Raw genomic sequence first — 57671 nt, 5'->3', positions numbered from 1 at the left:
TTCAAAGAGCTCGCAGATATGGGTGTCAAGAACTTCATCACTTTCGATGCTCATGATCCCAGAATTTCCAACTCTGCTCCTCTTAATGGTTTTGATAACTTTATGGCTACTTATCAGTTCATGAAGGAGCTTCTTTTTAATATCGATGATCTTATCGTTGACAAGGATCACCTTATCGTGATCAGCCCCGATGAAGGTGCCCTTGACAGAGCTGTATATTTTGCCAACGTTCTGGGCGCAGATACAGGTATGTTCTATAAGCGTCGTGACTATGCTCACGTTGTCAACGGAACCAACCCTATCGTAGCTCATGAGTTCCTTGGTTCCAATATCAAGGGCAAGGATGTCATCATCGTAGATGATATGATATCATCCGGTGCTTCTATGATAGATACAAGTAAGCAGCTCAAAGAGATGGGCGCAAAAAGAGTATTTATCGCCTGCACATTTGGCCTTTTTACAGATGGTATGGACAAGTTTGATGATGCTTATGAAAGACGCGAGTTCGACTACATCATCTCAACCAACCTCACATATCAGAACCCTGAGTATATGAGACGCCCTTATTATCTGGTTGCAGATATGAGTAAGTACATCGCTACTATCATCGATTTCGTCAACCACGATGCATCAACAAGCAATATCCTGATCCCTACTTCCAAGATCCATGAGATCGTTAAGAAGTACAACGAAGGCGATCACACTCTTTCAGAGCTTAGATGATACAGGTGTAGATATCATAAAATAAATATATCGTTATATAATAGCGAACAGTCTTGTTGGTTCTCTTTCATCTTTTCCAGTATTATCGTCGCCAAATAATTCGACTTATCTGATGACATTATTTAGGAATAGATAGAAAAGATTGGTATGCTGACTCATTCATATTTGATCAAATATGAATAGGTCAGCACGCCGGACCAGCTTTAGATTGTTCGCTTTTTTGATTTTAATACTCAACACTTCCACTTGAAAATATCAACAAATTATTTAAACGTATTAATTTACATCATGTTTTCTCCGATATACATCATGCTTCTACCCAATATTTATTTTATGGAGGTATATTATGTCGGAAGAGATCAAGAAGGATACTTCTAAGACCAAACTCAAAAAGAGTGTTAGCAAGTCTCTAATGCTTGTACTATTACCAATCACAGCCATTGCAATCATGTTTATAATTCTTTTTTTAAGTAGTCAGGCTCAGCTTACTATAACCAAGCTTGCAAAATCCGATCTTCAGGACGAAACATCTACCAATGCCTGGAAGATAGCTAATGATATGACTACGATCACCAGCGCTCTTAACGCATATGCAAGAGGTATTGAAAGCATAGACTTTGAGTCTCTTGATCAGATGCAAGATTATCTGGCTACATCCGTTGGTGTCTGGAATGATGCTGCATATGGCGTATATGTTGGTTTTGAAGATGATACCTATGTATTTGGTGATGCGACTATAACTCACGACTCTTCCTGGCATCCTACAGAGAGAGGCTGGTACAAGGACGGTCTTGGCAAGACGACTCCTTTTGACGGTGAGCCTTATATAGATACTGGTGTCGGCGGCTTGTGCGTTACCATAAGCAGAGAACTCACCTCAGCATCCGGCAAGAAGGGCGTTATTGCCATCGATGTATACCTCGATGCTCTGGTAGAAGAAATATCTTCTCTTACACCTCTTGAAACAGGACGTTCTTCTCTTTTGACAGGTGATTATATAGTCTATTACAGCAATACTGATTATAATGGTCAAAAAGTTTCTGATACAGGTGACTCCTACCTACAGGAACTCCTATCATATGCAGAGTAAGGAAGCTCGGATGTTATATCACTTGAAAGATATGGCATCAATAATTATGTATATTGTGAGCCTGTAGAAGGCACTAACTGGATCCTGTTCTCATCTGTTGCAGAAGATGATGTTATGGCAGATTTTAATAAATTCAGAGCAATCTGCTATGTACTTATGATCGCTACTATACTTGTTATAGCCGGTGTTGTAATGTTTGCTATAAACAAGATCATATCAAAACCTGTAAAAAATCTCGCATCCCAGATTGTAGAGATATCACATGGTAACTTTACTGTTAATCTTCCAAAAGGTAAGGGTGATGAGATAGGCCTTATACAGGATGAGATGTCAACATATGTATCTACTATGAGAGATACCATAAGTCAGATACAGAACACTTCAAAAGAGCTTGGCGAAGAAGCCGAGCTAAGCCGTGAAGCATCCAGCAAGCTCAACTCTCAAGCTAGAGAGCAGTCTGTTTCTATGGGTCAGATAAGAGAGACGATGGATGGTATGTCCCAAGCTGTATCAGAACTGGCCACCAATGCTACAGAGCTTGCTCAGGCAATCGGTGAACTTACAGAAAAGGGTAAAGCAGCTAACAATGTCATGAATTCTCTTGTATCCACTGCTGATACAGGTCAAAGTGATATGAAGAGCGTCGAATCCAATATGTCTCATATCAAGGATTCTATGGCTGATATGAATGATGTTGTTACAAGTGTAGATGAATCCGCTCAGCAGATAACCAAGATTGTCGAGATGATAACCAATATCTCAGATCAGACCAATCTTTTGTCCTTAAACGCTTCTATAGAGGCTGCACGTGCAGGAGAAGCCGGAAAAGGCTTTGCTGTTGTAGCTTCAGAGATTGCCAAGCTTGCTTCTGAAAGCGGCGATGCTACCAAAGAGATCGAGAAGATCATATCTGATATAACAGGTCAGATTTCTTCTCTATCCGAAAAATCTCATGCCAATATGAATGCCATCGAAGAAAGCAGCGAAGCTGTCTCCACTGCCGGTAACACTTTTGCAAATATTGTTGATGAACTTGGCCGAACCGGTCAGACTATGAGCGAAATGCTCAACATGATGAATAATGTAGACGGAATCGCTACATCAGTAGCTGCTATATCAGAGGAACAGTCTGCAAGTTCCGAAGAAGTCACTGCTACTACAGAGACACTTGCAGAAAGTGCCCAGGCTGTATCTGAAGAAAGCGAAGGCGTTGACAAGAGCGCAGTTACTGTATCACAGTCTGCTACTTCTATCAGCAATGCTTTAAGCGTATTCAAAATATAGTATTAAAAATATATAATTAGTATATAGTCTCAAATATTACTATCGCTAAGCACGACCCTCGTTTCTGATATATGGTATGCCCCCTCCTTACTGTACTCCCCGGTAAGAGGGGGCATATTGTTTGCGATCAATCGAGAAGTTTTAGTATATTACAATCACTTGGTGATAGTACATGCACAGCTCTCACACAGCATAGCCGCAAAGGCTTCATAGCTGCAGCTATCTATTGTTCTAGTGTAGGCTTCTCCTACCAGCTTCTGGGCATAATCTGTATCACGAAGCACCTTCCCTATCTTATCAGACAGATCTTCGAGTCTTTCAAGGCTAAAGCTAACATATGAATCACCAAGAAGCTCATCAAGCGCAGAAGTCTCGTCGCTTAGGATTACAGCTCCGTGTCCTGCTGCCGTTAGTACTCTGTCATGTATCCCGTCTTTAAACCAGGGCATGACATTCAGTATGATCTTGGCATCATAAGCCATGTCAACAGATCTGTGATAAGTAACTTCAGGGATTATCTCGAGGTTATCATATGGAGTATTGTCATAGCGCCTCAAGCTGTTCCAGCCATGTCCGCATACGCTTAGCTTTATCCCTGCATTAAGAATAGCTCTTACAACTATATCTCTGGCCCAGGCCGCCGCAGCTGCATCTGCCATATGATAATAATGCATGAACTGCCTGAAAATCTTATCTGGGATCTTTTTTTCTCTTGTTTCCAAGAATCTTGTCATGGCATCTTCCATGGTAAGATTAGTATCAGCCTGCATATAACTGAGTATCTCGAAGACATCTCTTCTGGCATCAGGATTCATCCCTGATAGCTTCCTTTGAACATGTTCAAAGGAGGTATAGGTTCCTGTAAAGAGTATACCTATCCTTCTATCTTTTATACTTATGATATCTCTTTCATCTGAAGGCATCATAGGAAGCGGGGCATAAGATACACTTTTAAGCTCCGGGTAGAATCTTTTAAGATATGCTGCATGTCTTCTATCTATACAGACTACATGCTGTGATACATTTTGTGATAACTGATCATGGAAATATAGTGGATGATCAAGAAGATAATTAATGAATGGCCCGTCAAGAGCGCTTAAGACAGGCGTGCCGTCATCAAGCCTCTTGTCAGGCATAGTAGAATTAAAGTCTATGATCGCATCATAACTCTTACCGGTGAAGATCCTTATGTTAGCACTCTTGCTCTCGTCAAAAACATCTACGTCTGCCCCGCACCTTCTAAGTGCGTGATAGAGGCAGTCCGTAAATGTATATAAAGATTCGTAACTGGTTCCCTTAGATCTAATCAGCAGAAATCTCCCCATAAGCTCTCCCCCGGCAAGATTTTCAAATCTTCAAATCTGCAAATTTTAAATTTTCGAAATTTCGAAATAAAAAAGCCAAAATCATCTATAAGTATAGTCAAGCTTTTCAGGTATATCACAGAATCTCAATAAGTTTGTCAACATCTTCCATGGTCGTAGCCCAGCTTGTGCAGAATCTTATAACCTGTCTTCCATCATCCAGAGTCTCCATAAAGCCGTATTCTACGTTTTCAGAAAGCTCAGCTGCTTTCTCAGGAGTTACAACCGGGAATATCTGGTTTGTAGGCGAGTCAATATAGATATCATATCCGTTAGTAAATAGTGCTTCACGGATCTTTGCAGCTGTCTCGTTAGCATTTCTGCAGATCTTAATATACAGATCATCTGTAAAAAGAGTATCGAACGAAAGTCCGATGATCCAGCCTTTAGCCAGCATAGCTCCGTGGATCTTGGTTATGGTATAAAAATGTGGTACAAGTCCCGGCTTTGTAAATACCACAGCTTCACCCAGCATAGCTCCGCACTTGGTTCCGCCTATAGTAAATACATCAGCTATATCAGCTATATCTTTCAAAGATGCATCATTCTCATCGCATGAAAGAGCGTAGCCAAGCCTTGCTCCGTCTATATAAAGCACAAGACCTATCTCATCACAGGCTCGTCTTATCTCTTTGAGCTCAGCAAGTGAATAAAGTGTTCCATACTCTGTAGGCTGTGAGATATATACCATTCCGGGAGCAACTTCATGCTCATTGTTAAGATCCGACTGGAACTTATCTTCATATTCCCAGATACTCTTTGCGCTGATCTTGCCATTCTTTTGCTCAAGAGTCAGAACTTTGTGTCCGCCATGCTCTATAGCACCGGCTTCGTGAGTATTTATATGACCGGTATCTGCAGCAAGTACACCCTGGTATTGTTTTAATACAGATGATATAACTGTCTCATTGGTCTGAGTTCCTCCCACAAGGAAGTAAACTTCTGCATCAGGCTTACCGCATGCAGCGCGGATCTTGTTCCTGGCACTTCCCGAATATACATCTAGGCCGTAGCCTGTGATCTTCTCGAGATTGGTTTTCTGAAGGTTATTAAGGATCTCCTGATGAGCTCCTTCACAGTAGTCGTTAACAAATTTGAGCATAAATAATTCCCTTTCTGATCAGTGTTCTTACACAAGCATTCAAGGCAATTATATTATATGCAATATAACTTGTGAAGCTAAGTTGTTCTAATTCTGCAAGTATTTAAAAATTAAAATTTTCAGATCTGTAATAAAATCTCTCAGTCGCTAAGTTCGTCAAGTGTTCTTCCATATGGCGGAAGGAATTCATTGACAAAATCAAGTACTTCCGGATACTTGGCCTGAAGCTCATTGATCGATTTCTGAGTTGTCTCCTTAGCCGTCCTGAACTCTGTATTGCCGCTTCGCTCCTCTTCTATACACTTGATAAGAGCTGATATCTTATCTGCAGCCTTTATGAGCCCTTGCATATACTCTTCTTCCTGAGTTCCGGCGCCTTTGTATATCTTTTCATATACAGGACGTATATCCTCGGGGAGTCTTTTTAGAAGCTGATCTTCTGCGATCTTCTCAACTTCTTTATAAGCATGCTGGATACTTGAATTGTAGTATTTGACAGGTGTTGGAAGGTCTCCTGTTATGATCTCTGTTGTGTCATGATACAGGCCTATAAGAGCTGCCATGTTAGCATCAAGCTTGTGGCCGTATCTGACATTGCCAATAGTACACAGCACATGCGCTATCATGGCAACTTCGCAGGAATGCTCAGACAGATTCTCTGGTCTTGAGTTTCTCATAAGTGCCCAGCGCTCTATATACTTCATTCTGGATACTGTGGCAAAAAATGTATAAGTGTCATTATTCATAGGTAAACCTCACAACTGTTTTTATAGATTCTTGAACTCGATCTGGCCACCGCCATCATATGTAATATTGTCCATACCGATAGACTTTTGATATTCCAAAACCTTGGCCTCAATCTGATCATAATCTATTATATCAATATTTTTGGCAGCGCACATAGTCACAAGTTCATTTATATCATCATCTGTTATAGCGCCTGTCTCGTCATAGTTACTATAGCAGTAGTACTCTGCATCTCCTATGGTTACGGCAGTATAGCAGATACTCTCTCCCTGTCTTGAATCTTTTTCCTTGGCCCAGGCATCTATAACTTCATTAAAGTCTTCTTCCTTGGAATAATCACCGTAAATGCCCCATCCATAATAAACTTCGTATTCACTTTGGAAATTATGATATACACCCTGACTGTCAAGGGCGCCTGTGCATCCTGAATGAGCTCCTGCACCGCTTGATCCGTAATTGCTAATAAATCCATTGTCCAATAAGTCTAAGGACCAGCGTTCTCCCTGGTCAGCAGCGTATGTAAGCTCTACACTTCCGCTTGCATCACTAAACACAAAATAGGCTGTGTATGAAGAGCCCGCTTCGTATCTGACCACAAGTTCATTTGTACCATCCTTGCCAAAATCAACATAAGCATAAGCAGGCTTACTTGTACATTCATAGCCGTTATCACTAATAACAGTCTTAAGATCATCTATAGTAAAACCATTTACTGTATCAAGATTACTAGGCTGCGCATAACCGGCGCTTCTATCATCCGGTGCAATCAATAAAATAGAACCGTCAAAAAACTTATCATTAAGCTTAGCCTTGCTGCTGCCATTTAGAAAACTCTCATAAAGATCTGATGTCTGATTACCTGCATTGCCAGAAGCTGTATTATTATCTTCTGTATTATTGCCTGCTGTATTATTGCCTTCTGTATTATTGCCTTCTGTATTAGAAGCTGTAGTATCGGCTGATTCACTTGCACCTGAAGTATCACCTGCCTCATTGTTGGAAGAAGAATTATTATCAAGCGCAGTACCTTGTGATCCTATTGCGTTAGGATCTCCTCCCTTAATATCCGTAACTGAGCATGCACTAACTCCTACACTTGTAAGAAGTAATGCTGCAATGATTTTTTCTTTGTAATGTCTCATTGTTTTATGTCCTCTGTTCTTTTATTATATATTTTACTAAAACAACCCGCTTAGATGGATAATTTTAGCACAATACTATTCTATTACCATTTTTTATTTTTTATAGGTATATATTCAAATGCATTCTTGACATAATGAATTCTGACAGAATTTTGTCCTTCATTGATATTGAGTCCTATAACATCAAATCTTACCGGCGTTGATTCATCCAGTTTATGTCTAAGGCAATAAAAATCGCAGCCTCTTGATATAGTCCGCTGCTTTTTATAATCTACAGCTTCCTCAGCTATACCAAAAGTGCTGCCTGACCTGTACTTGATCTCACCAAATACTATATAATTGCCATCTCTATAGATAACATCTATCTCACCGCCTTTGAAGCGGTAATTTCTTTCAAGGATCCGTCCACCATGCTCCTCTATATATTTGCAGGCGATATCTTCCCCCCTCATTCCGAATTCATGTTTATTCATACTTAACCTCATTAAAGCGAGTGGCTAATAGTCCTCCCCTATAAAAGCGGATTGTGCGTCTTGTCCTTGGCTCTTATCTTGTCCATAGCATCTACAAATACAAGGATCTCAGCAACAACTTCATACAGCTCCGGCGGTATCGCTTCCCCTATGTCAAGGTGTGACAGAGTATCAGCAAGTCCTGAATCTGTATGTAAGGGGATGTTGTTCTCCTTGGCCTGTTCTATGATCTTCTCAGCAACAAGTCCCTTACCTGAAGCGATGACTTTAGGCGCATTGTCCTCGTTTGGATCGTAGCCAAGAGCTACAGCGGTTTTCTTTTTTTGCTTATCACTTGCTTCTGCCATATAAGACTCCGTTTCAAAATAAAAACTATATAAGTTATTATGCTCTTGCATCAAATGATGTAGAAGAGATCGTCGTCATCTTATCATCAGCCTGAAGAAGGGCATCTACTGCCCTGTTCTCAGATTTTAGATCTTCTGAAGGAAGTACCTGATAGCTCATCTGGTAGCCCCTTTTGTTAAGTCTTGCAGTAAGCTCATCAATATGTTCCATGATAAGATCTATACAAGATTCATCAGCCATATAGAAATTGGTGCTGACCTTCATATCCGTCATCCTGACGTATACATCAAGTGGTCCTAAGTTATTCATATCAAGATGAAGCAGTGCACTAACGCTCCCATCGTCTGATGCCATGTGCTTTTTGTTGGAATATACATACAGGTCTCCATGTGCGTCGTTACCTGACATCTTGAGAGGCAGCTGTACATAGGCATACATCTGATTGAGCTGGTTCATGAAGTCGATATTCTGCGACAGATTCTGAGAGCTTTGGAATACGCTGCTATTTTCTCCTACATGTCCTTGAAGGAGTGTTGTTAATTGCTTGACCTGAGAATTCAACCTTTCATACAGGTTTCTGACATTATCCTTGTCACTGACATCATCAGGTCTTATAGTCCATGACGATGCGATATTATTCTTAAGCAGTTCATTAAATGTATCTGAGGAAAAAAGCCTGCCCCAAGCTCTGTCAGCTCCCGCGCTGTTATGAATTGTTTTATCATACAATTCTGAAAGCTGTCTTAAAAGAGCTGCCTGATCGCCAGAACCTGCCTTTATAAGTTCATTAAGCGCATCTTCAGAAACTCCTGCACTCTTTAAGGCTGATACAAACTGTGCAAGGTCCATCTTAGCGCCGATACCTAGTGCATTACCTGCTCCGGCAGCCGCTTGTGTGTTAGAACCAGCTATAAGCTGTCCTGATACTTCCTTGCCATCATCCGAAGCAGGCATAAGGCCGTCCTTGCCAAGGATCATGCCATCAGCACTTGCCTGTGCCTTATTTGTAAGAGTACCATCTCCTTTTATAGTCTTAAGGGGATCCTCGTTAGCAGCATCTCCTGCAGAAACCTTTCCTTCAGCAACTTTTCCTGCGCTATCTTCCCCTCCTTCGGCGTTTATAAGACTGTTAATAGAAGCTTCGTTAGCACCTGCTTTGATACTTTCACTAATACCTGTTCCTTGCGCTTGATCTCCGCCTGCAAAGAGCTTCATAAGACTTCCGTACAGGTCAAGAGCTCCAGTCTTATCACCCGCCTGAGCCATAGCACTAAAAGCGTTTGGAAGTTCATCTATGATAGCATTTGCCCCATTTAAAACCTGATGCTGATAATTCTGATAATTCTGAAACTGCTGTATATTACCCTCGGTGATCGGAATGTTAAGATTCTTCATCTGTACAAGAGTACTGATATCAGCTCCGGGATTATCCGTAAGGACACGGCTCATCTGAAGAAGGCTCTGTTTATCAATACTCATGCCTTCTTTCATCATCTCAGAGACCATCTGTCCCAGCTCATCTGTTACAGACAAGCCTGCAGCGATCAAGGCTTTAGATGCCGTTGCATCGAGCGCGGCTGTATTCTGATATAAAGGAGTAAGTGTAAGAGTTCCTGAAGCGGAGCTTTTTACAGAAAAAGAGACTACCTGACCGGTAGATAATTGCATGCCATTTTGAAGCTTGGCATCAACTAGTGTATTATTCCCAAGGTCTATCTGAGCTGTCCTTGAGCCATCAAGACCTTTCATGACAGACACAACCTTACCGCTAAGCGAATCTCCGGCAGACAAAGAGCGCAGTTGTTCCTGCCCTTTAGATATGACTGCAATCTCTGAAGTTCTGCTAACCTGCGGCGATCCTTGAATCTGACCACCCGGCCCTACGGTAAGGCTACCTGGCATATGAATCACTCCGAAATGAAGTTTCCTATAAATGATCTTCTGTGAATCTCACAAGGACCATATTTTTTGAGTGCTTCTATATGAGCTGCACTTCCGTATCCTTTATTGGATGCAAATCCGTACTGAGGATACTTCTCGTCAAGCTCTTTCATAAGTCTGTCTCTGGTTACCTTAGCTATGATACTTGCTGCTGCAATAGATACAGACTTGGCATCACCCTTGATTATGGATACCTGTTTGTACTGTTCAAGTTGAGGTACATGAACAGCATCAAGTAAAAGGATATCAGGACGAACCGGAAGTTTACCAACAGCCTCAGCCATCGCTTCATAATCTGCCTGAAGTATATTGATCTCATCGATCCTTTTAGGAGAAGCGAAAGCAACAGCTGCGCCTACAGCCTTTTCCATGATGATGTCATATAACTCTTCTCTCTTTTTTTCGGATAGCTTTTTAGAATCGTTTAGATATAGAATCTCTGTGTCTTTTGGGAGTATAACTGCGCCTGCGCACACAGGGCCTGCCAGTGGACCTCTTCCCACTTCATCAATTCCGCACACATAGCCATTCTCCTCATATCTGTGCTCGAATTCTTTCATCTTCTCTATGCGCTCGCGCTCTGCTTCAAGAGCCTTTACTTTCTTAGAGGCTGTCTCTACAAGCTTTCTTATGCCATCCCTATCGTCATCTGAGTACTTTTCTATAAATGCTTGAAATTCGTTTATACTAAGAGATTTGTAATAATCCCTGATCTGTGATATTGATTCCATCGTTTACTGCCTTATTTAGTCGTTATATTTTTTCAGATATTTGATAGTTTTACGCCTTATTTTACAATTCCAAAGCTGTCAAAAGGATATATTCTAAGCCATGCCTTGCCTACAAGCTCATCTCTTTTTATATTGCCTACATCTTCGTATCTTGAGTCCATGGAGTCATTACGATTATCTCCCATTACAAAGTACTCATCAGGCCCCAAGGTCACACCTTCATAGGCAACTCCGGGATTTTTGATAACTTCACGTCCATAGCTTTCTACAAGAATCTGGCCATTAATATAGATATTACCATCAAGGTCTATCTTAACTGTCTCCCCAGGCATACCTATAATTCTTTTGATAAAATAGGTACTGTTACCCAGAGCATCTACGTGTGGAAATACTACGATATCGAATCTCTCAGGATCTCCGATCTCATACGAAATCTTGGATACTATCAAAGAATCCTTGTCCTGAAGGGTATTCATCATAGAATGTCCGCTAACTTCTGTCCTCTGAGCCACGAAAGTTATAAATAAGAATGTGATAAGGATCACAGAAGCTATATAAATAAGTGTTGATGCTATCTCTTTGATCACCTTACGAAATGTACTGTTATTATCTCCCATAAATGTCTCATAGCGCCTTTCGCAAAGGCGCACCTCCCTTCATTTTAGGTTTATTGTCTCTACTACATAGGAGCATTTTCTAAAGTAATACGGCCAAGTCTTCCTGCTCGGAAATCATCCAGTATAAGATTAGCAGCACGCATATAGTCAGGTCTTGCACCGGGAAGAAGTAGATTTCTAGACTTGGCAACAGCGCAGAGCATTCCTGAATATGAAGTCATAAGGTGCTCTTCTTCTATTGCACTCTCCACATCGTCATCAGTTATATTATAAGTCTTGAATACAACATCAGAATAGTCGCTTTCAAGCTCCTTTATAAGATCTATGGCAAGTTCTCCGCTGTCGATATTATCATCGTTCATTGAGCCAATCATAGCAAGATGCGCGCCAACTGTCTGATCTTCAAACTTGGGCCAAAGGATTCCGGGAGTATCCAGAAGCTGAAGAGTCTTGCCAAGCATGATCCACTGCTTTCCTTTGGTAACTCCCGGCTTATTGCCGGTCTTAGCTGCAGCCTTACCTGTAAGATGGTTTATAAATGTTGACTTACCAACATTAGGAATGCCTGCTACCATAGCTCTGATAGGGCGGTTGACGATGCCTCTTGCCTTATCCCTTGCTATCTTGTCAGCACAGGTTTCTTCCATAAGTTTCTTGATCTTACCCATATCTTTGGATGTACGTGAGTCAAGAAGAGACGCCATATATCCCTGAGATCTGTAATATTCTACCCACTGAGCATTCTTCTCAGGATCTGATAGATCCGCCTTATTAAGGATTATAAGTCTTTGCTTTCCTTTGCCAAGTTCATCTATGTCAGGATTACGACTGGATACAGGTATCCTTGCATCTGTGATCTCAACGATCATATCTACAAGACCTATATTTTCTTTCATCATTCTGACTGCTTTGGTCATATGACCCGGATACCACTGATAATTCATAAAACTCCTTATATATACTATTTGAATATATCTACTGAAATCATGATTCAGTAGTCAGATTGGCTTATCGACCAAGTCGATATAACCTTTATATCTGATAAATTCTTAAATTATATATTCAAGAATTTAATCTTCATAATCATTGCCAATAAAACCTGAAGTGCCCTGCTCTCCGCCATATACATACCAGGCAGTGCCAAGGATCCAGCTCTCTTTTACAATTCCGATATTGGCACTTCGGCTGTCTTCCGAGCTATTCCTATTATCACCAAGAACAAAATATTCATCTGAGCCAAGCTTTATAGGGCTTGCTGCTATTCCTGCTTCTTCCATCTTGTCATAGGCATCCGAATCGCCCACCTGCTCAGTTCCATTTATATACAAAGCTCCATCTATGATCTGAACTGTCTCACCGGGCATCGCCACAACTCTTTTGACATAATAATGAGAATTGGTATTGCCATTGGGAAGAAAAGCTATGATATCGCCTCTGCCGGGACCTGTAAGATACATTGAAACTTTATTAATAAGGACTTCCTGTCCGGAATAAAGGCTAGGCTCCATAGAATCTCCGACAAGCTCAACATTCTTGCCAAAACCATATACAAGCATAGCAGCTATAACTATGGCAACCACTGTATAAAACACCCATGACAGAACCTCTCGTATGATCTGGGGTGTTATCTTTTTCTTATTGTTGTCATATACAAGATGAAATTCATTCTTCCTTCTTCGCCTGAATGCCATATACTGATCCTGCCTTACTACGAAATTCGCTACTTATAGCATCGCCATAAGTCCATGCATCATCACGCCCTTAAACGTCTCGTGATCAAGCACTCATTTTATTTTACCACAAATATGCCTCTTGTAGGAAGTAAGCTGATCTTAACTGACTTTTGCTTATAAAAAAATTCCTCTCTTTTTATCAGAAGAAAGGGATTGTATATAAATAAACATTGTATAAAGGTTAGATTTTAATAATTGGTCTTTAATAAAACTCCGCATTGAGTGTCATACGTTTGAGTCAGTAATAAAAAAACAGCCACAATCGCATATGCGACTGTGGCTGCCTGCGTTCTTGACAATCAAGAAAAGATTATTTAGCTTCTTTAACCTTAGCCTTTTTGCCTGTAAGTCCAACAAGGTAGTTCAGCTTAGCACGTCTTACCTTACCCTTACGAACAACTTCAACCTTCTCAACAAGTGGAGAATGAAGAGGCCATGTCTTCTCAACGCCTACGCCGTAAGCGATCTTACGAACTGTGAATGTAGCACGGTTTGAACCACCCTGGATCTTCTTAACAGTTCCTTCGAAAACCTGTGTTCTTGTACGCTCACCCTCAACGATCTTAGCGTATACCTTAATAGTATCACCAGTTTCGAACTTAGGTGCGTTAGCGTTCAGCTGCTCTTTCTCGAGTTCTTCAATAATTGTCATAATTGTATCTCCTTATAATGGACGTTCTATAATGCCATGTCTGCTTACCCTCGGTAAACCAGCAACAGAGGACCGTCTATTTATTGCAACTTAAGTATAATAACACATATAACACTCGATAGTCAACATATCGTTTATATTTTTCGGTTATATTTTTACTTAAGTCTTTGATCATTCTTTGATCTTTATCTTAGATATTTATATCTTTTCTAAGATCATTAGTCTTTGTCTTGGGCATTTATATCTTTTCTAAGATCATTAGTCTTTGTCTTAGACATTTTTATCTTTTCTAAGATCATTACTTCTTATCTTCGCTCTCAATAAGGCGCTTTATAGCATCTACTGCTATCTCTATTGCCTTGCCGGTATCATGTACCTGAGGGTTAGGAAGACCAAGCTTAGCTCTCTCCTGATTAGCTACTGTAAGAAGGATAGTTCCGCACTTAACCTTAAGTATTGGCGCAACAGTATAAAGCGCAGCAGACTCCATCTCGGAAGCAAGTACTCCGCATCTCATCCATGCTTTCCACTTATTCTCAAGCTCATAAGATACAGGCTTCTTCTCAGGCTCGTGCTGTCCATAGAATGAATCCTTACATTCTACAACACCTACATGATAAGGATATTCCTTGGCTTCAGCAGCATCAACAAGAGCTCTTGTAACTTCAAAATCAGCTACTGCAGGGAACTCAATAGGAGCATATTCCTTACTTGTTCCTTCCATTCTTACAGCGCCGTTTGCGATGATAAGGTCACCGCCCAAAACATTGGTCTGCATACCACCGCATGTACCAACTCTGATAAAGGTCTTAACACCGCATCTGGCAAGCTCTTCCATACAGATAGCTGCGGAAGGTCCGCCTATACCTGTAGAAGTTACGCTTACCTTATGTCCTGCAAGCATTCCTGTATAAGTAGTAAACTCACGGTTCTGTCCGACTTTCTTAGCATCTTCAAAAAATGCTGCGATCTTCTCGCAACGTCCCGGATCTCCGGGAAGAATAACATACTCTCCTACCATTTCAGAACTTACGCCAATATGATACTGCAGTCCTGATCCTTCGGTATAATCAATCATCATAGCCTCCTGAATTATGATAAAGTTTGTGTTACTGATCTAGTGTACTGACTCATTCATATTTAATCAAATATGAATGAGCCAGCACACTAGATATGATAATAAGCTGTCATCACTTATTACAGTTTTAAGAAAAAGCTCTAAGCTGTATTGATAGCAATAACAGACCACGCCTTTAAAGATATCGGCAATTACAGTCAAAATCTAAAGAGGATCTTGAACCATACTTAACTAAGCTTTTCTTTATATTTTTAAATATATAAACAGTCCCAAAAGGATATATTATAAATACATCTACAGTCCCAGATAAGAACGTATTAGAAGTACAAATACAATCCAAAATAAGGATATTTATATATTGCAAATTTACATAAGTCCGTCCATTACATGTATCTTCATAGTATTGGTGTCGATATTAACATCAAGAATGCACTGCTTGATAGCCGGAATGAGAACATTAGGGCCGCCATCAGCTCTCTCCATCTCATACACATCATTGGCACCTGTCTGAAGTACATCGATAAGCTTACCAAGCTTATTGCCATCTTCATCGACTATGTCAATACCTATAAGATCCTGAATATAATATTCGCCTTCTTCAAGCTTAACAGCCTGCTCCCTTGGAACAGTCAGTATATTGCCGCGGAATCTTTCCACCTGGTTGATATCATCATATTCTTTGAATTTGACGATAACAAACTTCTTAAAGAATCTGACGCTCTGTACATGAAGAAGAACTGCTCCCTCACGCTCGCTTTCCATAGTCACTTCTTTTAAAAGCTTAAAACGCTTAGGATCATCAGTTGTCGGAAATACGTTAACTTCTCCTCGTATTCCATGGGTAGATGCAATTACACCAACTTGGAATTTCTGTGTATATGGCATATCTTCTCCTTTTATTTGCCTAGATCATTGCTACTTACATCTTCAAAATTCGTATTACCGGAATTCTGAACAACTTCCACATTATCAGCATTATTATCCTTAATGCCATCTATTGTAGTATCCGCAGTGCCATCCACTGCTGTAGTATTTTTTCTGCGCTTTCTGCGCCTTTTAGGCGGCTTAGGTGGATGCGCAGCCATCCAGGCTTCATATAGCTCGGGACGTCTTTCTTTGGTCCTTTCAAGGGACATCATAAGTCGCCACTCATCTACCTTCTTATGATCTCCTGAGAGCAAGATCGGCGGAACTTTCTTACCCATCCATTCTTCAGGTCTTGAATACTGGGGATATTCCAGAAGCCCATCTGTAAAAGATTCTGTCTCAGCCGAGATATCATTGTTCAGAACCCCCGGGACGAGTCTTGATATAGTATCGATCATGACCATAGCCGGAAGTTCACCGCCGGTAAGAACATAATCTCCGATAGATACATAGTCTGTAACTATCTCTTCAAGAACCCTTTCATCAATCCCTTCATAATGACCACATAGGAAAATAAGATCATCGCTTTTGGCAAATTCCATAGCCATCTGCTGATTGAAGACGCTTCCCTGTGGTGTTACATATATTACTCTTTTGGTGTGCTGGGGATCTATGCGACTTTCGAGGCTCTTGTAGCAATCATATACAGGCTGTGCCTGCATTAACATACCTGCGCCTCCGCCATATGTATAATCATCAACCTTGTGATGCTTTTGATCTGCAGAATAGTCTCTTATGTTGATACATTCAAGAGATATAAGATTCTTTTCCATAGCCCTTCCAAGTATACTTGTAGAAAGGCCTTGTGATACCATCTCCGGAAAAAGAGTCATAACATGGAAATCCATAGTTAACCTCATATAGTTCTTAAAAATAAAATCTTCCCACAGACTTATTTAAAAAAGTCCATGGGAAGGCAAATTCATTTAGCTCCCGGAAGCTGTAAATGGTTATACTGTCAGACAATTTCAACATCAACGTGTTTGTCTTCACGTGTAGATGCTGCCTTCACTACAGAGCGGATTGCTTTTGCTATTCTACCCTGCTTACCAATTACTTTACCCATATCAGAAGCAGCAACGTGTAACTCAATAGTTACGTTACGGCCGTCGTCCTTCTCGGTAACAACAACTTCTCCCGGATTATCGACTAAAGCCTTTGCGATTACCTCGACTAATTCTTTCATAGTGATGTCCACCTCCGGCTATCGTTGTCTTCTAAGCATTAGGAACTTCAACTTGGAATTAGTTCTTGTGAACTCCTGCCATCTTGAAGATCTTAGCTACTGTATCTGTAGGCTGAGCACCATTTGAGAGCCACTTCTGAGCCTTTTCAGCGTCTACCTTAACTGTTCCAGGATTTGTGTTAGGATCATATGTTCCGATCTCATCAACGAACTTACCCTGTACAGGAGCCTTTGCATCACTTACGATGATTCTGTAGAAAGGTGTCTTCTTCTTACCAATTCTCTTTAATCTGATCTTTACTGCCATTTCTAATATCCTCCATTAGATAAAATAAAAATAAAATAGTTATTGGGGTTAAAGCCGGTTAAAGGCTTTAACTATATGAAAATCAGTCCATTATTATAGGCTGTTTCAAACTTTGTATTCATAAAGCTATTTAAATGATCCATAGCCTTAGTGATAATAACAAATGCATCAGAAGAATTTATTATTGCCGCCAAGCATACGTCCCATATTCATCATATTACCGAAGCCGCCGTGCTTGCCTTTTTTCATTCCACCAAGCTGCTTCATAACTTTCTGAGACTGCTCAAAATTCTTAATGAATCTGTTAACCACTGCAATATCATTACCTGAGCCATCAGCAATTCTCTTCTTTCTTGAAGGGCTCATGAGCTTAGGATTACGTCTCTCCTCAGGTGTCATGGACAGAACTATTGCTTCCATTCTGGCAAGTTCTTTCTCATCAGGAAGCTGATCAGCGCTTATCTTATTGCCACCAGGGAGCATTGAAAGAATGCTTCCAAGTCCGCCAAGCTTACGCATCTGCTTCATACTTTCAAGATACATCTCGAAATCGAACTTACCCTTTTTGAGACGTGCAGCCATATCTGCTTCTGCAGCCATATCGGACTCTTTATTGGCTTCAACAGCCTTATCGATAAGAGTAAGCACATCTCCCATTCCCAGGATTCGGTTAGCCATACGGTCAGGATAGAACTGTTCAAGATCTGAAAGTTTCTCTCCCATACCAACATAGAGAATAGGCTTGCCTGTAACTGCTCTTGTTGAAAGCGCAGCACCACCTCTGGTATCGCCATCCAGCTTAGAAAGGATTATGCCATCAACGCCGACCTTCTCATTGAATTCAGAAGCCACATTAACAGCTTCCTGACCGGTCATTGCATCTACAACAAGGATTGTCTGGAATACATCGACTTCCTTCTTGATATTGATAAGCTCATTCATCATGTTCTCATCAATCTGAAGACGTCCTGCTGTATCAAGGATAACAACATTCTTGTTATTCTTTGACGCATAGTCTATGGCATGTTTTGCTATATCAACAGGTGATACGTTTGTACCTTCTTCATAGAAGTCAACCACCTGCTTCTGGGCGTTAACACGCAGCTGTTCGATAGCTGCGGGACGATATACGTCACAGGCTACAAGCAGTGGAAACTTACCCCTGGACTTGAGCTTGCCTGCTATCTTGGCAGCGGTGGTGGTCTTACCAGCACCCTGAAGACCTGCCATCATGATAACAGTTATCTCCTTACCGGGTTTGAACTGAATCTCAGTAGTTTCAGAACCCATAAGTCTGATCATCTCTTCATTAACGATCTTGATGACCATCTGCCCCGGATTAAGGCCGTTCATAACATCTTCGCCGACCGCTCTCTCCTGTACAGCAGCTATGAACTGCTTTACAACCTTAAAGCTGACATCAGCCTCAAGCAGAGCCATCTTAACTTCCTTAAGGGCTATCTTGACATCATCTTCTGTAAGACGACCCTTGCCGCGAAGTTTCTTAAATACATTTTGTAGTTTATCAGATAAGCTTTCAAAAGCCATTAGATAAGTTCCTCTATTATGTGGTCTGACAATCTGCGGATCTCATTTCTGTCAGGAAAATCCTCTGCAGCATTATCAATTATATTTTTCATCTTCTGTGCATCGGCTCTTATTGAATTGAACCTTGCGATCATATGAAGCTTGTCTTCATAGCCCTGCATCGTCTGTGTGCATCTCTTTATCAGATCATGTACACCCTGTTTGCTGATTCCGTACTCTTGTGCTATCTCATTGAGCGACATATCATTGTAAACCAGATCTTCGTATATTTCTTTCTGATGGGCAGTAAGAAGATCTCCATAGAAATCATACAACATGCCCTGCTCTATGATCTTGCCGACCTCGCTCATGTAAACACCTCAGCCATACACTATATCGTAAGTAGTCTATAAAGCCATTTGATCCATGCACAAAAAAATACATGCCCAAATACATGCATTGACTATAATACATGACCGGGGCATGGGTGTCAAGTATTTTTTCTTGACCCTGTGTTTTTTCTAAAATTAAAGGAAATCAGATATCCGCAACATAATCAGACGGAAGCTTGCCTGTAGCTTTTCTGAAGGCTTTACAGAAAGATGAATAGTCGCGAAATCCCGATTCTATAGCCGCAGTCATGGCAGGCTCTCCGGATATTATAAGGTCCCTGGCCTTCAGAATCCTTTTTTCCATGATATACTGATGTACGCTATATCCGGTCTCAGCCTTGAATATGCGCATCATATGATACTTACTTATATAGAACTTGTCAGAGATCCTGTCTATAGACAGATCATCTCCAAGATGCTGCGTGATATAGTCGATAATGTCGATGACCTTTCGATTATACCTTGCCTTCTCCATAAAAGAATCAGGGTTCTTGTAGCATGCTTCATTAAGCCCTATAAGAAGCTGTATAAGTTCTACATGAATCCTAAGTCCGGCACAGTAGAGCTGCTCTTCAGATTTTATCACTTCTTCCAGTGTTCTGAACTTCTCCAGAAGTTCTGACGTGATCCCGGCATCAAAGTGTATGAGATTGGTCCTTGTCTTTGAAGTCATGTCGAAGCATAGCCCAAGGTCGTGATCTTTGGAATTGCCGGACAGCTTTTTGCCTTCATGAATAGTTACTTCTTCAGTACTTCCAAGGCGAACAAGCGTTTCAGGCTTCAGATACAGCACATAACGCTCATATCCTTCTTCTTTAGAAGCAGTAACTTTGTGAATACTATGATGAGGAACTATAACGATATCATAAGGACGAAGTTCATATTCACGGCCTTCTACCGCATATCTGACATCGCCCCTTAAGAAAAAAACTATCTTGTCAAAATCATGATAGTGCCAGGGTGTATCTATAGCCTTGTTCTCATCTATATGAAAAAGACGAAAATCGCAGTTTAGATATCCTTTCTGCTCATATTCTACTGAAGGGTCGAATTCTTCTGCCATCAAAGCTTACCATCCTTTTTGCACGCAGATATTAAAGTCAACTTCACCTTTGATACCATCTATCTTGCCAGATGCCGAATACTGCCATATCGAGAACTCATAAGGAAAGTACAAAGGAACATTATAGAATGCTACCCATTTATCGATATCTTCAACTTCAGCCATATTGAGCATAAGTGCAAAAGTTTCATTATTGCCATAGATCATAGGTGTATAGCCTGAATCCTTAACTGTATCGCAAAATTTTCTTACGATGCCTGTCATCTGATCCTGAGTGACATTCTGGGTCCTGTAATCAGAGCCTTCAGGTCTCTCTACGTCTATAACAACAGGATAAGTTACTTCATAAGGCTTTATAGCATCAAGTACGAACTTGGCTTCTTCCAAGGCTTCTTCGTCATTTACTGCGGATGAATAGAAATATACACCAACTTCTATGCCGGCATCTATAGCACCTTTGATATTAGCTTCAAAGTATTCATCTTCTACTATCTTGCCTGTAGATGTTCCTCTGTTGCCAACTCGTATAAATGCATACTCTACGCCGCTGTCCGCTACCTTCTCCCAGTCGATCTCTCCCTGGAATTTGGATACATCTATTCCAAATGTTCCAAGAACAGCTGCATTAGAGCCTTTGTATTCAAGAACTCCTGAGCTGTTTTTGGCAAAATCAGTATCTGTGAATGAATTAAGAGAAAGTGATCTGTCGATAGGAATGAAATAATATCTTCCGTCTTTGGCAATAAGAATCTGATCAGGAAAAAGGCTTCTCACTGTAGTAGTGATGCCTGTTCCTGATTCAAGCTGTTTCTGGAAAGAATCAAGTACCTCTTGCCTGGCCAGGTCATATCCGCCTTCATAAGCCTGTGATACCATCTCATCTGTCTCAGACACAGTATAATAGCCTTCTTCCTGAATAGAATCCAGCTGAGCCTTATAAGCTTCATTTTCTTTTCGAAGAGCTGCATTTCTAAGGAGTATGGCAATAGAAAAAGTCAAAGTCACAATAGCAATAAGACTTAGCAGAATGATCGAGATGATATTCTGTGTTGTAACTGCTGCGTGTATTAATCTTCTATTTCTGCCTTTTGCCATATGTCTCCCCTTTTTTAGAGTATTATCCTACAAGAATAGAAATACATCTCTCAAAATATAGATGCGCATCTAAGCTGCTATTTCAGATTTTGTCATCAAAATAGCTCTTATATCCTTCGCCATAGATCTCGGTAGCAGATGTGATGATCATAAATGCCTCAGGATCCTCTTCTTTGACAATCTCCTGAGCCTGAGGCGATATTCTCATTCTTACAACGCACATGATAACCTTCTTGTCTTTGCCAGAGAAGGCTCCCTGACCATATACGTGTGTTACACCAAGATCAAGCTCCTTAAGAAGCCTTCTGGTGATAGATGCATGTCTGTCGGATATGATGAAAAGAAGCTTGGCTTCATCACTGCCATACAGAACTTTGTCCAAAGCGATACCATTAATAAACACAGTAATAAATGCATAAAGCGAAGCAGGTATATCTTTAATAACAAGTGTAGCAAAAAATATTACAAAGATATCTGTTATAAACAAAAGGCCACCGGTCTTGATATGCGGATACTTAAGTCTAAGGAGCTTAATGATTATATCAGAACCGCCACTTGTAGCACCTTGCTGGAATATTATCGCCATGGATACTCCGGCCATAAGGCCTCCAAATACCGAAGCAAGGACCATATCATGTACTATAAAAGCCTTGCCATATCTTGCGATAAAATCGGTAAAAAACGATATCATACCCGTTGCATACAGCGTCGAACATATAAAGTGCCATCCAAACTTCCAAGTACCCAATACAAGAATAGGGATATTAAGAATAAGGAACCATGCACCTGTACCAAGAGGTACGATTCTGTTAAGTACAATAGCTACACCGGTAAATCCGCCGGGAGCAATATTATTAGGATCACTAAAGATGGCCGTACCGATGCCGTAGAGAAAGGAAGCGACCGTGATCAACAAATAACATTTTAATAGTCTTGATAAGTTTTTTCTCTTAGTCATAGGAAAAACCTACCTTTGAAAGAATACCTCAGATCTGGGTAGTAACCAGTCTGGGACGATATCCCTTTTCCTCAAGCGCCTGTATGATCTGAGTCTTGTGCTCAGTACCATAGGCTTCAAGTGTAATCCGCAGCTCTACAGCAGCATTGCGGTTTATTGATACAAACTGATTGTGCTCTAACTTGATTACATTGCCACCAAGTTCGGCTATAACTCCTGATACTCTGGACAGTTCACCCGGTTTATCAGGAAGGAGAACTGATACTGTAAAGATTCTGTCTCTTCTGATAAGTCCCTGCTGAACAACTGAAGACATTGTAATGACGTCCATATTGCCACCGGAGAGGACACATACAACCTTCTTGTCCTTGCATCTGAGCTGCTTAAGTGCTGCTACAGACAGAAGACCCGAATTCTCTACTACCATCTTATGGTTCTCAACCATATCAAGGAAAGCTACTACAAGATCCTCATCATCAACCTTGATGATCTGATCTATATTCTTCTGAATATATGGGAAGATCTTGTCTCCGGGAGTCTTAACTGCTGTACCGTCAGCTATTGTATTAACTCCGGGAAGTGTTACAACCTTGCCTTCCTTAAGTGATGCATTCATGCAGGCTGCGCCTGAAGGCTCAACACCTATTACCTTGATCTTAGGATTGAGGAGCTTAGCAAGAGTGCTGACACCACTTGCAAGTCCGCCGCCGCCAATAGGTACAAGGATATAATCTACAGTTGGGAGTTCTTTGAAGATCTCCATAGCAATTGTTCCCTGACCTGTTGCTACATCAAGATCGTTAAAAGGATGAACGAATGTATATCCCTTCTCCTTGGCAAGTTTCTTAGCATGAGCTTCTGCTTCATCATACACATCGCCGCATAATACTACTTCTGCTCCAAGAGCTTTAGTACGGTTAACCTTAATAAGGGGAGTTGTTGTCGGCATTACAATTGTTGCATGAACGCCATACTGTTTGGCTGCATATGCAACACCCTGAGCGTGGTTGCCTGCAGATGCTGTAATAAGGCCCTTTTTACGGTCCTCATCTGACATTGTACTGATCTTGTAATAAGCGCCTCTAACCTTGTAGGCACCTGTTCTTTGCATGTTCTCAGGCTTTAAGTATACCTTATTACCTGACTGAGCCGAAAAATAATCGCTGTACATAAGTTTCGTCTCAAGTGTTACTTTTTTGACCTGCTCGCAAGCCTCCTCGAACTTATCAAGGGTCATCTTATTCTCTTCCGACATTTCCTGTTCCCTTTCTAGTATATATATATAATTCTTTTCTATCTGTGATAAAAAAGACTTAGTGCCTTGTAAGAATATCAATAGCTTCTTCTTCTGTAAGTTGAGAACTATCCATCTCACCTGATGAAAGCTTCCTTGCAACAATCTCCTGATCAAGCTTAACTCTTTCTTCATGATCTATATCAAAAAGAGCATCTACGAATTCCTGTGGCTCAAATCTTTCAAGATCATCCAGTGATTCACCAACACCGATATATTTTACCGGTATATTAAGCTCGCTTACGATAGCTACTGCTATACCGCCTTTGGAAGTTCCATCCATTTTAGTAAGAATAATACCAGTAAGGTCTGTAACTTCACCAAACTCTCTGGCCTGGGACATTGCGTTCTGACCTGTTGTTCCATCAAGCACTATAAGATTCTCACGCTTATACTCAGGAAGATGATTGTCAAGAATCTTGTTCATCTTTCGAAGCTCTTCCATGAGATTCTTCTTGTTATGAAGTCGTCCTGCGGTATCTACTATAAGTATATCTATATCCTTAGCTTTGGCGGAATTAACCGCATCGAAGATAACACTCGCAGGGTCTGCTCCTTCTACTCCCTTAACAAGAGGAACACCTGCACGATTAGCCCATTCTTCAAGCTGCTCTGTTGCTGCTGCTCTATAGGTATCTGCAGCTGCAACGAGAACTTTTTTGCCCTTGTTCTTATAAATAGATGCAAGCTTGCCGACAGATGTCGTCTTACCAACACCATTAACACCTATGATAAAAAGAACTGACTTCTGATTCTCAAAATCGTATGCATGTTCATCAGTATGCATCTGTTCTCTTATGTTCTGGATCAGAAGATCACGACATTCTCTGGTAGATCGGATATTCTTCTCTTCTACCTGTGAGCGAAGCTTATCGAGAATACGACTTGTCGCATTAACACCGATATCTCCCATGATGAGTGTCTCTTCCAGATCGTCATAGAAGTCACCATCAATATCTGAATAGCCGGAGAATACATTGTCCAGCCCTTTCACCATATTATCTCTTGTTTTTGAAAGACCACCTTTGAGCCTTGAAAAAAATCCTGCCACTAGTTCGTTAGCTCCTTATCAATGAGATTAACACTTACAAGTGCCGACACACCCTTTTCCTGCATGGTTATACCATAAAGTCTGTCTGCACTTTCCATTGTACCACGACGATGCGTAATTACAATGAACTGAGTATCTTTTAATTTATGCAGATATTTGGCAAATCGCACGACATTATTTTCATCAAGCGCTGCCTCAATCTCATCCAGAAGACAGAAAGGCGACGGCTTAAGATTCTGGATTGCAAATAAAAGCGCGATCGCAGTAAGAGCCTTCTCTCCACCGGACATCATATTCATATTAACAAGCTTCTTGCCCGGAGGCTGAGCTATGATCTTGATTCCTGCTTCAAGGATATCAACAGAATCATCGATTTCAAGTGTTCCGTGTCCACCACCGAACATCTCCTTAAATACCTTATCGAACTGCTCACTGATAAGTTTGAACTGCTCTCTGAACTGATTCCTCATAGACTCATCAAGATCTGCTATGATCACACGAAGCTGCTCTTCTGCAACTACAAGATCATCATGCTGAGTCTTAAGGAATGTATACCTTTCAGATACATTCTTATAGTCCTCGATAGCATTGACATTGACATCTCCAAGTTCCCTTATTGCATTCTTGAGCTGTCCTATCTCTTTCTTCATAGCAGTAGCGTCGTTAAGCTCCGGATCCTTCATCAAAGAAGCCTGTGACAGAGTAATCTCATACTCATCCCACATATAATTGATAAGACCTTCTATCTGGGAATCAAGCTTCTCTTTCTGTGATGTAAGTCTGTTAACTTCTCTGTCAAGGGAGGACTTGGACTCTGCAAGCTTCTCACGAACTTCAAAGAAACTCTTTTGCTTGGAAGATATTTCTTCTCTTGTATGCTGGATCTTTTCAAGCTTTTCTTTATTTTCCTTACTGCTTGTTGCTGATGCTTCCATAGTCTTGCCTATCTCGACTATTTCTGCATTCTTATGTTCAAGCTCAGACTCGGAGGATTCGATGTGTTCAAGAACTTCATCGAGGTCTTTTTGCCTTGTAATTATCTCTTCATCTATTCTTGACAGATTCTCCTGCTGGAATTCAAGTCTCTGGGAGACCTTGGCAATCTCCATCTCCCATCTGGAGACTTCAGATGCTGCCTCTTCTTCAGTTTCAGAAAGCTCCGACAGCTCTCTTCCAAGATCCTCAACAGCCTTCTGACAATCTTTCTCAGTCTGAATGGATTCATCAAGCTTTTGTCTGGTTTCTGATTCCTGTCTTTCTATATCAGCCACCTGATTCTCAATATCAAGACTCTCTGTCTTTAATGATTCAAAAGATGTAGCTTCTTCTTTCTGCTTCTCTTCTTCTCTTACTACGTTGAGTCTGGCAGTGTTCTGCTCGATGAACTTGTTCTGAAGTTTAAGTCTTGTTGTTTCAAGGCTTGCTCGAAGAGCATTTCTTTCTTCTCTTACTGCTGCAACTTCCTCTTCAAGCTTGCTTGCTTCTTCAAGCTTTGCATTAACATTTTTTTCAAGATCTTCCATCTCACGTCTTCTACCAAGAAGATTGGAAGAGTTCTTAAAGGCACCACCTGATATAGCACCGCCGGGCATGAGAAGTTCACCTTCAAGAGTTACCATTCTGATACTATAGCCGTATTTTCTGGCTATAGTAGTAGCATTGTCCATATTGTCTACAACAAGGACTCTTCCAAGAAGGTTCACGGCTACAGCCCTGTATTCATCATCTATTCTTACAAGACCATCTGCAAGTCCTATAGCACCCTTTTCGCTTAGAGCATCTTTATTACGGAAGTCCTGCTGATTCTTAAGGGCTGTAAGAGGCAGAAATGTTGCACGTCCTCCTTTAGTATCCTTAAGATAAGAGATCATCTTCTTAGCAGTAGGCTCATCTTTGGTTACAACGTTCTGAATGCTTCCGCCAAGTGCTGTCTCTATAGCAGTTTCATACTTTTTATCTGTTTTGATAATATCTGCAACAACACCTATAACACCTGGAGTATTATCCTTCTGCTCCATAACACGTTTTACAGCGCCGCCATAGCCTTCGTACCTTTCAGTAAGATTAGCAAGTGCATCAAGTTTAGATTTTTGCTGCATAGCAAGAGTTCTCGCCTGCCTTATCTTCTCATCGCTTCCTGTTAAGATCTCTTTGATCTTGGCAAGACGATCCTCTCCTTGTTTCTGCTCATCAGTAAGGACACGAATCTCTTCGTTAACAGCTTCGAACGTATCTCGAAGCTCCTTCATCCTTGCTTCCTTCTTGTCCTCATCAGAACTTGCCTGTACAAGTCTGCTGGTAAGTTCTGCCTTACGAATGCTGATCTGTTCTTTCATTGTAGAAAGAGAGCTCTGGCGAGACTTGATATTTGCACGTTCATTTATAGTATTAATGATTTTGGTATTGTTCTCTTCTATCTGTCTTGTCAGCAGCTGTTCACGATCCTGAATCTCATTATATCTATCCGAAGCAGCCTTCTTCTTAGCTTCAAGAGATGATACTTCCTCATCTACACTATTTTTGGTAGTAAGAACTTTTTCTTTTTCCTCACGGGCTTTGGCAATCTCAGCTTCAATCTCGCTCTTTCTGACTTTGAAATGCTCTGAACCCGCTGTAACAGAACGAATCTGCTCTTTCAAAAGAGCAAGCTGTCCTTCAAGTTTTTCTTTAAGGACACTTGAACTTGTCATCTCATTCCTGGCTTCTTCGATTTCTTTTTCTATCTCATCAAGCCTTGCCTGAGCCTGGTCATAATCAATTCTGGCCTGATCATACCTTGTTCCAACTTCTTCAAGATCCTTCTCAGCAATAGAAAGTTTCTCACTTGCATCTTCCAAGAGACCTTTTAGCCTTTCATTGTCCATAAGGAAGATGTTTACATCCAAAGTCTTAAGTCTTTCTTTATTCTTAAGATAGATCTTGGCAACCTCAGACTGCTTCTCCAAAGGTTCAAGCTGTTTCTCAAGCTCAGTAAGGATGTCTGTGATACGGGTCAGGTTCAGTTTCTCATCTTCAAGCTTCTTGATAGCTGTTTCCTTACGAAGTTTGAATTTTACGATTCCGGCAGCTTCATCGAAAAGATTACGTCTGTCTTCCGGCTTAGAAGACAAAATCTGATCGATCTGGCCCTGTCCGATGATGGAATATCCCTCTTTACCAATACCTGTATCATAAAAAAGCTCATTGATGTCTTTAAGACGACATGGGCTGTTATTGATCATATATTCTGATTCACCGCTCCTGTAGAGGCGACGTGAAACAGTTACTTCTTCAAAATCAATGGAAAGTGCATGATCTGAATTATCAAGCGTGATAGAAACATAAGCAAAGCCAAGTGGCTTACGAAGCTCTGTTCCTGAGAAAATAACATCCTGCATGGAACCGCCTCGAAGCTGCCTGGCACGCTGTTCACCAAGAACCCAACGGACAGCATCGGCTACATTGCTCTTACCGGATCCGTTAGGTCCTACTATTCCTGTTATTCCGTTATGAAAATCAAGTTTTATACGATTGGCAAAAGATTTAAATCCATGAATCTCAATACTCTTAAGATACATATCCTCTTTTAAGAGACAATACAAAGCATAAAGCAGGACTCATTGCTTAATGAACCTGCTTTGCAGTTAAGACTTACGCATCAGGCTTTATCCTTAATCTTAAGTACTGCCTGATAAGCAGCCTGCTGCTCTGCAGCTTTCTTGGTATGTCCCTCACCCTCTCCCAGAATTTCGCCGTTTATAAGAACGCGCGACTTAAATATTTTATCATGTTCCGGACCACTCTCCCCGCAGATCTCATAAGACAAAGTCTTGGTAGAGTCTTTCTGAACAAGTTCCTGAAGTACAGACTTAGCATCAACAAATATCTGTTTATTCTCAAGGTCATTGAGGATAAACTTGTCTATATGTTTCTTGGCATAATCAATACCGCCATCAATATAGATAGCTCCGATAACAGCTTCCATAACATCAGAGATTATTGAATCTCTATGCCTTCCACCTGTTGATTCTTCACCCTTGCCAAGGAGAATATACTTCTCAAGTTCAAAATCACGGGCGCAGAAAGCCAGTGCCTGCTCACATACCATAGAAGCACGCATTTTGGTCATCTGTCCTTCTTTTTTGTCCGGGTAATTGTTGTACAGATAAGTACTGGATACCATTTCAAGAACAGAATCGCCCAAAAATTCCAGTCTTTCGTAATCAGGCTGCTTATTGATCTTCTGCTCATTGGCATAAGATGAATGTGTAAGCGCCATACGAATCAGTGCTCTGTCCTTGAAATGATACCCGATCCGGTCTTCCAGTTCGGTAATATCATTTTCGCTATACATATTTTCCTCCAGACCCATCCGGGCCGAGAGTCAAAACTGTCAGTATGACAGTTTTAACCCTTAATTGTTTTTGGCTTCTTTAATAAGTTCAACAGCCTCACCTACAGTAGAGATCTTCTCAACCTTCTCCTGCGGGATCTGAATCTTGAACTCTTCCTCGATTCCCATGATGATCTGGAATACGTCAAGTGAGTCAGCTCCAAGATCATCGATGAATGTTGTATCCTCTGTGATCTCATCTGCGTCTACGTTAAGAACATCTACTATAAGTGCTTTTAATTTCTCAAGTTCCATATCTCTATACTCCTTGTATAATAGTTTATTTCAAATAATTTGGACAAACTCAAGTCTTTTTAATATGATCAATATTATCCAAAAAGCCTCATCAGTCCTTGTTATTCAATGTCTCTTTTATCTTATCATCAACGTTGTGTGTTTTAAAGGTTACACACTGAAGAATTGAATTCTTGACTTCTACAGCCTTGGCACTTCCATGGGTCTTGACTACAAGTCCGTTAAGTCCCAGCATAGGTGCACCCCCGTACTGTTTGGCATCAAATGCTTTGAGATTAACAGTAAATTCCTTCTTGAGGAGAAGATATGCTATCTTAGTCCTTAAATTAGTAAGGAATGTGTTCTTGATAACTCTTCCCATGGTCTTGGCAACGCCTTCATACATCTTAAGAGCAATATTACCTGCAAAAGCCTCTGTTACGATGACGTCAGCAGGACCGGCAGGGATATCTCTGGCTTCGATGTTGCCTATGAAGTTGATATCGGGACAGTTCTTAAGAAGCGGGAATGTCTCTTTAACAAGAGCATTACCTTTGTCCTCTTCTGCTCCTATAGACAGAAGCGCAACTGTAGGATTCCTCTTGCCAAGGATGTTCTCAGCGTATATGGATCCCATAATTGCAAACTGCAGGAGCTGATCAGGTCTTGCGTCCACATTGGCACCACAGTCGATAAGAAGGGATACACCCTTTTCTGTCGGGATCAAGGGAGCAAGAGGTGCTCTCTTAACGCCTTTGATACGGCCTACGATTGTCTGTCCGCCAACAAGATTGGCACCTGTACTGCCCGCACTTACATATGCATCAGCCTCACCGTGCTTGACCATCTGCATAGCCTTCACAATAGAAGAATCAGGCTTCTGTCTGATGGCCATTACAGGCGCTTCTGCCATCTCGATAATCTGAGTGGCATTAACTATTTCAAGTCTTTCTGTGTCATATCCGTTGTATTTGGAAAGTTCAGCCTTAATCTTGTCTTCCTGTCCTACAAGAAAGACCTTAACATTACTATCTTCATTAATAGCTTCAACTACACCCTTTACTATCTCTGCAGGCGCGTTGTCTCCTCCCATAGCATCAACGGCAACTTTAATAAGATCAGCCATTTAGCTCCTCCATATATCATAATGATTAGTACATGCATATAAACTGCATAGATGCCTTCCTGCATCCATCAGTCCATATCTTTCTTAAATAAAGAAAACTGCGATATCCTATTACAGAGATCGCATTCTTTTCATAAAAGCACTATTACAAGTTTACCCGACAAATGGGCAAAAATCAAGGCTTCCCGATAAATCGGAAAGCCTTAATGAACAACCGTTTTTAATTAGTCGTTAACAGCTACAACGCTCTTGTTCTCATAGTAACCGCAAGCCTTGCAAACCTGGTGAGGCTGCATAAGAGCTCCGCAGTGGCTGCACTTTACAAGAGTCGGTGCGCTCATCTTCCAATTTGCTCTTCTCTGATCACGATGACCTTTAGAAGACTTATTCTTAGGGCAGATAGACATTCGTAACACCTCCTTACGCTGGTCGTATTCGATTACCAGCCGTAAGCCAAGCTGAGCCGGTAATAATATTACTCATTTATTGTGTGTAACTTTGTCACACGCTTAATGATTATACCTATATGGTACCCATTTGTCAATACCCAAATAAAAACAGTTATATTTAAGGCTTTCAAGCTATTATATACGTATTCCTTGGGTATACCACAAATCTTTATTTAAGAAGTTCGTAAGTATCTCTTGCAATAGCAAGCTCCTCATTTGTAGGAACTACATATACTCTAACCTTGCTATCTTCTGTAGATACAAGCTTCTCTTCGCCTCTTACCTTGTTAGCTTCGTCGTTACACTTAACTCCAAGGAATCCAAGACGATCAATTATAAGCTTTCTTACAAAGCCTGAATTCTCACCTACACCTGCTGTGAATGCGATGCAGTCTACACCGTTCATAGCTGCTGTGTAAGCTCCGATATATTTAAGAACCTGATAGCAGAAGCAATCTACTGCTCTGATAGCGTTCTTGTCACCCTTGATATAAGCATCCTCAAGATCACGGAAATCTGAGCTTATGCCTTCGGAGAGTCCGTATACACCTGATTCTTTGTTAAGAATCTTCATAACACCTGCTGTATCAAGATTCATCTTTTTCTCAAGAGTCTCTATAACAGAAGGATCGATAGAACCGCATCTTGTACCCATGATAAGTCCTTCAAGAGGAGTAAGTCCCATTGAAGTATCTACGCACTTGCCGTTCTTAACAGCTGATACTGATGCTCCGTTACCAAGGTGGCATACGATTGTCTTAAGATCTTCATAAGGCTTTCCCTCGATCTCAGCTACTTTTTTGCTTACAAAAGAGTGAGATGTGCCGTGGAAGCCATAACGACGGATCTTATGATTCTTGTAGATGTCATATGGAAGACCGTAAAGGTATGCTTCCTCAGGCATTGTCTGATGGAAAGCTGTATCAAATACTGCAACCATAGGAGTTCCAGGCATAAGATCCTGACAAGCTCTGATACCGATAACGTTGGCAGGATTGTGAAGAGGTGCAAGATCAGATACTTCTTCAATAGCCTTAACAACATCTTCGCTAATCACAACTGACTTAGTGAACTTCTCACCGCCATGTACGATTCTGTGTCCTACAGCATCGATCTCATCAAGAGACTTAACTACACCGCTTTCTGTAAGAGCTTCAAGCACGAGGCTTACAGCTGTCTTGTGCTCAGGCATAGGAGTTACCTTAGTAACCTTGTCCTTACCTGTAGCTGTATAAGAGATCTGACTTCCCTCTATTCCGATTCTTTCGCAAAGGCCTTTAAAAAGAAGCTGTTCTGTCTCTGCGTCAATAAGCTGAAATTTAAGTGATGAACTACCGCAATTTATAACAAGAACTTTCATTCTAACATAGCCTCCTTATTCTGCATCCTGTGCCTGTACTGCTGTAAGAGCAACAACGCCTACGATATCTTCCCAGCTGCATCCACGTGAAAGATCGTTAACGGGGCGAGCGATACCCTGAAGCATAGGGCCGTAAGCATCAGCCTTAGCAAGTCTCTGAACGAGCTTGTAACCAATGTTACCACCATCAAGGTTAGGGAAAATAAGTACATTGGCATGACCTGCAACAGGTGATCCCGGAGCCTTGGAAGCTGCAACTTCAGGAACAATAGCAGCATCAAGCTGAAGTTCACCATCACATACAAGATCAGGATAATCTCTGTGAGCGATCTCAACAGCATTAACAACCTTGTCTACGAGTTCGTGCTTAGCAGAACCCTTTGTTGAGTGTGAAAGGAATGCAACCTTAGGCTCAGCCTCAACAAGCTGTCTGAATGACTTAGCAGAAGAATCAGCGATAACTGCAAGCTCTTCTGATGTAGGATCCTGATTAAGACCTGAATCTGCGAAAAGGAATGTTCCGTTCTCACCATACTCGCAATGAGGAACATCAACGATGAAGAAGCCTGATACCATCTTAACTCCGGGAGCTGTCTTCAGGATCTGAAGTGCAGGACGAAGTGTATCAGCAGTTGAATGGCAGGCACCTGATACAAGGCCATCAGCGTATCCGGCCTTAACCATCATAACACCATAATATGTTCTGCTTGAAAGAAGTGTCTCTCTAGCCTTCTCAGGTGTCATACCCTTGTTCTTACGAAGTTCATAGAACATATTAACAAGCTCTTCTGTTCTGTCATCTGTGTCGGGATCTACGAAAATTGCATCTGTAACATCTGCACGTACAGACTTAGCAAGTTCTAATACAGTATCTTTATTGCCAAGAAGGATTATATCTGCATATCCATGTAAGAGAATATCTTCCGCAGCAAGAAGTGTTCTTGTATCCTCTGTCTCGGGAAGAATAATAGTTTTTTTGTTGGCTTTTGCTTTAGCCTTGATTTTGTCGATATAAGACATGTCACTCTCCTTTGTGGTATATTAATATACAATTATTGGTTGTAGAGTTCTTGTATCTCTGCCTCAATTTTCATAGATCACGCCACATATATTTACTATCGGGAATAATAAAAAAATCTTAATAGGAAATCATTATTTTCAAACCGGTGAAAACGATTTCCCGTTTTGCGTGAATCCATAACAATGTAAGCAGTTACACAAAAGCTACCAATACAATAATAACAGAGATTAATTTTAGTTCAAGAAAAGATATTTTTTTAACATGAAAGATAATTTTTTAACAAAGATTTTACAAGATTTTTAGTACTATTTCCCAAACAGAATTATAAAGCTATTTATAAAGACATTTACTATCACTAAAGCTCCTTTTCTAAAACAAAAGACGTAAAAAATACAAATCATTTGAACACAGGAGATACTTTGAAGACAATCGGAATCGTATGTGAACTTAATCCGCTCCACAGCGGGCACAAATATCTGCTAGATATGGCAAGAAAGCGCTTTAACGCAGACTACATCATACTAGTCATGAGCGGCGACTACACCCAGCGCGGCGTCCCTTCTATCGTATCCAAAGAAATAAGGACCAGGATGGCGCTTATGGCAGGAGCAGATGCTGTATTCGAACTCCCAGTCCAGTATGCTACTGCAAGTGCCGAATATTTCGCATCAGGAGCTATTTCACTTCTTAATTCACTTGGATGCGTGGATCATATCCTCTTTGGAACAGAAAACGGAGATATAGAAGAAATCCAAAAGATTGCTTCCATACTGAATGATGAACCTGATGAATATAAAAAAGAGCTTCAAAAAGGGCTAAAAAGAGGCCTCAACTTCGCAAGTGCCAGAGACGCTGCCCTAAAAAAGCTCATCACAATAGGTAACAGCACCACACTTATAGGTTCCAATAACATACTCGGAATCGAATATTGCCGCGCCCTTATGGAATCCAAGAGCAGTATCACCCCTCTCACTATCCAAAGAGAAGGTGCAGATTATAACAGCGACGACCTCACCGGCGCCTATGCAAGCGCAAGCGCAATACGAAAGCTCCTTGAAACTACTTATCCGGACGATACCTATAGATCAATTCTTAAAGATTATATCCCGGAAGATGTACTGACTCTTCTCTTAAGTCAAAAAGCCTACAACCGCCTTGACAACTACTCGGACTACCTTCATTACAAGCTCCTCAGCGAGCGCGGCGAAGGCTTTACCTCTTATGCAGACATACATAGAGACCTGTCAGATAAGATCATAAAGTTCCTGCCAAAATATACCACCATATCCGAATTTACAGACCTTCTAAAGTCCAAAGACCTGACCTACACAAGAATACAAAGAAGCCTGCTTCACATATTACTTGGAATAAAGCAAGAAACCTTGGACAGCCTGAAACAGGATAATTATCCCGTATACTTAAGGCTCCTAGGCTTTAGAAAAGAGTCCTCCCATCTCCTTGCCGTTATAAGAGAAAGTGCGAACACCACCGTTATCAGCAGGATGTCAGACACATTCAAAATTGAAGACAAAAAACAAAAGGAATTATTGGACCAAGATGTCCTGGCTTCCGACATCTACCACCTGATAATCCCCGACTCAAAAAATGAATACCAAAAGCCCGTCACAATCCTATAGCCCAATCTTGTAACAAATTTGCGTCAAATAAAGCAAGAGAAAGACGCAAATCGCGAATTTTCTCTTGCTTTATTAAATCCACACCACGACAACTTATAATTCATGGCTTTGACAAATTAAATACCCAAGCTTCCCACTTGGACGATGCAGTATCACCAAAGGCTTTGCTGGGGCAGGGCAGTATATGGATCATTGTCATGCTTTTTAATCGTTTTATAAAATTCATGAGCGTGATAGATGTAGTTTTTTATTCTGCCCGGGGTCCGCATGTTTGAGCGTCAGCGAGTTTCGGACCCCAGAATAAAAAGCTACAGATATCATGCCATGAATTATAAAACGATTAACAGCATGGCAATGATCTATATACTGCCTGACACAGCAAAACCTTTGGTGATACTGCATCGTCCAAGCAAGAAGCCTGGGTATTTAATTTGTCAAAGCTCATGAAGGCGAAGCCTAAATACCCCGCCTTAATCCGCAGCCTTGATCTTCTTCCAAAGTTCGTTGTATAGCGCATCAGCGTCCTGCCCCAGATATGTGTACACTTCGCATCTTGAAAGTGTATCTTCATCAGGGAAAGCCACTGTAGAATTCCTGATAGTCTCATCTTCTATCAGTTCCTGCGCCTTAAGATTAGGAGTTGTATATGTTACGTACTCAAAATTCATAAGAGCGATATCTTCTCTGCACATGAAATCAATCCACTTAAGCGCATTCTCAGTATGCTTGGCATCTCTTGTGATGCACCAGCCATCAAGCCATACATTAGACCCTTCTTCCGGAACCACATACTCAAGATCTGTATTCTCACGCTGTGTATACAGAGCTTCACCGGAATAGATAACACCAAGAGCAGCTTCGCCGCCTATCATCTTATCTCTTACCTGATCGATGACATAAGCCTGAACCAAAGGTTTCTGCGCTACAAGATCATCTGCTGCCTGCTCAAGTTCTGCCTTATCAGTAGAGTTGATAGAATATCCGTCCCTTGCAAGCGCTACCATGAAAGCATCTCTTACAGAATCCTGCATAAGAATCTGACCTGCGTACTTCTCATCCCACAGGATATCCCAGCTTGTAACAGGCTCATCTACAAGAGTCTTATTATAGAGAATACCAACAGTTCCGCAGAAGTTAGGAACTGCGTATCTGTTGCCTTCATCAAAAGATGCTGCAGATTCAAGATAGTTAGGATCTATATTGGCTGAGGCATAGGGAAGTTCTTCCCAGTCAAGCTCTTTAAGCATTCCTTCCTGGATCATACGAGATATCATATAATCTGACGGACATATAACATCATATGCCGAATTATCAGATGCTATCTTGGCATACATGATCTCATTGGATTCAAACTCATCATATATAACCTTGATACCAGTCTCTTCTTCGAACATAGTGATAACTTCAGGGTCGATATATTCTCCCCAGTTATAAACATAGACCTGATTATCTTCTGTCTTGAATACTCCGCCAAATGTTATACCTACTACTGCTATCACAGCGCAGGCACCCGCAAGGATCAGGATAGTCTTCTTATCAAGCTTCTTCCTGCTTGCATATGATACTTCTTTCTTAGTAGTAGCCAGGTTCCTTGCTTTTATCTGTCTGGAGCTGACCATAAGAACGATAACGATTATGAATATGATCGCGGACAGCGCATATATCTCAGGCTGGATACCCCTTTTTACTTCACTGTATATCTTGGTTGAAAGAGTATCAAAACCCGAACCCTTAGTAAAATATGTAATGATAAAGTCATCCAAAGACATAGTGAAAGCCATCATAGCACCGGCTATCACTGCAGGCATCAGGTCTGGAAGAACAGTTTTTCTAAAAGCAAAAAACGGCTGTGCTCCAAGATCAAGCGCCGCTTCATAGACACTTGGATTGATAGTCTTCATTCTAGGCATAACGCTCAACATTACGTATGGAATATTAAAAGTAATATGAGCGATAAGAACTGTGATAAATCCTGCATTAAAATGAAGAAATCTAAAAAGGAGCATCAGTGAGATACCTGTAACGATATCCGCATTGATCATAGGGATATTAGTAATACCCATGATAACTGACCTGGACTTTTTGTGAAGTCCCATCATTGCAACACAGGTAGCCGTACCGATAACAGTAGCTACAAGAGTTGATATAAGGGCTATTATAAGCGTATTGGCAAAAGCATTGATGATAGCTGAATCAGAAGCAAGATTAATATACCAGTCAAAGGTAAATCCGCCCCATTTCGCCCTGGATTTACTTGAATTAAATGAAAGGATTATCATTGTAACAATGGGCAGGTACATAAAAACAAGGATGATGCCCATGTATATTTTTTCTATAGTTTTTTTCATCTTCAAACTTATCCTTCATGCCGGGCAGCCCGGCACCTTCAATATAATGGCACTAAGGAATCTTCTTAGTTATAGGATGACTTGTCAGTCATCATTGTTATCACCATGTTAACTATGATGAACAGCATAAGTACAAGTGAAAGACCCGCGCCCATGTTCCAGTCATAGCTTAGTGTGAACTCCTGCTCTATTACATTGCCTATAAGGAGGATCTTGGATCCGCCGAGCATAGTACTTATGGCAAAAGTTGTAAGGGCCGGTATGAATACCATCGTGATTCCGGACAGGATACCCGGAATTGTAAGTGGCAAAGTTATCTTGAAGAAAGTCTGAACAGCATTGGCTCCAAGATCTCTTGCTGCATTGATAACACTATCATCTATCCTTGCAAGTGAATTGTACAAAGGCAATATCATAAAGGGAAGGAAGTTATATACCATACCGATAACGATAGCTGATGATGTGTTTATGATATTGATATTCGGAAGTCCAACAAGGCTCAAAAGGCCGTTGATAACGCCCTTATTCTCAAGAAGGGTCATCCATGCCATAGTCCTAAGCAGGAAGTTCATCCACATAGGAAGGATGAACAGAGTCGTTATGATTCCCTGTGAACTTATCTTGTTCCTTGCAAGTATCATGGCAAGAGGATATGCCAGAAGGAAACATATGATCGTACTTATAAACGCAAGGACAAGAGCAAGACCCAGAGATTTAAGATTCTCTGCCCTTCCTATTGCTGCGACATTAGCAAATGTAAATGCACCCGACTCGTCTGTCAGACCATAAAAGAATATCATTGCAAGAGGGACCACAATGAAGATCACTGCCCATGCAATGTATGGAGAAGAAAGAAGACGAGATGTCTGTTTGTTATTAAACATCTATTTCAATAGCCTCCTCATCCTCTGAAGCAGGAACATTCATAACCTGTATGTTAAAAGGATCTACTGTTATATCTACTTCATCACCAATCTGAGCCATACGTGTAGAGTGAACAAGCCATTCAAATCCGCCTGCTTCTACTTCCATCTCATAGTGAACACCCTTGAATATGACATGTGTTACTACTCCCGGAAGGATACCGCTACCTCTTTTTACAAGCTCTACGTCTTCAGGTCTTATAACTACATCTACAGGAGCGTTAGTACCAAATCCTGTATCAACGCAAGGGAAGTTGGCCCCAAGGATCCTTACAAGCTTGTCCTGAACCATGGTTGCATGGATGATGTTACTATCACCTATAAAGTCAGCAACAAAGGCATTCTCCGGCTCGTTGTAGATCTTCTCAGGAGAGCCTTCCTGCTGGATATATCCCTGATTCATAACTACGATATGATCAGACATGGTAAGAGCCTCTTCCTGATCATGAGTTACATATATGAAAGTGATCCCGAGCTCATTTTTAAGTCTTATAAGCTCGTATTGCATGTCCTGTCTGAGTTTTAAATCAAGAGCGCCCAAAGGCTCATCAAGAAGAAGCACCTTAGGCTCATTAACAATAGCTCTTGCTATAGCGATCCTCTGCTGCTGACCACCGGAAAGTGATTCCGGCATACGATGCTCATAGCCCTCAAGATTTACAAGTTTAAGAGCATACTTGATCTTATCCTTGATATAAGCATCCGTCTTATTCTTAATCTTAAGACCAAAGGCAATGTTCTGGGCGATGTCCATATGTGTAAAAAGGGCATACTTCTGAAAGACAGTGTTGAGCTGTCTTTTATTAGGTGCAATATTAGTTATATCCTGACCGTCAAAAATAACGCGGCCCTGATCAGGACTTTCAAAACCGCCTATAATACGCAGTGTTGTAGTCTTACCACATCCTGAAGGTCCCAATATAGTAACAAATGAATTCTCATGAATACTGAGATTAAGATCATCCAGAATCATATTTCCATCATATGATTTAGATATATGTTCAAGTCTTATAAGTTCCTTGGCCAATTCTACTCCTCCGGCTATACAAATATTAAAAACGAAGTCTTCTCAAAACAGCTGCATAACCCAAATGCCGCCTGCACAGACAGATAGAGAAAACTCTGCGTCTATCCCAAGTTAAAGCATGTATATCTTAGCATAAATCCAGCATAAATATACACCAGATTACATAATAACTCATATATTATAAATTTCAAGCAATTTATTTTTACTCAGCCCTGTGAGATTCTCACCACATGCTGAGGCTTTTGCTGATCCTTTGGCGGAAGGCTTCGCCAGTTGCCATATACCATAGTCAGCCATTCATCATAATATTTACTTGCAGGATACTGCTCTTTCCTTATAGTAAGCGTAAAATCTTCTTCAAACCATTTCTTTGGAAAAAGAAGTCCCCAGTAATGCGGATGAGGCTGCTCGTTAGATATAAAATAAAAAGAATCGTCTGACCAGGTACTCGCAGATACTTGGTTACCGTATTTCTTTTTATAAGATCTTGCGTTGCCTGTACGCCTTTTATCTGCTTCCATAGCAATCTTATGGTAATGCCCTGCTATCTTCTTATAAGGTATGCACTTACCAATCCCAGACAAGATATATGCTACTACCTTCATAGGGCCTTTAAACTTGTCATAATTGATATGCTTCCTATGTCCCATTGCAAGAGCATACAAGAGTTTGAGCCTTATAAGCTGCCACTTATGCCCCTTGCCCGCTTCATCAAGCACGAAGAAATCAAGCGTTGGATGAGAGAATCTCCCCTCATAGAAATCTTCATCACCATAAGATGTATGTTCATAGGTTACGGATGTATCTGCTATCTTACTGATAAAATCAAAAAACTGATCATAGCCGTCATCAGCGATAAACTTAAATCTTTTATCCGCCTCTTTGTCAAAAACAGCTTTGAGCTTCTCATACTCAGAACGTGGCATGATGATATCTATGTCATCGTCCCAGGGGATAAAGTCCTGATGCCTTGCTGCGCCAAGAAGTGTCCCTCCGTGGAGATAATATTTGATATCATGAGCCTTGCAGATCCTGTTCACTTCATCAAGCATAGCTTTATTAGATTCATGGATTTTTTCTATATATTTTAAACTATTTTCCATTACTGAATTTCTCAACCTCATATCGCGAGCAAACTGGCAATACCTGCTTGCTCGCGTCACCAATCCGGGTTCAAAACAAGAACACTTTCAAACTTATCTTTTTTCCTTCACAATATTGTCATGGCAGCTTTTATAGCATAGACCTATTGCAAAAACGTATCTGTATATATTTACGATCAGTATAGCTATGCAAAAGCCGGTAATCCCGTATATCCAGGCTGTCGGTATGCATAATGCCAAAAATACGATGCCGTAAGCTATATTGATAATAAGCTGATAATCAGCCTTGGCAAGTCTTAATAGTACTGTCGTGACTACATTAGAAACAAAATATATGACCTGCGCTGCTCCTGCTATCAGAAAGTACCTGCTGACTGCCTCCAGCTCTTTTGTATACAATAGATATACTACTATATAGGATCCGGGGACACTTAAAAGCGAGAACAATATTATAATGCCCATAGTCATAATAAATAGCAGCCTGACATGCATTTTAGAAAACTGTCCCTTGTATCTTGCAAGATAACCTATTATGACGCTGTTAAGAGGCGTAGTAATAAGCGTCATGGTCTTACCTACAAGCGACGCAATATAATATGTAGTCACTGCTCCGGCGCTTACAAGGTTCATAAGAAGGAGTCTATCGCCGTTGAAGATAATATTACTGATAAGATTAGTTATTATCAGCATCAGCATCGTATGAAGATTCTCTTTATAGTATATACTCTTATCAAAAAGCTTATCTGAAAGGACACTTCCCTTTATCTTCACATACAATAGACCTAAGATCTCGCCGGGTATAAGGGCAAGAGGCCATATCCCAGTCACCCTCATGACCATAAGGCCCAGAAGATATCCTATACTTACAAGCGCATAATATAGAAAATATCCCTTATAATTAAGATATAATCTATACTCAACATCACTATAGAATCTAAGAACAGTCAGAAAACAAAGCGTTCCAGCAAGAAGTGATGTAACAAGGTCCATACCTGCTTTGCCCAAAAAGGCAGCGCCAAAAGTCGCGATAGAGCCTGCAATTCCTAAGATGAAGACTATGGTAAGATAATCACTTCCCTTAGTATCTCTGTCAGCAGATTCTGCCATCCTTGCATAATTGACAGCAGATCCTACAGCAACTCCAAATATGTTAACAAAAGACATAACATATACAATACTTCCGTATATATCATTGCCATATATTTTATTCCAAAAAGGATATACTATGAACTGGAGCACCAAATTCATAAGAAGTAGTGCCACAATACTAAGTATCGAATCCTTAAATATCCTCCTAACACAAAAAGAACCTGAAGTCTTCATAAACTTGCATCCCATCATTTATAGACTTCCTGCTTTGGTGGCGGGGGATAATCGGAGGCTCTGGCAAGGAAGGCAGAATATAAATTATTTCCACGCATTAACTGTTTTATAAATTCATGGCATGATATCTGAAGCTTTTTATTCTGGGGTCCAAACTCGCTGCGCGGGGGCATGTGGACCCCGGGCAGAATAAAAAACTCCATCTATCACGCTCATGAATTTTTATAAAACAATTAAAAGCGTGTAAATAATTTATATTCTGCCTTCCTTACCAGAGCCTCCGATTATCCCCCGCCACCAAAGCAGGAAGTCTTTGTATTTATTTCAACATCGCTCAAGGAGCGACCATAATCAGTATATCATGCCGGTGCATCTATGGTATAATTATTACATCACTAATTTGTACACGTTTTTACGTGCTATGCTTGTATAGGCTACCGCAATGATAAGAAATATATATCATAAGTGATTATATTCTAATACGAGGTCCAGTATGCAGATAATCGAGCTCAAAAAGGGTCAGACTCTACACGCGCAAGGTTCTCCCGTCCAGACTATAGATATTATATCTAAAGGTGAGATCAATGTATTCAATGATGGAATAAGTATAGTCCTTAAAGGGGGTACTATCTGCGGTCTTCCGGAGACTCCGGGCGATAATTATATGTTTACTTATCAGGCGCAGACTGATGCCACCATCGCTTCATATCCTTTCACCCGTATAGAAGATCTTATAAGCGTGATCAAAGCTAATCCCAAGATCGCACCAATACTTGTGTCCAACGTATACAGATCTTATCAGATAGCTCTTGATGCCTGCCATAAACAGTTAGAAGAAGCGTCTGCCCTATACAAAGATCTAATGGCTGACTATGAGCAGTATCCTTCTCTTTGCACCATAACAGGCACCCAGTTAAAAGCGTATCCGGAAGTTCTGAATCAGTCGCCGCTTCCTGATATAAAGCTTGCGCCTAACTGGCGGATATCCTATGTTAATGCCATCCTTGATAACGACGCTGCTCTTCGCAAAGCTTTCTATACTATAAATATAGATATAGACGTAGCTATGATACTGACCTGCGTACAGTACCTTAATTCACTGTGCCAATATTCTTTTGAAATACTCAGATATTCCAAGACTCTTCTAAAAGAAACTGCTGCATTCCGTTCTGCCTTTTCAACTATCAAGTCCAAAGCTGACCAGATCATGAACGGCGGTGAAGAAAGTCCTGATACAGTTCCTGAATTTAAAGATGTTCTTAATACTCTCCTTGCCTTTGGAAATGTAGATCCGGAGATTGGAGAAGCATTTGCAGACTCTGTACGCGCCTACGCTTCATCTACTGTAACAGATGCCTTCTCAGATGAATACAGGAAAGTTCGAAGGGATGTTGCAACTCATTTCTACAAGGTTTATAAAGCTGTATTTCTTGCAAGCCTGTCTGAATCGCTGGTTCCTGATGTTGTGCATATGTTCCTGATGTTCGGTTATTGTCACGAAGATCTGGTATCAGCCGAGCAGACAGCCACCTTATATCGCATCATGAAATCATATAGTCCTGATCCCGGCGGACATATCTTCACCATGCCAGAATGGCTGGAGATGATATACGAAGGCCAGGTCGTTCCATCAAGGAATGAATTCAATCTTGACTATCAGGGTTACCTTAATGAGCAGAAGTCTCAAGGTAATATCACTGAAGAAAAAATGAATGAACTTTTAGAAGATGCAGATGCTAAGCTTGACTTCGAGATTGGTAACCTTTTCATGCTTAGTAACCGTGTTACATTTGGAAGAGCCTCTGCCTTCGTTCCGGTATTTGATGAAGCCAACATTACCAAGCCTCTTCCGGATGCCTTCCTTAGAAGCGACCTTTTGCAAAGTCAGGTCGATGCGCTCAAATCCGATGACTATACCATCTTCTACCGAAATGTAATGTATTCTAATCCCTCGATTGGCCTAAATACTTTCACTTATGCAAAAGAGGTAATGCCCTATTTCATTCTTTTGCCAAACTGCGGATCCAGGATCTCCCTATGGCAGGAAATCGAAGGCAGAAAAAGAGATACACCGGCCAGATACTGCATCTCAATCTTCCATTCTTCAGAGCTTAGTGACACTCTCCTTCAAGGTTTTGCCGATTACAGATGGGAGATGTGCAAGACCATACAAGGCATACACTGGAATGATGTAACCGATCCGTCACTCACCTCTGAGTACTGTGACTATCTCCAGTTCTACAAGAAGAACCGCATGCTTACAGAAGATCAAAAAGAGAAACTATACGAACAGCTCAAGAAATATTCGAATCACTATAATCAGGTTTTCATGTCCGATTATATAACTTATATGAAATTCGAAAGAACAGGTTCTCTTAGACTTAACAAAATTGCAAGACAGATACTTTTTGCCTATTGCCCTTTCTCCAAGGAATTAAGAGAAAAAATGACTTCAAGCCCGCAGTACGGGGACCTTGTCAAAACCTTCGATACCAAGAACGCAACTGCAATGCACACTCTTGAAAATGTTTTTACCAAGATAGAAAAAGGCGGATTTGAAGTACCTGATGAAGTCAAGGCACAAAAAGATTATCTTGAATTATAGGCATGATAGTGTTTCATTTTCAAACCCAAATTGATGAAGCTTGCGACATTAGGTTAGATATGTGGTATACTTTTTGTAAAATTATTAATGTACTAATAAGCACTGATATGCATAAATAATCAATGCTTATTAAAACAAAATCTTATATTCAATATACTTTTTCACACATCTACAAAGGAGGCTACTATGGCAGAAGAAAAGAAAAAAGGGGTTGTTGCGGAGTTTCAGGAATTCATAATGCGTGGTAATGTTATGGACCTTGCAGTCGGTGTTATCATCGGTGGCGCATTCCAGAGCATTATCAATTCACTTGTAAATGACATCATCATGCCGGTTATAAGTGCTATCACAGGCGGAATTGACTTCAATAACTACTTCATATCACTTGATGGCAATGATTATGCTACTCTAGAAGCAGCCAAGGAAGCCGGCGGCGCTACTCTTAACTACGGTACATTCATCACTGTTGTTATCAACTTCCTGCTGATGGCTATCGTTATCTTCCTCCTTGTTCGCAGCATGAACAAGCTTCATGACAAGATTGGCAAGAAGAAGGAAGAAGCTCCAAAGCCTGTAAAAATCTGCCCTTACTGCAAATCAGAGATTAACAAGGATGCTACCAAGTGCCCTCACTGCACTTCTGATGTAGCATAACCCAATTACAAAAATAAGCTCTCATCCTGTAGGCAAGCTTTAAATTGTTCTACCGGATGGGAGCTTTTTTATACAATAGGTAATGTTTCTTTTGATATCTTTCCGCTTATCTAACCACGGCCCTAAATAAGCAGATGACGGGAATCGAACCCGCCTCCTCAGCTTGGGAAGCTGATATTCTACCGATGAACTACATCTGCAACGTATTTAATTCTAGCATTGAATCGTTCAAGATGCAAGCGGATTTTCACACTTCTTGGCCCTTTTAACCCCTTCTAAAAACTTACCAAGTGTAATATAACGATCTTTTATCTCCAGATAAGTTTTAAGCAGTAACACCTTACTAACCCCAAAATTCCTAATTATAAAAAACAGGAAGCGCAGCATATCACTGCGCTTCCTGACTGGTTACATTATTATCTGAAGTTAGTTACAAGTGTTACGATCCTAAGAAGGAACAATGCAAAGATGATCCACATGATAGGTGATATGTCTTTAGCTTTTTTCTCAAATACCTTTACGATAACCCATGTAAGGATACCGAACATGATACCGTTAGCGATAGAATATGTAAGAGGCATGATAAGAAGTGCCATGTATGCGCCTGCGCTGTCAGCGATATCTCCGTCGAATTCAATCTTCTTGATAGAAGTTACCATGAGCATTCCAACATATACAAGAGCCGGAGCTGTTGCAAATGAAGGAATTGCAAGAAATACCGGTGATAAGAACATAGCAACCAGGAACATAACACCTGTTGTAAGTGCTGTAAGACCTGTACGACCACCTGCTGCTACGCCGGCACTTGACTCTACGAAACTTGTAACTGTAGATGTACCAAGGCATGCACCAATTGTGGTGCCAAGAGCATCTGACATGAATACCTTACCAACTCTTGGAAGCTTGCCATCCTTGTCAAGAAGTCCTGCCTTATCAGCTACACCTACTACTGTTCCAACTGTATCGAAGAGATCTACGAACAGGAAGCTGAAAGTAATAGCTATAAACTGAACCATGTGAGAAGCTACCCAAGGGAAGTTAAACTTAAAGGCAGTATTAGCAAGTCCCGAGAAGTTAACAAGACCATTTGAAAAATTCGGGAAAAGGCTCAGATTGTTCTCATCAACAACATACCAGCCTGTAGTCTGTGCACACATTCCAAGGATCCATGTGACGATGATTCCGATAAGTACTGATCCTGGGATGTTAAGGCTTGTAAGAACCACGATGATTATAAAGCCTACAAGTGACAATACAACCTGAGGTGTAGAGAAGTCACCAAGATCTACAAGAGTAGCATCGCTGTTGATAACGATACCTGCGCCCTGAAGACCGATAAATGCTACAAAAAGACCGATACCTGCAGATATACCATTTTTAAGGTTCTGAGGTATACCGTTTATGATCTGCTCACGGAACTTAAATGCAGACAATGCGATGAATACAAGGCCCTCTACAAGTACTGCTGTAAGACAAACTGTAAACGCATTTTCTCCCATGTCTGCAAGTTCGCCAAGGCATACTGTATATGCAAAATATGCATTAAGTCCAAGGCCTGCAGAAAGTGCTATAGGATAGTTAGCGATGAACGCCATAAAAAAAGTTGCAAGCGCTGATGCAATCGCTGTTGCGATAAATACACCGTTTGGATCCATTACAGTTCCAAGAATGGATGGATTTACAGCCAGAATATAGGCCATAGCAAGAAATGTTGTGAGACCTGCCAGTATCTCTGTTTTGACAGTTGTCCCATGCTCTTTGAGCTTGAATATTTTTTCAAGCATGAATCTCTCCTCCCTTTTGTGTGAGATTTATTCCTTAACTGATCACAGGTCAAAAGATATACCAGCAAGTTCTATTAAGGCTAAAATACTCGCCTTAGGAAGATGCCCGCATACCGGATTTTATTCCCATATAAGACCTATGTGAACGCCAAGGTTACTTAACCAATAATACTTTACCGCATGTTCAAACAAATTTCAATTTTATAATTTTTCATCATAAAAAATAAGAGGAATCACTATTATGCAATTCCTCTTACCTATCTACTAATTAAAAATAATTAGGCCATATCCGCAATAGCCTTGGCAAAGTTCTTAACAGTATCAAGATCGCATTCATGAAGCGCCGATGTTATAGTAAGTACATCCTCAAGGATCGTACAATCTTTTAACAGCGCAAGCTTATCAGACATATGCTTGGCAGCAACAGGTGCCCAGGTTCCGTTCTGTCCAAGAGCGAACTTCCTGTTCTTAAGGCCAAGTGCCACAAGATCTTCTATGAAGCTCTCCATAGGAAGGTACAATCCGCCATTATATGTCGGAGCCATAAGGACTATCTTGCCGCAGCGCCATGCTTCGCCTACAAGGAACGACTTGTCAGTCTTACTAACATCGAAGACTCTGACCTTCTTGCCGCTTACCTCATGAACAAGTCCTGCAAGAGTTTCAGCAGCGCTTGCTGTATGGCCATACATAGAGCCATATACTATAAGTATATCTTCTGTCTCCGGTATGCACTGGCTCCACTTGTCATATTTGTCTATGAACCATCCAAGGTCTTTTCTCCATATAGGACCATGTAAAGGACATATACGTTCTATAGAAAGACCCTGAGCCTTTTTAAGTACAGCCTGAACCTGAGCTCCATACTTGCCTACAATATTGGCATAATAGCGCCTTGCATCATCAAGGAAATCCTTCTCAAAGTCATATTCATCTGCAAAGATTCCTGAATCAACGCTTCCAAAGGTTCCAAAAGCGTCCGCACTAAAAAGTGTTCCTGTCTTAGTATCAAATGCAAGAAGAACTTCCGGCCAGTGAACCATAGGCGCTGCTACAAAGCTAAAGCTGTGACTTCCTGTATCTAAAGTATCACCTTCCTTAACAGTAACTTTCTTGACATCATCAAGTTCCGGGAAGAACTGATGCAGGAACTTGAAAGTCTGAACGCCGCCTACCAGCTGGATATCAGGATACAGTGATACCACTCTTGATATCTGCGAGCAGTGATCCGGTTCCATATGAAGGATCACAAGGTAGTCGGGTTTTGCGCCTGCAAGAGCTGCCTGAAGATTCTCAACATACTGATCGGCTATAGTCACATCAGCTGTATCAAAGATTATGGTCTTGTCATCCTTAACAACGTAGCTGTTATAGGACACACCATCAGGAAGCGGAAAAAGATTTTCAAATAAAGCAAGGCGTCTGTCGCTTCCGCCAATCCAAAGTATATCATCTGTAACATTTTTGATATTGATCATATTAAACTTAGAACCTCCTTTATATGACAATCTTCTATTTTGATCAGATTATGATTCTTCACCATAAATTCCTGATGCAACCTTATACCAGATGCCCCTCTTTGACTCTCTTCTCAACATTTCTGTCAAAATTGAGAACCCTGTGAACATACTCATCTTCCATGAATCTGCTTGTGATCATAAAATCTGCTGTTGATCTGTTGTTGGCAATCGGGATGTCGTATACCTGAGCTATACGAAGAAGTGCCTTGACATCGGGATCATGCGGCTGAGCTTCAAGCGGATCTGAGAAGAAGATGATCATGTCGATCTTACCTTCTACAACCTTGGCTCCAACCTGCTGGTCACCGCCAAGAGGTCCGGAATTGTAAGCTCTGACAGGAAGTCCTGTATTTTCTGCAACAAGTCTTGCTGATGTGCCTGTTCCGCACAAAAAGTGCTTCTCAAGTCTGAACTTATTGTGTTCGCACCACTCTACAAGCTCCTTTTTCTTTTTATCATGCGCGATAAGCGCGATTGTTTTTTGTTTGGGAATTGTAAATTCAATGTACTCGTCATTAACTGACATTTTGTCTCCTCCTGAAAAAAATAGTCCCCTCTAAGAAAAATCTTAAAGTGCAGATTCCTAAAACAAGATCCCCCTCATCCAAGGATCTGCAATCTCCTTAATTATAGCATAGTTGCGGCACAATCGTACTTATTAGCCAATTCTTTTTATATAGATTTCTGACCAGACTCTCATAGATCATTGTGCAGCTTCATTGTTATGGTCTCCATAAGACTCTGCTTTGTTCTTCCTGATAAAATCCACAAACTCATCTTTCTCAATAGGCTTTGAATACAAAAATCCCTGGAACTTGTCACATCCCATTGCTGCAAGACCGTCAGCCTGTTCCTTGGTTTCTACGCCTTCTGCGATTATCTCATAATTTAGCTCTTTGAGCATCTCGATAGTGTACTTGAGTGCCACAAGCGCTCTCTCCTGACTGAATGCCTTCCAGATGAGCATCTTATCAAGCTTGACTATATTAAAAGGATACATAAGAAGATAATTCATATTGGCAAGACCAGATCCATAGTCGTCAAGCGAGAACCTGATACCGCCATGAAGCATGACATTCATAAAATCAAGGAGTTGTTCGCTTGATGAGACTGCAGCTGTTTCTGTTATCTCAAGATTGATCATTTCCGGCTTTACATGATATCTTTTCATGATAACCTGTAGTTTGTCCCTAAGATCTCTTTGGATACACTGAACAGCAGACAGATTGATCTCGACATAATCTATTCCAAGCTCTTCGAACTTGCGACTCCTTATAGTCTTACAGACTTCTTCAAAGACATACTCGCCTATTTCTATTATAAGTCCGCTCTTCTCAGCCCTTGGGATGAACTCTTCGGGGCTTATAAATCCGTAGTCTTCATCATACAAGCGCAGCAGCGCTTCGCAAGAGTGATACTCTCCTGTTACTGCATCTCTTATAGGCTGGTAGAAAACCTTAAAGCCATAGTTATGCATAGCTTCGCGCATGATGCGGTCCATGTCCGCATTTCTTTTGACCTGCTTGAGAATAAGAGAATCGGCATAGATAACTTCCTGGGTATTGGACTTCTCCAGCTGCCTCATACAATATGTGATGGCATCCTCAAGTTCGAATGAAGTCTTGCCATGGTCAGGGTATCTGACAACAATAAGCTGAGGGCGGAGCCTTATCTCTATATCGCCAACCTGAAACTCTCTTCTTAAGTCGAACTTGATCTGGGATATGATAGAATTCTCATCCATTCCCTTATCATGGATAAGTACTGTGAAGCGGGTTCCTGAATTATAGAACAGGTTCTCTTTGCCAACAATATTCCTAAGCCTTGAAGCTATCATCTCAAGGATCCTGTTACCTGCTACGATGCCTGCCGTCTCATTGACTTTCCTAAAATCCTGCAGCTTGACCGTAACTATGGTAAAAGGGTTCCTAGTCTTAACAAATCCGCTCAAAGTATCCTCAAATGCCTGTTGATTAAAGGCTCTTGTGAGGGGATCGACATAATTGTCAACATCCTGAATTGACATGTATATTACAAGAAGAGCCATGGATACAGTAAAAGAAGTTATAAGCTGATTGGGATAGAACATCTGGAATATAACGGAAAATAAATTGCCTACAGTAACAGACACCATTCCCATTATCTGTCCGAATTTGAGAGAATCTCTGTTCCTGATGGTCTCAAAGACGCAGTTTAGGAGCATAAATAAAGATACAGCGTACAAGACGATCTTAAAATCTCCCGAACAATATTCATATCCGTCAAAATAAAATATAGCTTTGGTCCAAGGATTGGATAATATAAGGAGAACATCTACCATACCGCACACAATAAGGAATATCTTGTTGAGCAGTGTAAATGGTCTGGTCTTGTATATAATCCTCAGAAGATAATAGCAATACCAGAACAGTACGGTATTCATAGATAGGAAGAACACAGAATTGATAAAATAGTTAAAGAAAACAGGAACCTTGTCCGCATTAGGGATTGTATAGCCGGTAATCGCATCAGAAACAGCCGCAACAAGAGAATCCACCAGCAGGATGAGGTAAGCTGCATTGGAACTGGTGGCATAATTCTTTCTTGCGAGGAACAACACAAGAACAAATACAAATATTACAATTGCGCATATGTCAAAAGAAATGTTATATTGCATAAAGTCCTCAGCTATTTCTTTATAGTTATTGCAATCTGATACTATATCGGCATTTTAAACAAAAATAATAAGTTTTATTTCATGGGCATTTTAAACAAAAAAAAAAATTTAAGAAAACTACCACAAATATTCTCTATATGCTTTCTTAACCCAAAAACAAGTTCAAACAATTAAAGCTTTTTGCGTATACAATTAGTATACTTCATTACCAGTCTATTATAATCCATATAGCTTCCTAATGCACCCCTTTATAACATTTTTGGTAATATTTGACCATAAAATTGCACAATTTTATAAATATCCGATGCCTATGTAAGATCTTTGCAACATCAAAGCAAAAAGGCTGCCACAAAATGCAGCAACCTTCTTGTTCGTTAATAAAGTATAATTTTTGATTTCTGAGAAAAAAACAGGAATCTATACTTTTTACCAAGTCTTAAATATCAAGATATCCCTGTCTTGGAGTAACTTTAAAGAAATCTGCCAGTTCTTTCAGTTCAGAATCCTTGATGGTGTTGACTTTAGGAAGCGCTGCGCACTTCATGTATACTTCGGCAGCCTTCTCAGCTGTCTCTATAAGTCCGAAGGTCTCATCAAGATCCTTGCCGGCACCATAGATACCATGTGCTGCCCAGACAACAAGACGAGCTGTCTCCATCTTCTTTGCAGTTGCCTGCCCAATCTCATTTGTACCACAGAGCATCCATGGAAGGACGTTAACACCGTCAGGGAATACTACAATACATTCTGTAGAGAACTCCCAAAGTGTATGAGTGAACTTCTTCTCATCAAGGTCATGAACATAAGTCATAGCCAGAAGATTAGTAGGATGGCAATGCATAACAACATGATTATCAGGATCTACTGATAGACGTGTGATATGGCTCATAAGATGAGCAGGAAGCTCTGATGTAAATCTTCCGCCGTCATTATATCCCCACAAAAGCTCTGCTGTGTGCCCGTCCTTACCGATTCTGAATAGTCCCATGTTCTTCTCAGGATCATACTGGACATTCTTAAAATACTTGCCTGTACCTGTTACCAGAAAGTATTTTCCAATAAGGGCTGTTGCATCAAAAGGGATATCTATAGTGCGGATAACCGCATCAGTATTTACGTAGTCTTTGATCTTCTCTTCTTCAAGAAGAAGTGAGACATTGCCTCCGTTACGCTCATCCCAGCCATGGGCATACATATTGGTAACTGTTCTGATCATCTCGATCATAAAAGGTGCTTCTAGAATATTAAACATGACAAACCTCTTTAAGTTTTTATTAGTTCTTCAAATAATACCAGGTTCTTCTTTAGAAGAATGTATTTAAACGCTTATGATTAAACGTATATTTATTGACTCTTCTTTAGAAGAACAGCGTTTACCCATTCAGGATTAAACGCACATCACATGAGTTTTCTGAACATAGCAAGTACGTCAGACTTTGTAGCTTCTCTTGGGTTACCTGGGCAGCATGCATCTGCAAGTGCGTCATCTGCAAGCTGTGACAGATCTTCTTCCTTGATCTTCTCATTCTTTTCCGGAATACCTACATCCTTGGAGAGCTTACGAACAGCTGCAATAGCGGCATCACGGTACTCTTCCTGAGACATGTTGTCAACGCCCTCTACATGGAAAGCTCTTGCGATCTCTCTGTACTTCTCGCCTGTGTAATCACGGTTGTATTCCATAGAGATAGGCAGGAACATAGCACATGCTACGCCGTGTGGTGTGTCATAGTGAGCAGAAAGTGTGTGTGCCATAGAATGATCGATTCCAAGACCTACGTTAGAGAATCCCATACCTGCGATATACTGTGCAAGTGCCATCTTCTCACGACCTTCAGGGTCATTCTCAACAGCTTTTCTAAGGTTGTCAGCGATAAGCTGGATAGCCTTTAAGTGGAACATATCTGTAAGCTCCCAGGCTCCCTTGGTTGTGTAGCCTTCGATAGCATGTGTAAGAGCGTCCATGCCTGTAGCTGCTGTAAGTCCCTTGGGCATAGAGCTCATCATATCAGGATCTATAACTGCATATGCAGGGATATCATGCTCATCAACGCATACGAACTTACGCTGCTTCTGAACATCTGTGATAACGTAGTTGATAGTAACTTCTGCAGCAGTACCGGCTGTTGTAGGAACTGCGATAGTCTTTACAGCGTGGTTCTTGGTAGGTGCTACGCCTTCGAGCGAGCGAACATCTGCAAACTCAGGGTTTGTGATGATGATACCGATAGCCTTGGCAGTATCCATGGATGAACCGCCGCCTATAGCTATGATAGAGTCAGCGCCTGCCTTCTTATAAGCTTCAACACCTTCTACAACATTCTCTACTGTTGGGTTTGGTTTGATTCCGGAAAAAAGCTCATAAGCAATGCCTTCTTTATCGAGAAGATCTGTAACCTTGGCTGTAACCCCAAACTTTACAAGATCAGGATCTGAGCATACGAAGACCTTGGTGAAGTTTTCTCTCTTTGCAATGCCCGGAATCTCTGCAATTGCGCCTTTTCCATGATAAGAAACTGTGTTAAGTACGATACGATTTGCCATAAATCTCTCCTCCTTTGTGTTTTTCAAACTTTCCATTGAATCCGGATGATCATGCCATCTGCCTGTAACACTCTAGTTCCAAATACAAACAGAAAGTTTGAATTGTTTATAGTTATGATATTTACTTTTTAATGTATTCAAACTTCATGCTCTCTTTGAAAGCACTTCTTGTTCATAGCGCTTGATCTCGTCGTACCAGGACTTATCAGCAGGGACGTTTTCTCGTTTGCAGTATTCTGCCCAAACGTCGGACCATGGAAGTGACTTCATCTCTTCTGAAAGCATAAGACGCTTAGTATAGTCAGCATCATCCTGAGCTTTCTTCAGCTCTTCATTTGGCTGAAGAAGGGCTAAAAGAAGGGCTTTTTGCGTAGCACGTGTTCCGATAACCCAGGCTGCTACTCTGTTAATAGACGCATCGAAGAAGTCAAGGCCAAGGATTACCTTATCAAGAGCATCATTCCTTACAACTTCCTTCATAACCTCAATAAGCTCGTCCTGAAGGAGAACTACGTGGTCTGAATCCCAGTTAACAGGTCTTGTCACATGGAGAGGGATCTTATCAAAAAATGGAAGAAGCGCAGGAATTTTGTCGCTTACATATTCACTTGGATGATAGTGTCCCATGTCAAGAAGGTTGTATACGCCGGGGTGAGTTGCTGCATAGCTCATGTAGAACTCGTTAGATCCTGTTGTATAGCTCTCAACACCTATTGCGAAGAACTTGGATTCTACAGTGTCAATAACGTGTGGGCACTTCTCTGCGAAGATCTGATCAAGAGAGTCTTTAAGACGAAGTCTTGGTGTAAGGCGGTCAGCAGGAATATCCTTAAAGCCATCCGGAATCCATACATTGTTCAGTACCATGTCATTAAGTTCCTGACCGATTCTCTCTGCGATCCTTCTTGATGCAATCGCATGGCGGATCCAGAAATCACGAACCTCTTTCTTAGGGGATGAAAGTGACAGACCATCAACCATCATCTTGTGTGAAAAAATAGTAGGATTGAAGTCAATTCCAAGGTTATGCTCCTTGGCAAAATCAACCCATGGCTTAAAGTGCTCATATGTCTGCTCATCACGGTCTACCCATGGATGCTCGTCATCATAGATTGCATAGCAGGCATGAAGATTGATTCTCTTCTTGCCAGGGATCTGGCTTATAGCTTCAAGAAAATCTGCCTTAAGCTCTTCAAATGTTCTTGCTCTTCCCGGATAATTACCTGTTGTTGCAATGCCGTCTCCTGCTCCGCCATTTGGATTATCAAATCCGACAACATCATCTCCCTGCCAGCAGTTAATGCTGATCTCTTTATTTCTGAGAAGTGAAATTGCTTTTTCTGTATCAACGCCGTATTTAGCGTAAATCTCTTTTGCTTCTGCGTAACTCATTTTTCCTCCTTTAGCCTTAATTCAAGGCTTGTAGCTTCGATTTTTCTATTCGATGTTTGTTAAATATAGTTTTTATATCAAATACTTATTATCTATATAGCTATTCAACTGATATCACTTAGTCTTCAATACATTTAATATCAAAGCTCTTCTTTATCGCATCTCGTGCTTCCTGAAGATTCTTGTACTCTCCTGAACATATGAACTGCACTATCAGGTTTCCAAGAGCTGTTCCTTCTGTCGGTCCTGCAAACACAGGAAGTCCTGTCGCCTGAGCGGTTCTTTGGTTCAGGTACATATCCTGTGATCCGCCGCCTACGATGTTGATGGATGTGTATTTATTACCAGTAAGTTTTTCAAGCGTCTTAACAGTTCTTCTGTAGTCATCAGAAAGAGAATTATAGATAACCGCCATAACTTCGCCTGTTCCTGCTGGAAGGCTACCTGGAGTATCGCTTGCTTCAGATTTTTTTACATCAGGATTATCTTTTCCTGATTTGTCTATATCTGATAATTTCTTACTATATTTTTCTCTGTCCAAGAGTTCCTTACAATAGTGATAATCTTCATTGGTACAGGTAAGCGGCCTTCCGGCATCTTCGCAGGCATTTTTTATTTCATCTATCATTGACTTAGGTGCAAGGAATCTTGCATCATCAACATCAAGCACTACGTCAACATCTTTTGCCTGCTTAGCTGCTTCAATAAGCTCTGGGAAAGAAGGCTTTGTGCCTGTAATCTCACCGATCTCCCGCCTTACAGACTGGATCATCCAAAGTCCCATGATGTTCTTAAGATATCTATAAGTATTGTTATAGCCACCTTCGTTGGTGAAGTTAGCTTCCTTAGACTCGCCATTTGTTATAGATTCTTTGTTCTCAACTCCCATAAGTGACCATGTGCCTGATGACAGGAACACTGCCTTGTCATCCCTTGCAGGAACAGCAAGATATGCAGAACCTGTATCGTGGGTAGCCGGAAGTATCACATCAAGGTCAAAACCTACATAGTTCCTGACTTCCTGAGTAAATCTTCCAAGCTTTGTACCAGGCTTTGAAAGTTTACCGAATATCTTCTTTGGAAGACCGAGCTTTTCTATAAGTTCATAGTCCCAGTCGCAGGTCTTTGCATCCACAAGCGCAGTCGTAGAAGCATTGGTATATTCATTAGACTTTATACCTGTCAGCTTATAATTAAGATAATCCGGAATCATGAGAAAGCTCTCTGCCTGCTCCATGTATTCAGGATGCTCTTTTTGAAGTGCCACAAGCTGATAGATCGTATTAAATTTCTGATATTGGATTCCTGTTTTAGAATACAGATCGTCAAAAGAAAGGATGCCCTTATCTTCAAGCTCCTGCCTGATGCCATCTGTTCTTTCGTCTCTGTAAGCGACTGTATCACCAAGGATTTCCCCATCGCTGTCAAGAAGCACGAAATCAACTCCCCAGGTATCAATTCCCATGGTATCCGGCGTGAGATTCTGGTTTCTGCACTCTCTGATACCATCTATAATATTTTGATACAATAAATTTATATCCCAGCACAGATGATCGTTCTTCTCAGATACCCCATTTTCAAATCGGTAGACTTCCTGCAGCTTCATAATGCCATTATCTACTCTACCGATAATGTGTCGGCCACTGGAAGCGCCTATATCAACCGCTAAGTGATTTAGTCCCATAGCTATCTCCCATTCTTGATAATATTCCAAATAAACTTAGTATTATTCCATATTAGTTTTATTTAGTATCTTTATGTATTTGGCCTGACCTAATACTGATTATAACTTCATAAAATGCCTGTACCATTGTTCAAAGTCCGAAAGACTTTTGCAAAAGTCCACTCTTTAATAAAAAAACAAATAACCCTCAATTGAATGCACAAATTTCAATTGAGGGCTATTTGTTCTAAAATTGTATCTTCCTAATATTCAAAAAAAAGTGGGAAGCTCAAAGCTTCCCACTCATTAAATCTCATCTCTTTACGGATAATCCGAAGGTTAATGGAGACCTTCTTTAAAGTTCATCTCTTTATTAGCTCATAGGCTAACAGGTTAATGGAGACCTTTCTAACTATATATTACACTATTTAGTACCTTTTACAACTCAAATATCAAGATTGACTATTTCTGAAAATCAAATAAATTCATAAATAATAATGGCTTTTCTGCTATATGGTAGTAATTTTTCATGCTACAGCAGTCATCTCTTCATTGATCAGATCCTCACTCTCAGCCATAGCTTTAAGTGTCATCTCGAGAAGTTTATCAAGTTCCCAGCCAAGTTGTGCCGCGCCACGTTCAATGACCTCTCTTGAGCAGCCTGCAGCAAATCCCTTGCTCTTATACTTTTTCTTAAGAGATTTCAGCTCCATGTCCTTAGTACTCTTCGAAGGTCTCATAAGAGCAGCTGCCCATACAAGTCCTGTAAGTTCATCTGACGCAAAAAGAACCTTCTCCATCTCACGAGTTGGCTCAACATCAATAGTCACACCGCATCCCACAGTGATTCCATATCCGTGTGAACATACAGCATGAATGATATCATCACTAACTCCCCCATCTTTTAAAAGCTCTGGTGCCTTAAGGCAATGTTCCTCGGGATAAAGCTCAAAATCAATATCATGAAGAAGTCCGACAATTCCCCAGTACTCAGCTTCATCTGCATATCCAAGTTCATTGGCGTACCATTTCATAACAGCTTCCACTGTCAGCGCATGCTGGATATGAAAAGAATCCTTATTGTACTTTTTAAGAAGTTCAAATG

51 protein-coding genes and 1 tRNA gene (2 of these 52 running past the window's edge) are annotated in these 57671 nt (G+C 40.8%); 6 read left to right on the top strand and 46 right to left on the bottom strand.

Annotation, left to right across the window (positions count from 1 at the left end; genetic code table 11):
- The 3 genes from I7804_RS10485 to I7804_RS10475 all read left to right on the top strand — a co-directional run.
- Nucleotides 1–723, top strand: the 3' portion of a protein-coding gene (locus I7804_RS10485; protein ID WP_022754423.1) for a ribose-phosphate pyrophosphokinase. The gene continues 474 nt to the left of window position 1, outside the view; 723 of the gene's 1197 nt are visible here — the last part of the coding sequence; its start codon lies beyond the left edge, outside the window; its stop codon occupies nt 721–723.
- A gap of 346 nt (nt 724–1069) precedes the next feature.
- The gene (locus tag I7804_RS10480; protein ID WP_248403322.1) at nt 1070–1813 is read left to right on the top strand and encodes a PDC sensor domain-containing protein; all 744 of its coding nucleotides are present in this window, start codon (nt 1070–1072) and stop codon (nt 1811–1813) included.
- Between the two features lie 114 nt (nt 1814–1927).
- On the top strand, nt 1928–3097 hold the full coding sequence (locus I7804_RS10475; RefSeq protein WP_248403319.1) for a methyl-accepting chemotaxis protein: 1170 nt from the start codon (nt 1928–1930) through the stop codon (nt 3095–3097).
- A 155-nt stretch (nt 3098–3252) separates the two neighbouring features.
- On the opposite strand, the gene I7804_RS10470 is transcribed toward I7804_RS10475, so the two are convergent.
- The 31 genes from I7804_RS10470 to pta form a co-directional block, all read right to left on the bottom strand.
- On the bottom strand, nt 3253–4422 hold the full coding sequence (locus I7804_RS10470; protein WP_248403317.1) for a glycosyltransferase: 1170 nt from the start codon (nt 4420–4422) through the stop codon (nt 3253–3255).
- Nucleotides 4423–4537: 115 nt separating this feature from the next.
- A complete protein-coding gene (locus tag I7804_RS10465) occupies nt 4538–5563 on the bottom strand; it encodes a threonine aldolase family protein (RefSeq protein WP_022754426.1) in 1026 nt (341 codons plus the stop codon).
- A 140-nt stretch (nt 5564–5703) separates the two neighbouring features.
- Nucleotides 5704–6309, bottom strand: coding sequence for a 5'-deoxynucleotidase (gene yfbR / locus I7804_RS10460; protein ID WP_022754427.1), 606 nt, complete (start codon nt 6307–6309; stop codon nt 5704–5706).
- Nucleotides 6310–6330: 21 nt separating this feature from the next.
- A complete protein-coding gene (locus I7804_RS10455) occupies nt 6331–7452 on the bottom strand; it encodes a hypothetical protein (protein ID WP_248403315.1) in 1122 nt (373 codons plus the stop codon).
- Nucleotides 7453–7535: 83 nt separating this feature from the next.
- Nucleotides 7536–7925 carry a YraN family protein gene (locus I7804_RS10450; protein WP_248403313.1) on the bottom strand — a complete coding sequence of 130 codons (390 nt, stop codon included), beginning with the start codon at nt 7923–7925 and terminating at the stop codon, nt 7536–7538.
- 38 nt (nt 7926–7963) lie between these two features.
- Nucleotides 7964–8272 (bottom strand): EscU/YscU/HrcU family type III secretion system export apparatus switch protein, encoded by a 309-nt coding sequence (locus tag I7804_RS10445; RefSeq protein ID WP_248403311.1) that lies wholly within the window; start codon nt 8270–8272, stop codon nt 7964–7966.
- Between the two features lie 37 nt (nt 8273–8309).
- Nucleotides 8310–10175 (bottom strand): flagellar hook-length control protein FliK, encoded by a 1866-nt coding sequence (locus I7804_RS10440; RefSeq protein ID WP_248403309.1) that lies wholly within the window; start codon nt 10173–10175, stop codon nt 8310–8312.
- 5 nt (nt 10176–10180) lie between these two features.
- Nucleotides 10181–10945, bottom strand: coding sequence for a ribonuclease HII (locus I7804_RS10435; protein WP_248403307.1), 765 nt, complete (start codon nt 10943–10945; stop codon nt 10181–10183).
- Nucleotides 10946–11001: 56 nt separating this feature from the next.
- Nucleotides 11002–11562 (bottom strand): signal peptidase I, encoded by a 561-nt coding sequence (lepB, locus tag I7804_RS10430; protein WP_027215675.1) that lies wholly within the window; start codon nt 11560–11562, stop codon nt 11002–11004.
- Between the two features lie 62 nt (nt 11563–11624).
- The gene (gene ylqF / locus I7804_RS10425; protein WP_022758142.1) at nt 11625–12506 is read right to left on the bottom strand and encodes a ribosome biogenesis GTPase YlqF; all 882 of its coding nucleotides are present in this window, start codon (nt 12504–12506) and stop codon (nt 11625–11627) included.
- A gap of 126 nt (nt 12507–12632) precedes the next feature.
- Complete coding sequence (gene lepB / locus I7804_RS10420; protein ID WP_027204028.1) at nt 12633–13253, bottom strand: signal peptidase I; 621 nt, start codon at nt 13251–13253, stop codon at nt 12633–12635.
- Between the two features lie 352 nt (nt 13254–13605).
- Complete coding sequence (rplS, locus tag I7804_RS10415; RefSeq protein ID WP_022754436.1) at nt 13606–13947, bottom strand: 50S ribosomal protein L19; 342 nt, start codon at nt 13945–13947, stop codon at nt 13606–13608.
- A 298-nt stretch (nt 13948–14245) separates the two neighbouring features.
- Nucleotides 14246–15025, bottom strand: coding sequence for a uridine phosphorylase (gene udp, locus I7804_RS10410; protein WP_092040082.1), 780 nt, complete (start codon nt 15023–15025; stop codon nt 14246–14248).
- 366 nt (nt 15026–15391) lie between these two features.
- Nucleotides 15392–15910 carry a ribosome maturation factor RimM gene (gene rimM / locus I7804_RS10405; RefSeq protein ID WP_022754439.1) on the bottom strand — a complete coding sequence of 173 codons (519 nt, stop codon included), beginning with the start codon at nt 15908–15910 and terminating at the stop codon, nt 15392–15394.
- A gap of 11 nt (nt 15911–15921) precedes the next feature.
- Nucleotides 15922–16812, bottom strand: coding sequence for a tRNA (guanosine(37)-N1)-methyltransferase TrmD (gene trmD / locus I7804_RS10400; protein ID WP_248403305.1), 891 nt, complete (start codon nt 16810–16812; stop codon nt 15922–15924).
- Between the two features lie 98 nt (nt 16813–16910).
- Entirely contained in the window at nt 16911–17138 is a 228-nt protein-coding gene (locus I7804_RS10395) for a KH domain-containing protein (protein ID WP_022758146.1), read from the bottom strand.
- Between the two features lie 58 nt (nt 17139–17196).
- The gene (gene rpsP / locus I7804_RS10390) at nt 17197–17445 is read right to left on the bottom strand and encodes a 30S ribosomal protein S16 (protein ID WP_022754442.1); all 249 of its coding nucleotides are present in this window, start codon (nt 17443–17445) and stop codon (nt 17197–17199) included.
- A gap of 168 nt (nt 17446–17613) precedes the next feature.
- Complete coding sequence (ffh, locus tag I7804_RS10385) at nt 17614–18993, bottom strand: signal recognition particle protein (protein WP_022758147.1); 1380 nt, start codon at nt 18991–18993, stop codon at nt 17614–17616.
- The gene (gene ylxM, locus I7804_RS10380) at nt 18993–19343 is read right to left on the bottom strand and encodes a YlxM family DNA-binding protein (protein WP_022754444.1); all 351 of its coding nucleotides are present in this window, start codon (nt 19341–19343) and stop codon (nt 18993–18995) included. The genes ffh and ylxM overlap by 1 nt, the downstream gene beginning before the upstream one ends.
- 166 nt (nt 19344–19509) lie before the next feature.
- Nucleotides 19510–20427, bottom strand: coding sequence for an AraC family transcriptional regulator (locus tag I7804_RS10375; RefSeq protein WP_022754445.1), 918 nt, complete (start codon nt 20425–20427; stop codon nt 19510–19512).
- Between the two features lie 6 nt (nt 20428–20433).
- Nucleotides 20434–21522, bottom strand: a complete 1089-nt coding sequence (locus I7804_RS10370; RefSeq protein ID WP_248403303.1) for a glycoside hydrolase family 25 protein — start codon at nt 21520–21522, stop codon at nt 20434–20436.
- Nucleotides 21523–21604: 82 nt separating this feature from the next.
- Entirely contained in the window at nt 21605–22480 is an 876-nt protein-coding gene (locus I7804_RS10365) for a YitT family protein (RefSeq protein WP_022754447.1), read from the bottom strand.
- 28 nt (nt 22481–22508) lie between these two features.
- The gene (gene ilvA, locus I7804_RS10360; RefSeq protein WP_248403301.1) at nt 22509–23735 is read right to left on the bottom strand and encodes a threonine ammonia-lyase; all 1227 of its coding nucleotides are present in this window, start codon (nt 23733–23735) and stop codon (nt 22509–22511) included.
- A gap of 58 nt (nt 23736–23793) precedes the next feature.
- A complete protein-coding gene (ftsY, locus tag I7804_RS10355; RefSeq protein ID WP_207637972.1) occupies nt 23794–24771 on the bottom strand; it encodes a signal recognition particle-docking protein FtsY in 978 nt (325 codons plus the stop codon).
- A gap of 53 nt (nt 24772–24824) precedes the next feature.
- The gene (smc, locus tag I7804_RS10350; RefSeq protein WP_248403300.1) at nt 24825–28382 is read right to left on the bottom strand and encodes a chromosome segregation protein SMC; all 3558 of its coding nucleotides are present in this window, start codon (nt 28380–28382) and stop codon (nt 24825–24827) included.
- A gap of 80 nt (nt 28383–28462) precedes the next feature.
- Entirely contained in the window at nt 28463–29158 is a 696-nt protein-coding gene (gene rnc, locus I7804_RS10345) for a ribonuclease III (protein WP_022754451.1), read from the bottom strand.
- A gap of 60 nt (nt 29159–29218) precedes the next feature.
- Nucleotides 29219–29452 (bottom strand): acyl carrier protein, encoded by a 234-nt coding sequence (acpP, locus tag I7804_RS10340; protein WP_027204034.1) that lies wholly within the window; start codon nt 29450–29452, stop codon nt 29219–29221.
- A 91-nt stretch (nt 29453–29543) separates the two neighbouring features.
- Nucleotides 29544–30557: a phosphate acyltransferase PlsX gene (plsX, locus tag I7804_RS10335; protein WP_022754452.1), complete on the bottom strand. Its 1014-nt coding sequence runs from the start codon at nt 30555–30557 to the stop codon at nt 29544–29546.
- A 224-nt stretch (nt 30558–30781) separates the two neighbouring features.
- Nucleotides 30782–30964 carry a 50S ribosomal protein L32 gene (rpmF, locus tag I7804_RS10330; RefSeq protein ID WP_022754453.1) on the bottom strand — a complete coding sequence of 61 codons (183 nt, stop codon included), beginning with the start codon at nt 30962–30964 and terminating at the stop codon, nt 30782–30784.
- Nucleotides 30965–31175: 211 nt separating this feature from the next.
- Nucleotides 31176–32366: an acetate/propionate family kinase gene (locus tag I7804_RS10325; protein WP_027204036.1), complete on the bottom strand. Its 1191-nt coding sequence runs from the start codon at nt 32364–32366 to the stop codon at nt 31176–31178.
- 15 nt (nt 32367–32381) lie between these two features.
- Nucleotides 32382–33386 (bottom strand): phosphate acetyltransferase, encoded by a 1005-nt coding sequence (pta, locus tag I7804_RS10320; RefSeq protein WP_022754455.1) that lies wholly within the window; start codon nt 33384–33386, stop codon nt 32382–32384.
- 402 nt (nt 33387–33788) lie between these two features.
- On the opposite strand from pta, the gene I7804_RS10315 reads away from it, so the two are divergent.
- Nucleotides 33789–35024 (top strand): nucleotidyltransferase, encoded by a 1236-nt coding sequence (locus tag I7804_RS10315; RefSeq protein ID WP_248403299.1) that lies wholly within the window; start codon nt 33789–33791, stop codon nt 35022–35024.
- 470 nt (nt 35025–35494) lie between these two features.
- Here I7804_RS10315 and I7804_RS10310 read toward each other — a convergent pair whose 3' ends face one another.
- The 5 genes from I7804_RS10310 to I7804_RS10290 all read right to left on the bottom strand — a co-directional run bounded on the left by I7804_RS10310 (nt 35495) and on the right by I7804_RS10290 (nt 41748).
- Nucleotides 35495–37372 carry an extracellular solute-binding protein gene (locus I7804_RS10310; protein WP_248405961.1) on the bottom strand — a complete coding sequence of 626 codons (1878 nt, stop codon included), beginning with the start codon at nt 37370–37372 and terminating at the stop codon, nt 35495–35497.
- A gap of 65 nt (nt 37373–37437) precedes the next feature.
- Nucleotides 37438–38256, bottom strand: a complete 819-nt coding sequence (locus I7804_RS10305) for an ABC transporter permease (protein ID WP_022754662.1) — start codon at nt 38254–38256, stop codon at nt 37438–37440.
- Nucleotides 38249–39268, bottom strand: a complete 1020-nt coding sequence (locus I7804_RS10300) for an ABC transporter ATP-binding protein (protein ID WP_420314865.1) — start codon at nt 39266–39268, stop codon at nt 38249–38251. The genes I7804_RS10305 and I7804_RS10300 overlap by 8 nt, the downstream gene beginning before the upstream one ends.
- A 260-nt stretch (nt 39269–39528) precedes the next feature.
- Entirely contained in the window at nt 39529–40425 is an 897-nt protein-coding gene (locus tag I7804_RS10295) for a LicD family protein (RefSeq protein ID WP_248403295.1), read from the bottom strand.
- Between the two features lie 93 nt (nt 40426–40518).
- A complete protein-coding gene (locus I7804_RS10290) occupies nt 40519–41748 on the bottom strand; it encodes a lipopolysaccharide biosynthesis protein (RefSeq protein WP_248403293.1) in 1230 nt (409 codons plus the stop codon).
- Between the two features lie 493 nt (nt 41749–42241).
- On the opposite strand from I7804_RS10290, the gene I7804_RS10285 reads away from it, so the two are divergent.
- Together I7804_RS10285 and mscL are read left to right on the top strand one after the other, a co-directional pair.
- Nucleotides 42242–44353 carry a hypothetical protein gene (locus I7804_RS10285; RefSeq protein WP_248403291.1) on the top strand — a complete coding sequence of 704 codons (2112 nt, stop codon included), beginning with the start codon at nt 42242–42244 and terminating at the stop codon, nt 44351–44353.
- 186 nt (nt 44354–44539) lie between these two features.
- Nucleotides 44540–45007: a large conductance mechanosensitive channel protein MscL gene (gene mscL / locus I7804_RS10280; protein WP_022754657.1), complete on the top strand. Its 468-nt coding sequence runs from the start codon at nt 44540–44542 to the stop codon at nt 45005–45007.
- A 129-nt stretch (nt 45008–45136) separates the two neighbouring features.
- On the opposite strand, the gene I7804_RS10275 is transcribed toward mscL, so the two are convergent.
- From I7804_RS10275 to I7804_RS10230, 10 genes are all read right to left on the bottom strand, one after another.
- A tRNA-Gly gene (locus I7804_RS10275) sits at nt 45137–45207 on the bottom strand.
- Between the two features lie 216 nt (nt 45208–45423).
- Nucleotides 45424–46791, bottom strand: a complete 1368-nt coding sequence (locus I7804_RS10270) for an NCS2 family permease (protein ID WP_027204043.1) — start codon at nt 46789–46791, stop codon at nt 45424–45426.
- A gap of 278 nt (nt 46792–47069) precedes the next feature.
- A complete protein-coding gene (locus tag I7804_RS10265; RefSeq protein WP_248403289.1) occupies nt 47070–48269 on the bottom strand; it encodes an FprA family A-type flavoprotein in 1200 nt (399 codons plus the stop codon).
- A gap of 82 nt (nt 48270–48351) precedes the next feature.
- Nucleotides 48352–48837 (bottom strand): methylglyoxal synthase, encoded by a 486-nt coding sequence (locus tag I7804_RS10260; RefSeq protein WP_022754654.1) that lies wholly within the window; start codon nt 48835–48837, stop codon nt 48352–48354.
- 177 nt (nt 48838–49014) lie between these two features.
- Nucleotides 49015–50967 (bottom strand): GGDEF domain-containing phosphodiesterase, encoded by a 1953-nt coding sequence (locus I7804_RS10255; protein WP_248403288.1) that lies wholly within the window; start codon nt 50965–50967, stop codon nt 49015–49017.
- Between the two features lie 436 nt (nt 50968–51403).
- Entirely contained in the window at nt 51404–52219 is an 816-nt protein-coding gene (gene rhaD, locus I7804_RS10250) for a rhamnulose-1-phosphate aldolase (protein ID WP_022754652.1), read from the bottom strand.
- Between the two features lie 146 nt (nt 52220–52365).
- A complete protein-coding gene (fucO, locus tag I7804_RS10245; RefSeq protein ID WP_022759509.1) occupies nt 52366–53511 on the bottom strand; it encodes a lactaldehyde reductase in 1146 nt (381 codons plus the stop codon).
- A gap of 144 nt (nt 53512–53655) precedes the next feature.
- The gene (locus I7804_RS10240; protein WP_248403287.1) at nt 53656–54903 is read right to left on the bottom strand and encodes an L-rhamnose isomerase; all 1248 of its coding nucleotides are present in this window, start codon (nt 54901–54903) and stop codon (nt 53656–53658) included.
- 118 nt (nt 54904–55021) lie between these two features.
- Complete coding sequence (locus I7804_RS10235) at nt 55022–56587, bottom strand: rhamnulokinase (protein ID WP_248403285.1); 1566 nt, start codon at nt 56585–56587, stop codon at nt 55022–55024.
- 506 nt (nt 56588–57093) lie between these two features.
- A protein-coding gene (locus tag I7804_RS10230; protein ID WP_248403283.1) for a hydrolase crosses the window boundary here: on the bottom strand, nt 57094–57671 show its 3' portion. The gene runs 19 nt beyond the window's last position; the window shows 578 of its 597 coding nt (coding positions 20–597); its start codon lies beyond the right edge, outside the window — the gene reads right to left on this strand; it ends in the stop codon at nt 57094–57096.

Origin of the sequence: Butyrivibrio fibrisolvens (assembly GCF_023206215.1) — a bacterium.
GTDB classification, from domain to species: domain Bacteria; phylum Bacillota; class Clostridia; order Lachnospirales; family Lachnospiraceae; genus Butyrivibrio; species Butyrivibrio fibrisolvens_C.
Note: the sequence above shows the minus strand (reverse complement) of the source record. Positions and strands in the feature narration are given on the sequence as shown.

Excerpts from the sequence above, each read along its gene's own strand:
- rpsP (WP_022754442.1), bottom strand. The coding sequence starts at position 17,445 with ATGGCAGTAAAGATCAGATTAAAGAGAATTGGTAAGAAGAAGACACCT.
- rhaD (WP_022754652.1), bottom strand. The coding sequence starts at position 52,219 with ATGTTTAATATTCTAGAAGCACCTTTTATGATCGAGATGATCAGAACA.
- rnc (WP_022754451.1), bottom strand. The coding sequence starts at position 29,158 with ATGTATAGCGAAAATGATATTACCGAACTGGAAGACCGGATCGGGTAT.
- I7804_RS10325 (WP_027204036.1), bottom strand. The coding sequence starts at position 32,366 with ATGAAAGTTCTTGTTATAAATTGCGGTAGTTCATCACTTAAATTTCAG.
- ylxM (WP_022754444.1), bottom strand. The coding sequence starts at position 19,343 with ATGAGCGAGGTCGGCAAGATCATAGAGCAGGGCATGTTGTATGATTTC.
- I7804_RS10235 (WP_248403285.1), bottom strand. The coding sequence starts at position 56,587 with ATGGGACTAAATCACTTAGCGGTTGATATAGGCGCTTCCAGTGGCCGA.
- ilvA (WP_248403301.1), bottom strand. The coding sequence starts at position 23,735 with ATGTCGGAAGAGAATAAGATGACCCTTGATAAGTTCGAGGAGGCTTGC.
- I7804_RS10255 (WP_248403288.1), bottom strand. The coding sequence starts at position 50,967 with ATGCAATATAACATTTCTTTTGACATATGCGCAATTGTAATATTTGTA.
- mscL (WP_022754657.1), top strand. The coding sequence starts at position 44,540 with ATGGCAGAAGAAAAGAAAAAAGGGGTTGTTGCGGAGTTTCAGGAATTC.
- I7804_RS10465 (WP_022754426.1), bottom strand. The coding sequence starts at position 5,563 with ATGCTCAAATTTGTTAACGACTACTGTGAAGGAGCTCATCAGGAGATC.
- I7804_RS10310 (WP_248405961.1), bottom strand. The coding sequence starts at position 37,372 with ATGAAAAAAACTATAGAAAAAATATACATGGGCATCATCCTTGTTTTT.
- I7804_RS10270 (WP_027204043.1), bottom strand. The coding sequence starts at position 46,791 with ATGCTTGAAAAAATATTCAAGCTCAAAGAGCATGGGACAACTGTCAAA.
- I7804_RS10435 (WP_248403307.1), bottom strand. The coding sequence starts at position 10,945 with ATGGAATCAATATCACAGATCAGGGATTATTACAAATCTCTTAGTATA.
- I7804_RS10290 (WP_248403293.1), bottom strand. The coding sequence starts at position 41,748 with ATGAAGACTTCAGGTTCTTTTTGTGTTAGGAGGATATTTAAGGATTCG.
- I7804_RS10375 (WP_022754445.1), bottom strand. The coding sequence starts at position 20,427 with ATGGCAGAAGAATTCGACCCTTCAGTAGAATATGAGCAGAAAGGATAT.
- I7804_RS10395 (WP_022758146.1), bottom strand. The coding sequence starts at position 17,138 with ATGAAAGAATTAGTCGAGGTAATCGCAAAGGCTTTAGTCGATAATCCG.
- rplS (WP_022754436.1), bottom strand. The coding sequence starts at position 13,947 with ATGACAATTATTGAAGAACTCGAGAAAGAGCAGCTGAACGCTAACGCA.
- trmD (WP_248403305.1), bottom strand. The coding sequence starts at position 16,812 with ATGAGGTTAACTATGGATTTCCATGTTATGACTCTTTTTCCGGAGATG.
- I7804_RS10445 (WP_248403311.1), bottom strand. The coding sequence starts at position 8,272 with ATGGCAGAAGCAAGTGATAAGCAAAAAAAGAAAACCGCTGTAGCTCTT.
- yfbR (WP_022754427.1), bottom strand. The coding sequence starts at position 6,309 with ATGAATAATGACACTTATACATTTTTTGCCACAGTATCCAGAATGAAG.
- I7804_RS10370 (WP_248403303.1), bottom strand. The coding sequence starts at position 21,522 with ATGGCAAAAGGCAGAAATAGAAGATTAATACACGCAGCAGTTACAACA.
- I7804_RS10450 (WP_248403313.1), bottom strand. The coding sequence starts at position 7,925 with ATGAATAAACATGAATTCGGAATGAGGGGGGAAGATATCGCCTGCAAA.
- I7804_RS10285 (WP_248403291.1), top strand. The coding sequence starts at position 42,242 with ATGCAGATAATCGAGCTCAAAAAGGGTCAGACTCTACACGCGCAAGGT.
- I7804_RS10295 (WP_248403295.1), bottom strand. The coding sequence starts at position 40,425 with ATGGAAAATAGTTTAAAATATATAGAAAAAATCCATGAATCTAATAAA.
- I7804_RS10260 (WP_022754654.1), bottom strand. The coding sequence starts at position 48,837 with ATGTCAGTTAATGACGAGTACATTGAATTTACAATTCCCAAACAAAAA.
- smc (WP_248403300.1), bottom strand. The coding sequence starts at position 28,382 with ATGTATCTTAAGAGTATTGAGATTCATGGATTTAAATCTTTTGCCAAT.
- I7804_RS10365 (WP_022754447.1), bottom strand. The coding sequence starts at position 22,480 with ATGACTAAGAGAAAAAACTTATCAAGACTATTAAAATGTTATTTGTTG.
- I7804_RS10305 (WP_022754662.1), bottom strand. The coding sequence starts at position 38,256 with ATGTTTAATAACAAACAGACATCTCGTCTTCTTTCTTCTCCATACATT.
- fucO (WP_022759509.1), bottom strand. The coding sequence starts at position 53,511 with ATGGCAAATCGTATCGTACTTAACACAGTTTCTTATCATGGAAAAGGC.
- plsX (WP_022754452.1), bottom strand. The coding sequence starts at position 30,557 with ATGGCTGATCTTATTAAAGTTGCCGTTGATGCTATGGGAGGAGACAAC.
- I7804_RS10265 (WP_248403289.1), bottom strand. The coding sequence starts at position 48,269 with ATGATCAATATCAAAAATGTTACAGATGATATACTTTGGATTGGCGGA.
- lepB (WP_027215675.1), bottom strand. The coding sequence starts at position 11,562 with ATGGGAGATAATAACAGTACATTTCGTAAGGTGATCAAAGAGATAGCA.
- ftsY (WP_207637972.1), bottom strand. The coding sequence starts at position 24,771 with ATGGTGAAAGGGCTGGACAATGTATTCTCCGGCTATTCAGATATTGAT.
- ffh (WP_022758147.1), bottom strand. The coding sequence starts at position 18,993 with ATGGCTTTTGAAAGCTTATCTGATAAACTACAAAATGTATTTAAGAAA.
- acpP (WP_027204034.1), bottom strand. The coding sequence starts at position 29,452 with ATGGAACTTGAGAAATTAAAAGCACTTATAGTAGATGTTCTTAACGTA.
- pta (WP_022754455.1), bottom strand. The coding sequence starts at position 33,386 with ATGTCTTATATCGACAAAATCAAGGCTAAAGCAAAAGCCAACAAAAAA.
- I7804_RS10300 (WP_420314865.1), bottom strand. The coding sequence starts at position 39,268 with ATGATTCTGGATGATCTTAATCTCAGTATTCATGAGAATTCATTTGTT.
- I7804_RS10440 (WP_248403309.1), bottom strand. The coding sequence starts at position 10,175 with ATGCCAGGTAGCCTTACCGTAGGGCCGGGTGGTCAGATTCAAGGATCG.
- ylqF (WP_022758142.1), bottom strand. The coding sequence starts at position 12,506 with ATGAATTATCAGTGGTATCCGGGTCATATGACCAAAGCAGTCAGAATG.
- I7804_RS10455 (WP_248403315.1), bottom strand. The coding sequence starts at position 7,452 with ATGAGACATTACAAAGAAAAAATCATTGCAGCATTACTTCTTACAAGT.
- I7804_RS10475 (WP_248403319.1), top strand. The coding sequence starts at position 1,928 with ATGGCAGATTTTAATAAATTCAGAGCAATCTGCTATGTACTTATGATC.
- rimM (WP_022754439.1), bottom strand. The coding sequence starts at position 15,910 with ATGCCATATACACAGAAATTCCAAGTTGGTGTAATTGCATCTACCCAT.
- I7804_RS10470 (WP_248403317.1), bottom strand. The coding sequence starts at position 4,422 with ATGGGGAGATTTCTGCTGATTAGATCTAAGGGAACCAGTTACGAATCT.
- I7804_RS10480 (WP_248403322.1), top strand. The coding sequence starts at position 1,070 with ATGTCGGAAGAGATCAAGAAGGATACTTCTAAGACCAAACTCAAAAAG.
- lepB (WP_027204028.1), bottom strand. The coding sequence starts at position 13,253 with ATGGCATTCAGGCGAAGAAGGAAGAATGAATTTCATCTTGTATATGAC.
- rpmF (WP_022754453.1), bottom strand. The coding sequence starts at position 30,964 with ATGTCTATCTGCCCTAAGAATAAGTCTTCTAAAGGTCATCGTGATCAG.
- I7804_RS10240 (WP_248403287.1), bottom strand. The coding sequence starts at position 54,903 with ATGAGTTACGCAGAAGCAAAAGAGATTTACGCTAAATACGGCGTTGAT.
- udp (WP_092040082.1), bottom strand. The coding sequence starts at position 15,025 with ATGATTGATTATACCGAAGGATCAGGACTGCAGTATCATATTGGCGTA.